The sequence below is a fragment of the Streptomyces sp. NBC_00557 genome (genome assembly GCF_036345995.1).
Taxonomy (GTDB): Bacteria; Actinomycetota; Actinomycetes; order Streptomycetales; family Streptomycetaceae; genus Streptomyces.
Genome location: NZ_CP107796.1, coordinates 1,198,789 through 1,255,561, shown reverse-complemented (window position 1 = coordinate 1,255,561; position 56,773 = coordinate 1,198,789). Strand labels below are relative to the sequence as shown.

General features: G+C 72.4%; 51 protein-coding genes and 3 pseudogenes (2 of these 54 running past the window's edge). 36 read left to right on the top strand and 18 right to left on the bottom strand.

The genetic code is table 11. The features are described from left to right. On the bottom strand, window positions 1-67 hold the beginning of the coding sequence (locus OG956_RS04960; protein ID WP_330336706.1) for a VOC family protein. 725 nt of this gene lie to the left of the window's left edge; 67 of the gene's 792 nt are visible here — the first part of the coding sequence; the start codon lies at window positions 65-67; its stop codon lies off the left edge, out of view. A 272-nt stretch (window positions 68-339) separates the two neighbouring features. On the opposite strand from OG956_RS04960, the gene OG956_RS04955 reads away from it, so the two are divergent. Beyond that, a complete protein-coding gene (locus OG956_RS04955) occupies window positions 340-585 on the top strand; it encodes a WhiB family transcriptional regulator (RefSeq protein ID WP_330336705.1) in 246 nt (81 codons plus the stop codon). A gap of 516 nt (window positions 586-1,101) precedes the next feature. Here the strand turns inward: OG956_RS04955 and OG956_RS04950 are convergent. The 4 genes from OG956_RS04950 to OG956_RS04935 all read right to left on the bottom strand — a co-directional run bounded on the left by OG956_RS04950 (window position 1,102) and on the right by OG956_RS04935 (window position 5,626). Beyond that, the gene (locus OG956_RS04950; RefSeq protein WP_330336704.1) at window positions 1,102-2,076 is read right to left on the bottom strand and encodes an acyl-ACP desaturase; all 975 of its coding nucleotides are present in this window, start codon (window positions 2,074-2,076) and stop codon (window positions 1,102-1,104) included. A gap of 250 nt (window positions 2,077-2,326) precedes the next feature. Continuing rightward, on the bottom strand, window positions 2,327-3,103 hold the full coding sequence (gene ddaH / locus OG956_RS04945) for a dimethylargininase (protein ID WP_330336703.1): 777 nt from the start codon (window positions 3,101-3,103) through the stop codon (window positions 2,327-2,329). A gap of 99 nt (window positions 3,104-3,202) precedes the next feature. Beyond that, entirely contained in the window at window positions 3,203-4,840 is a 1,638-nt protein-coding gene (locus OG956_RS04940) for an ABC-F family ATP-binding cassette domain-containing protein (protein WP_330336702.1), read from the bottom strand. 369 nt (window positions 4,841-5,209) lie between these two features. Further along, window positions 5,210-5,626 carry an SsgA family sporulation/cell division regulator gene (locus OG956_RS04935; RefSeq protein ID WP_330336701.1) on the bottom strand — a complete coding sequence of 139 codons (417 nt, stop codon included), beginning with the start codon at window positions 5,624-5,626 and terminating at the stop codon, window positions 5,210-5,212. A gap of 216 nt (window positions 5,627-5,842) precedes the next feature. Between OG956_RS04935 and OG956_RS04930 the strand changes: the two genes are divergently transcribed. After that, on the top strand, window positions 5,843-6,937 hold the full coding sequence (locus OG956_RS04930; RefSeq protein ID WP_330336700.1) for a WD40/YVTN/BNR-like repeat-containing protein: 1,095 nt from the start codon (window positions 5,843-5,845) through the stop codon (window positions 6,935-6,937). A gap of 93 nt (window positions 6,938-7,030) precedes the next feature. Beyond that, on the top strand, window positions 7,031-7,369 hold the full coding sequence (locus OG956_RS04925) for a plasmid stabilization protein (RefSeq protein ID WP_330336699.1): 339 nt from the start codon (window positions 7,031-7,033) through the stop codon (window positions 7,367-7,369). Window positions 7,370-7,378: 9 nt separating this feature from the next. Here OG956_RS04925 and OG956_RS04920 read toward each other — a convergent pair whose 3' ends face one another. Beyond that, a complete protein-coding gene (locus OG956_RS04920) occupies window positions 7,379-7,675 on the bottom strand; it encodes a YciI family protein (protein ID WP_330336698.1) in 297 nt (98 codons plus the stop codon). Between the two features lie 60 nt (window positions 7,676-7,735). Here OG956_RS04920 and OG956_RS04915 point away from each other — a divergent pair, with 60 nt between their 5' ends. Next, window positions 7,736-8,491, top strand: a complete 756-nt coding sequence (locus tag OG956_RS04915) for an endonuclease V (RefSeq protein WP_330336697.1) — start codon at window positions 7,736-7,738, stop codon at window positions 8,489-8,491. Here OG956_RS04915 and OG956_RS04910 read toward each other — a convergent pair. Both OG956_RS04910 and OG956_RS04905 read right to left on the bottom strand, forming a co-directional pair. Continuing rightward, window positions 8,440-8,628 (bottom strand): hypothetical protein, encoded by a 189-nt coding sequence (locus tag OG956_RS04910; RefSeq protein WP_330336696.1) that lies wholly within the window; start codon window positions 8,626-8,628, stop codon window positions 8,440-8,442. The genes OG956_RS04915 and OG956_RS04910 overlap by 52 nt on opposite strands. A gap of 116 nt (window positions 8,629-8,744) precedes the next feature. Next, window positions 8,745-9,944: a saccharopine dehydrogenase family protein gene (locus tag OG956_RS04905; RefSeq protein WP_330336695.1), complete on the bottom strand. Its 1,200-nt coding sequence runs from the start codon at window positions 9,942-9,944 to the stop codon at window positions 8,745-8,747. A 792-nt stretch (window positions 9,945-10,736) separates the two neighbouring features. On the opposite strand from OG956_RS04905, the gene OG956_RS04900 reads away from it, so the two are divergent. Genes OG956_RS04900 through OG956_RS04890 form a run of 3 tightly spaced genes read left to right on the top strand, consistent with a single transcriptional unit; the run spans window position 10,737 to window position 15,382 of the window. Beyond that, on the top strand, window positions 10,737-11,897 hold the full coding sequence (locus OG956_RS04900; RefSeq protein WP_330336694.1) for a CaiB/BaiF CoA transferase family protein: 1,161 nt from the start codon (window positions 10,737-10,739) through the stop codon (window positions 11,895-11,897). Between the two features lie 44 nt (window positions 11,898-11,941). After that, complete coding sequence (locus OG956_RS04895; RefSeq protein ID WP_330336693.1) at window positions 11,942-13,156, top strand: acetyl-CoA C-acetyltransferase; 1,215 nt, start codon at window positions 11,942-11,944, stop codon at window positions 13,154-13,156. 42 nt (window positions 13,157-13,198) lie between these two features. Continuing rightward, entirely contained in the window at window positions 13,199-15,382 is a 2,184-nt protein-coding gene (locus OG956_RS04890; RefSeq protein ID WP_330336692.1) for a 3-hydroxyacyl-CoA dehydrogenase NAD-binding domain-containing protein, read from the top strand. On the opposite strand, the gene OG956_RS04885 is transcribed toward OG956_RS04890, so the two are convergent. Further along, a complete protein-coding gene (locus OG956_RS04885) occupies window positions 15,368-16,075 on the bottom strand; it encodes a MerR family transcriptional regulator (protein ID WP_330336691.1) in 708 nt (235 codons plus the stop codon). The genes OG956_RS04890 and OG956_RS04885 overlap by 15 nt on opposite strands. Window positions 16,076-16,309: 234 nt before the next feature. Here OG956_RS04885 and OG956_RS04880 point away from each other — a divergent pair, with 234 nt between their 5' ends. Next, complete coding sequence (locus OG956_RS04880) at window positions 16,310-17,785, top strand: amino acid permease (protein WP_330336690.1); 1,476 nt, start codon at window positions 16,310-16,312, stop codon at window positions 17,783-17,785. A gap of 279 nt (window positions 17,786-18,064) precedes the next feature. Further along, window positions 18,065-18,988 carry a PfkB family carbohydrate kinase gene (locus OG956_RS04875; protein WP_330336689.1) on the top strand — a complete coding sequence of 308 codons (924 nt, stop codon included), beginning with the start codon at window positions 18,065-18,067 and terminating at the stop codon, window positions 18,986-18,988. 11 nt (window positions 18,989-18,999) lie between these two features. On the opposite strand, the gene OG956_RS04870 is transcribed toward OG956_RS04875, so the two are convergent. After that, on the bottom strand, window positions 19,000-20,502 hold the full coding sequence (locus OG956_RS04870; RefSeq protein ID WP_330336688.1) for a M1 family metallopeptidase: 1,503 nt from the start codon (window positions 20,500-20,502) through the stop codon (window positions 19,000-19,002). Between the two features lie 196 nt (window positions 20,503-20,698). On the opposite strand from OG956_RS04870, the gene OG956_RS04865 reads away from it, so the two are divergent. Beyond that, the gene (locus OG956_RS04865; RefSeq protein WP_330336687.1) at window positions 20,699-22,678 is read left to right on the top strand and encodes a Xaa-Pro dipeptidyl-peptidase; all 1,980 of its coding nucleotides are present in this window, start codon (window positions 20,699-20,701) and stop codon (window positions 22,676-22,678) included. A 254-nt stretch (window positions 22,679-22,932) separates the two neighbouring features. Here OG956_RS04865 and OG956_RS04860 read toward each other — a convergent pair whose 3' ends face one another. Beyond that, window positions 22,933-23,871 carry an FAD-dependent oxidoreductase gene (locus OG956_RS04860; RefSeq protein ID WP_330336686.1) on the bottom strand — a complete coding sequence of 313 codons (939 nt, stop codon included), beginning with the start codon at window positions 23,869-23,871 and terminating at the stop codon, window positions 22,933-22,935. Between the two features lie 77 nt (window positions 23,872-23,948). Here OG956_RS04860 and OG956_RS04855 point away from each other — a divergent pair, with 77 nt between their 5' ends. Together OG956_RS04855 and OG956_RS04850 are read left to right on the top strand one after the other, a co-directional pair. Next, entirely contained in the window at window positions 23,949-24,980 is a 1,032-nt protein-coding gene (locus OG956_RS04855) for an oxidoreductase (protein WP_330336685.1), read from the top strand. Window positions 24,981-25,016: 36 nt separating this feature from the next. Beyond that, the gene (locus OG956_RS04850) at window positions 25,017-26,657 is read left to right on the top strand and encodes an ABC-F family ATP-binding cassette domain-containing protein (RefSeq protein WP_330336684.1); all 1,641 of its coding nucleotides are present in this window, start codon (window positions 25,017-25,019) and stop codon (window positions 26,655-26,657) included. Window positions 26,658-26,761: 104 nt separating this feature from the next. Here OG956_RS04850 and OG956_RS04845 read toward each other — a convergent pair whose 3' ends face one another. Then, window positions 26,762-29,137 carry a Tex family protein gene (locus tag OG956_RS04845; RefSeq protein ID WP_330336683.1) on the bottom strand — a complete coding sequence of 792 codons (2,376 nt, stop codon included), beginning with the start codon at window positions 29,135-29,137 and terminating at the stop codon, window positions 26,762-26,764. Window positions 29,138-29,239: 102 nt separating this feature from the next. After that, window positions 29,240-29,371 carry an LPFR motif small protein gene (locus OG956_RS04840; RefSeq protein WP_330336682.1) on the bottom strand — a complete coding sequence of 44 codons (132 nt, stop codon included), beginning with the start codon at window positions 29,369-29,371 and terminating at the stop codon, window positions 29,240-29,242. 145 nt (window positions 29,372-29,516) lie between these two features. Here OG956_RS04840 and OG956_RS04835 point away from each other — a divergent pair. Beyond that, window positions 29,517-29,642 (top strand): annotated as a pseudogene (locus OG956_RS04835) (GlxA family transcriptional regulator); the annotation flags it as partial. Next, window positions 29,642-29,976: pseudogene (locus tag OG956_RS04830) on the top strand (DJ-1/PfpI family protein); the annotation flags it as partial. The pseudogenes OG956_RS04835 and OG956_RS04830, both read left to right, overlap by 1 nt. On the opposite strand, the gene OG956_RS04825 reads toward OG956_RS04830, so the two are convergent. Continuing rightward, entirely contained in the window at window positions 29,948-30,703 is a 756-nt protein-coding gene (locus OG956_RS04825; protein ID WP_330336680.1) for an enoyl-CoA hydratase/isomerase family protein, read from the bottom strand. The pseudogene OG956_RS04830 and the gene OG956_RS04825 sit on opposite strands and share 29 nt — an antisense overlap. A 322-nt stretch (window positions 30,704-31,025) precedes the next feature. Between OG956_RS04825 and OG956_RS04820 the strand changes: the two genes are divergently transcribed. Then, window positions 31,026-31,520, top strand: coding sequence for an ATP-binding protein (locus OG956_RS04820; RefSeq protein WP_330342739.1), 495 nt, complete (start codon window positions 31,026-31,028; stop codon window positions 31,518-31,520). A gap of 70 nt (window positions 31,521-31,590) precedes the next feature. Here the strand turns inward: OG956_RS04820 and idi are convergent, their stop codons facing one another. From idi to OG956_RS04805, 3 genes and pseudogenes are all read right to left on the bottom strand, one after another. Then, window positions 31,591-32,184 carry an isopentenyl-diphosphate Delta-isomerase gene (gene idi, locus OG956_RS04815; RefSeq protein ID WP_330336679.1) on the bottom strand — a complete coding sequence of 198 codons (594 nt, stop codon included), beginning with the start codon at window positions 32,182-32,184 and terminating at the stop codon, window positions 31,591-31,593. A gap of 175 nt (window positions 32,185-32,359) precedes the next feature. Further along, on the bottom strand, window positions 32,360-33,301 hold the full coding sequence (locus tag OG956_RS04810) for a cation diffusion facilitator family transporter (protein WP_330336678.1): 942 nt from the start codon (window positions 33,299-33,301) through the stop codon (window positions 32,360-32,362). A 173-nt stretch (window positions 33,302-33,474) separates the two neighbouring features. Further along, window positions 33,475-33,997: pseudogene (locus OG956_RS04805) on the bottom strand (NAD-dependent epimerase/dehydratase family protein). Window positions 33,998-34,263: 266 nt separating this feature from the next. Here OG956_RS04805 and OG956_RS04800 point away from each other — a divergent pair. From OG956_RS04800 to OG956_RS04710, 20 genes are all read left to right on the top strand, one after another. Next, the gene (locus OG956_RS04800; protein ID WP_330336677.1) at window positions 34,264-36,057 is read left to right on the top strand and encodes a DUF5941 domain-containing protein; all 1,794 of its coding nucleotides are present in this window, start codon (window positions 34,264-34,266) and stop codon (window positions 36,055-36,057) included. After that, a complete protein-coding gene (locus OG956_RS04795; RefSeq protein ID WP_330336676.1) occupies window positions 36,054-36,806 on the top strand; it encodes a phosphocholine cytidylyltransferase family protein in 753 nt (250 codons plus the stop codon). Before OG956_RS04800 ends, OG956_RS04795 begins: the two co-directional genes overlap by 4 nt. Next, the gene (locus tag OG956_RS04790) at window positions 36,794-37,855 is read left to right on the top strand and encodes an iron-containing alcohol dehydrogenase family protein (protein WP_330336675.1); all 1,062 of its coding nucleotides are present in this window, start codon (window positions 36,794-36,796) and stop codon (window positions 37,853-37,855) included. Before OG956_RS04795 ends, OG956_RS04790 begins: the two co-directional genes overlap by 13 nt. Continuing rightward, window positions 37,833-38,612, top strand: a complete 780-nt coding sequence (locus tag OG956_RS04785) for a CDP-alcohol phosphatidyltransferase family protein (protein WP_330336674.1) — start codon at window positions 37,833-37,835, stop codon at window positions 38,610-38,612. Before OG956_RS04790 ends, OG956_RS04785 begins: the two co-directional genes overlap by 23 nt. Continuing rightward, window positions 38,609-39,493 (top strand): glycosyltransferase family 2 protein, encoded by an 885-nt coding sequence (locus OG956_RS04780; RefSeq protein ID WP_330336673.1) that lies wholly within the window; start codon window positions 38,609-38,611, stop codon window positions 39,491-39,493. Before OG956_RS04785 ends, OG956_RS04780 begins: the two co-directional genes overlap by 4 nt. Window positions 39,494-39,586: 93 nt before the next feature. Then, the gene (locus tag OG956_RS04775; RefSeq protein ID WP_330336672.1) at window positions 39,587-40,516 is read left to right on the top strand and encodes an ABC transporter permease; all 930 of its coding nucleotides are present in this window, start codon (window positions 39,587-39,589) and stop codon (window positions 40,514-40,516) included. Next, complete coding sequence (locus OG956_RS04770) at window positions 40,509-41,297, top strand: ABC transporter ATP-binding protein (protein ID WP_330336671.1); 789 nt, start codon at window positions 40,509-40,511, stop codon at window positions 41,295-41,297. Before OG956_RS04775 ends, OG956_RS04770 begins: the two co-directional genes overlap by 8 nt. 361 nt (window positions 41,298-41,658) lie before the next feature. Continuing rightward, window positions 41,659-42,555 carry a squalene synthase HpnC gene (gene hpnC / locus OG956_RS04765; protein ID WP_330336670.1) on the top strand — a complete coding sequence of 299 codons (897 nt, stop codon included), beginning with the start codon at window positions 41,659-41,661 and terminating at the stop codon, window positions 42,553-42,555. Then, complete coding sequence (gene hpnD / locus OG956_RS04760) at window positions 42,552-43,514, top strand: presqualene diphosphate synthase HpnD (RefSeq protein ID WP_330336669.1); 963 nt, start codon at window positions 42,552-42,554, stop codon at window positions 43,512-43,514. Before hpnC ends, hpnD begins: the two co-directional genes overlap by 4 nt. Further along, window positions 43,514-43,642, top strand: a complete 129-nt coding sequence (locus OG956_RS40185) for a DUF6380 family protein (RefSeq protein WP_393861118.1) — start codon at window positions 43,514-43,516, stop codon at window positions 43,640-43,642. Before hpnD ends, OG956_RS40185 begins: the two co-directional genes overlap by 1 nt. Beyond that, window positions 43,639-45,072, top strand: coding sequence for a hydroxysqualene dehydroxylase HpnE (gene hpnE / locus OG956_RS04755; protein ID WP_330336668.1), 1,434 nt, complete (start codon window positions 43,639-43,641; stop codon window positions 45,070-45,072). The genes OG956_RS40185 and hpnE overlap by 4 nt, the downstream gene beginning before the upstream one ends. Continuing rightward, entirely contained in the window at window positions 45,072-46,208 is a 1,137-nt protein-coding gene (locus OG956_RS04750) for a polyprenyl synthetase family protein (RefSeq protein ID WP_330336667.1), read from the top strand. Before hpnE ends, OG956_RS04750 begins: the two co-directional genes overlap by 1 nt. Before the next feature lie 121 nt (window positions 46,209-46,329). Further along, complete coding sequence (shc, locus tag OG956_RS04745; RefSeq protein WP_330336666.1) at window positions 46,330-48,354, top strand: squalene--hopene cyclase; 2,025 nt, start codon at window positions 46,330-46,332, stop codon at window positions 48,352-48,354. Between the two features lies 1 nt (window position 48,355). Next, complete coding sequence (locus OG956_RS04740; protein ID WP_330336665.1) at window positions 48,356-48,997, top strand: phosphorylase family protein; 642 nt, start codon at window positions 48,356-48,358, stop codon at window positions 48,995-48,997. A gap of 5 nt (window positions 48,998-49,002) precedes the next feature. After that, window positions 49,003-50,025, top strand: a complete 1,023-nt coding sequence (gene hpnH, locus OG956_RS04735; RefSeq protein ID WP_330336664.1) for an adenosyl-hopene transferase HpnH — start codon at window positions 49,003-49,005, stop codon at window positions 50,023-50,025. A gap of 4 nt (window positions 50,026-50,029) precedes the next feature. Continuing rightward, window positions 50,030-51,157: a flavodoxin-dependent (E)-4-hydroxy-3-methylbut-2-enyl-diphosphate synthase gene (gene ispG, locus OG956_RS04730; protein WP_330336663.1), complete on the top strand. Its 1,128-nt coding sequence runs from the start codon at window positions 50,030-50,032 to the stop codon at window positions 51,155-51,157. Between the two features lie 38 nt (window positions 51,158-51,195). Continuing rightward, complete coding sequence (dxs, locus tag OG956_RS04725) at window positions 51,196-53,094, top strand: 1-deoxy-D-xylulose-5-phosphate synthase (RefSeq protein WP_330336662.1); 1,899 nt, start codon at window positions 51,196-51,198, stop codon at window positions 53,092-53,094. After that, complete coding sequence (locus tag OG956_RS04720) at window positions 53,091-54,476, top strand: aspartate aminotransferase family protein (protein WP_330336661.1); 1,386 nt, start codon at window positions 53,091-53,093, stop codon at window positions 54,474-54,476. Before dxs ends, OG956_RS04720 begins: the two co-directional genes overlap by 4 nt. A 71-nt stretch (window positions 54,477-54,547) precedes the next feature. After that, the gene (locus tag OG956_RS04715) at window positions 54,548-55,171 is read left to right on the top strand and encodes a helix-turn-helix domain-containing protein (protein ID WP_330336660.1); all 624 of its coding nucleotides are present in this window, start codon (window positions 54,548-54,550) and stop codon (window positions 55,169-55,171) included. Next, window positions 55,168-55,290 carry a DUF6126 family protein gene (locus OG956_RS04710; RefSeq protein ID WP_330336659.1) on the top strand — a complete coding sequence of 41 codons (123 nt, stop codon included), beginning with the start codon at window positions 55,168-55,170 and terminating at the stop codon, window positions 55,288-55,290. Before OG956_RS04715 ends, OG956_RS04710 begins: the two co-directional genes overlap by 4 nt. A gap of 61 nt (window positions 55,291-55,351) precedes the next feature. Here OG956_RS04710 and OG956_RS04705 read toward each other — a convergent pair whose 3' ends face one another. Then, complete coding sequence (locus OG956_RS04705) at window positions 55,352-56,149, bottom strand: tyrosine-protein phosphatase (protein ID WP_330336658.1); 798 nt, start codon at window positions 56,147-56,149, stop codon at window positions 55,352-55,354. A 172-nt stretch (window positions 56,150-56,321) separates the two neighbouring features. On the opposite strand from OG956_RS04705, the gene OG956_RS04700 reads away from it, so the two are divergent. Next, on the top strand, window positions 56,322-56,773 hold the beginning of the coding sequence (locus tag OG956_RS04700) for an alpha-galactosidase (protein ID WP_330342738.1). Its footprint extends 1,636 nt past the window's final position; the window shows 452 of its 2,088 coding nt (coding positions 1-452); its start codon is at window positions 56,322-56,324; its stop codon lies beyond the right edge, outside the window.

Sequence of the window (56,773 nt, the reverse complement as noted above, 5' to 3'; positions counted from 1 at the left end):
CGTCGATGTCGGGAGTGGCGACGTCGATCCAGTTCGGAGCGCCGTCGACGAAACGGGTGGTGAGCATCTTCGCCCTCCTCGAAAGGGGTCCCGTCCTCTGCACTGCCGAGTCTGGCACCCCCCACTGACAATCGCTGGCGAAGCGCCGCGACGCGCCGGGCCGGGCCCGCTCTCACCGTGGGTGACCGGCCGCGCTCGCCGGGTTTTTGCCCCGGGCCCGCGCGCCGCCGTGCGCCGGTGCGGTGCCCGGGAGCATCATCGGGTCGGCCGGAGGCCCTGCCCGGCCGCGTTGACCTGGCGTTGATCGAACGTTTTTCGCCGCACGGCACGATCCTGGCCATGCACTTCGAAGCGATCACCCCGGCCGACGAGACCTGGCAGGCGCAGGCCCTGTGCGCGCAGACCGGGCCGGACTTCTTCTTCCCCGAGCCCGGCAGCTCGGTGCGCGAGGCGAAGCGCATCTGCGCCATGTGCGAGCTGCGTCCGGCCTGTCTGGACTACGCGCTGGCGAACGACGAGCGGTTCGGCGTCTGGGGCGGCCTGTCCGAGAAGGAGCGCCTCGCCCTGCGCCGCACGTCCCGCTGAATCACGCCGCCACCGCCGAGTCGCACCAGGCGCCGGGCTGAACGGGACTGCGACGCTGGGCCGAAGCCGCACGCCGACGCCGAGTCGGAGCGGACGCCGAGCTGAAACACGCCGCCGCCGAGTCGAATCAGGCGCCGGGCTGAACGGGACTGCGACACCGAGCCGAAGCGGACGCTGACGCCGAGTCGGAGCAGATACCGAGCCGAAGCCAGGACGTGACGCCGTGTCGAAGCAGATGCCGGGCTGAAGCGGCCGCCGAGCGCTGAGCCGAGGCGAACCTCCGCCCCGCGCCGAGGGAAACCTCCGCCCCGCGCCGGAGGAGACGGCGATGCCGGCGCGGCCCGGCCGCCCGCCGAGGGCACCGCTGCTCACCGGGCAGCCGGCCGCCGGCCGCCGGCCACGGCACCTGGTGTTCAGCGCCCGCCGAGAGCGCCCGCCGAGAGCGCCCGCGGAGAGCGCCCGCCGAGAGCGCCCGCGGAGAGGCCCACGGGCCGGGGCCGGTGCCGCAGTCGCGGGTCAGAGTGCCGCGCGGCTCGCCATCCGGGCCTTGCGGGCGGCCAGCCTCTCGTCGAACTTGGCGGCCTCCGCGTCCAGGCCCCCCATGAACAGGCCGAGTTCCTCCTGTGCCTGGCGTCCCTCGGGGCCGAGGCCGTCGATCTCCATGACCTTCAGGAAGCGCAGCACGGGCTGCAGCACGTCGTCGTGGTGGATGCGCAGGTTGTAGACCTCGCCGATGGCCATCTGCGCGGCGGCCCGCTCGAAGCCGGGGATGCCGTGGCCGGGCATGCGGAAGTTCACCACGACGTCCCGGACCGCCTGCATGGTCAGGTCGGGGGCCAGTTCGAACGCGGACTTCAGCAGGTTCCGGTAGAAGACCATGTGCAGGTTCTCGTCGGTCGCGATGCGGGCCAGCATGCGGTCGCAGACCGGGTCTCCCGACTGGTGCCCGGTGTTGCGGTGCGAGATCCGGGTGGCCAGTTCCTGGAAGGCGACGTAGGCGATCGAGTGCAGCATCGAGTGCCGGTTGTCGGACTCGAAGCCCTCGCTCATGTGCGCCATACGGAAACGCTCGAGCTTGTCCGGGTCCACCGCGCGCGAGGTGAGCAGATAGTCGCGCATGACGATGCCGTGCCTGCCCTCCTCGGCCGTCCAGCGGTGCACCCAGGTGCCCCACGCGCCGTCGCGGCCGAAGAGCGAGGCGATCTCGTGGTGGTAGCTCGGCAGGTTGTCCTCGGTGAGCAGGTTGACCACGAGGGCGATACGCCCGATCTCGGTCACCTTGGACTGCTCCTTGTCCCAGGCCTCGCCGTCCTCGAACAGGCCGGGGAAGTTGCGGCCGTCGCTCCAGGGCACGTACTCGTGCGGCATCCAGTCCTTGGCGACCGTCAGATGCCGGTTCAGCTCCTTCTCGACCACTTCCTCCAGCGCGAACAGCAGCCGTGCGTCGGTCCATGCGGACGGGCTGCCGAGGTGAGGGGAAGTGATCGTCACGAGAACTCCAGGGGGACGCCGAACAACGGGGGGATGGGCCGGCGAGCGGTGCCGGAAACCTACGTGATCGTAGGCTACGAAACCGTAGGTTACGAAGCCGTAGGTTAAGGGCGCTGTAAAGATTGCTGATCAGTGCGGCCGTATCCGCCCCGACCCGCCGCCCGTCCCCGCACCGTCGTCGCACGCCCCGTACGCTCCGACGGCCCCGGGACCTGCGGACCCGGGCCGTCACACAGAGGGAGGGCGACTGTCAGGCGTACAACTCCCGCAGCCGCACCGAGAGACACGTCACACAGCCCTCGAGCTTCTCGAACTCGCTGATGTCCACGGTGACCACCTCGTGCCCGAGATCGGTCAGCAGCTCCGCGGTCTTCGGGGCGCTCGCCGCCATCAGCAGCTTGTGCCCGCCGAGCAGCACCACGTGCGCGCCGGACTCCTCCGGCACCGACAGGAAGCCGGGGAACAGCGAAGGGCGGTCCACCTTCGGGATGTGCCCGATCACCGTGCCGTCGGGCAGCGCGGTCACCGCCGACTTCAGGTGCAGCACCTTGCTCACCGGCACGGCCACCACGCGCGCGCCCAACGGCTCGAACGCGGCCCGCAACTGCTGCACCCCGGCCGCGTTGGTACGCCCGCCACGGCCGACGTACACGGTGTCGCCGACCTTCAGCACGTCACCGCCGTCCAGCGTGCCCGGCTCCCAGATCCAGTTCACCGAGCAGCCGAGGCGCGCCACCGCCTCCTCCACGCCGACGGTCTCCATGCGCCGGGACTCCGCGCCCGGCCGGGTGATCAACGCCACGTTCTTGTACATGACGACGGTGTCCTCGACGAACACCGAGTCCGGGCAGTCGTCCTCGGGGTCGACCTCGATCGTCTCCCAGCCGTGTGTGCGCAGGGCCTCGACGTAGGCCTCCCACTGCTCGACGGCGAGCCCGACATCGACCTTCTCCCGCTCGATGTGCGTCACCAGGCCTTCGGCGAGGCGCGGGCTGGGGCGGCGGACGAGGGCCTTCTTGCTGGGCACGAGGGGCCTTTCGAATCGGTGGTGCGGTGGTGGTGCCGGTGTACGCGGCACCGATCCGCCATCATGCAGGCCCCGGTGGCCTGGACAAAACCCTCGTTGTCAGGCTGTGGCCCTCCTGAGATGCGCGACGTCGTCCGGCGTGATTTCCGTCAGTTCCCCCTTCTCCATCAGCAGCCAGCGGGTGACGCCGACCGACTCGAGGAACGGCAGATCGTGGCTGGCCGCCATCAGCGCGCCCTCGTACGACTCCAGGGCCGAGGTCAGCTGTCGCACGCTGGCCATGTCGAGGTTGTTGGTCGGCTCGTCGAGCAGCAGCAGCTGGGGCGCCGGCTCGGCGAGCAGCAGCGCGGCCAGGGCCGCCCGGAACCGCTCGCCCCCCGACAGCGTGGCCGCCTTCTGGTCGGCCCGCGCGCCCCGGAACAGGAAGCGGGCGAGGCGCGCCCGGACCCTGTTGTTGGTGGCGTCCGGTGCGAACCGGGCCACGTTCTCGGCGACCGTCAGGTCGTCGTCCAGCACGTCCAGCCGCTGGGGCAGGAAACGCAGCGGCACGTGCGCGCGTGCCTCGCCGGACACCGGCGCCAGTTCCCCGGCGACGGTCCGCAGCAGCGTCGTCTTCCCGGCGCCGTTGCGGCCGACGAGCGCGATCCGCTCCGGGCCGCGCAGCTCGAGGATGCCCCGCACCTGCGCGCCGTAGGCCATGGCCAGGTTCTCCAGGGTGAGCACCTGCCGGCCGGGCGGTACGGCCGTGTACGGCAGGTCGACGCGGATCTCGTCGTCGTCCCGCACCGCCTCCACCGCCTCGTCCAGGCGCTCCCTGGCCTCGGCGAGCCGCTCCTCGTGCATGATGCGGTGCTTGCCCGCGGACTCCTGGGCGGCGCGTTTGCGGGCGCCCATGACGATCTTCGGTTCGCGCTTGGTGTCCCACATCTTCTGCCCGTACCGCTTGCGGCGGGCCAGTTTCACCTGCGCGTCGGCCAGTTCGCGCTTCTGCTTGCGCACATCGGCCTCGGCCACGCGCAGCATCCGCTCGGCGGCCTCCTGCTCCACGGCGAGGGCCTCCTGGTACGCCGAGAAGGTGCCGCCGTACCAGGTGACCTCCCCGGAGTGCAGCTCCGCGATCTGGTCCACCAGCTCGAGCAGTTCCCGGTCGTGGCTGACGACGACCAGCACGCCCGGCCATGCGGCGACGGCCTGGTACAGCCGGCGGCGCGCGTACAGGTCGAGGTTGTTGGTGGGTTCGTCCAGCAGCAGCACGTCGGAGCGGCGCAGCAGCAGCGCCGCCAGCCGCAGCAGCACGGACTCGCCTCCGGAGACCTCGCCGACGGTGCGGTCCAGGCCGATGTGGCCGAGGCCCAGCTCGCCGAGGGTGACGAGGGCGCGCTCCTCGACGTCCCAGTCGTCGCCCAGCGTCTCGAAGTGCTCCTCGGCGGCGTCGCCCGCCTCGATGGCGTGCAGTGCGGCCCGCCGGCCGGCGATGCCGAGGGCCTCGTCGACGCGGAGCGCGGTGTCAAGGGTGACGTTCTGCGGCAGGTATCCGATCTCTCCGGAGACCTTGACGATGCCGTCGGCCGGGGTGAGTTCCCCGGCCAGCAGCTTCAACAGGGTCGACTTCCCCGAGCCGTTGCTGCCGACGAGGCCCGTGCGGCCGGGGCCGAAGGCGATGTCGAGGCCGTCGAAGACGGCGGTGCCGTCGGGCCAGGCGAAGGACAGGGACGTGGCGGTGAGGGAAGCTGACATGAGGGCCTCGCAGGCGGTTCGTGCGGTCGGTGGGCGCATGTCGAGACACCGCGAGGCGGAAACCGAAGGGCCATGAGGCGAAGAGGCCATGAAAAAAGGCCTGTGCCAAGGACGGCTCGGACGCCGAGGTCGCAACGCCGCGCACGCACCCGAACGGTGCGACGCGATGTCTCGGGACCTCAGACGAGCAACGTCCTTCTCCAATCGACGGCAACAGGACCGAGCAAGACGTTAGAAGGGCGCCGGAGGGCTGTCAACGCATTAAAAAGCGGCCTCGAACGGCGGATGGTCCGCCCGGCCGCCACCCTGCACGGCACGGCACGGCCCCGCGCGCGTGGTCGCGTGATCGGCCGCACGCGCGTGCCGGGCTCAGCAGGCGTCGCGCATCAGTTCGGCCAGGTCGTGGTCCAGGTCCAGCTGGAGGTGCTCCAGACCGACGGGCACGAGTGCGCTGCAGGCCTCCAGGAAGCGCCGGATCTCACCGGAACGCACGTGCACGATCGCGGTGCCCTCGGGTGCGTGGAACTCCAGCACCGTGCGGTCGTAGCCGTACGGCCGCACCCGCACGTCCCCGTGTCCCTCGGGTCCGTGCAGCCCGGCCGTGAGCAGTTCGCGGGAGAAGGTCCAGCGCACCTCGACTCCTTCGAGGGTGGCCGGGGCCGGGAAGGTCATGACGACGGCGAACGGATCGCTCCGGTCGTAGCGCAGCGTGGCGGGAATGCTCGGCATGCGCGGTGCGGCGGCGACGAGCCGCGCCTCTACGGGCTGCTCGATGACGGTGGACAACGCCCTGCTCCCTCGTGACGGCTGGACTCGCCCGGGTGTGCGCCACCCGGCAGTGGAAGAGACGACGGATCCGGCCGATCCGTGCACACGCATCACGAGTGACCTCGGTCACCGCGTTCATGCCCTCGGGGCGCGGGTCGTTCTCGCCCGTGCGACGGGCAGTCGGCCTCTGGACGGCACCCTCCCGGTGGGCTAGCTTCGCCCGCCATGAGGCGGATGGGGAGCACACGACGCACAGGACGCACGAGCAGACTGGTGGCGGCAGGGGTGGCGTGCGGGGCGGCGCTCGCCGCGCTGACCGTGCCGGCGGCCGAGGCCGCGCCGCTCGGGCAGGGGAGTGTGCACTGGGCGCCGAAGGACCCCGGCACCCCGCAGGTCCGCTTCCGGGGGCTCGCGGCCGTCGACCGGCGCACCGCCTGGGTGGCCGGCACCGGCGGCACGGTGCTGCGCACCACGGACGGCGGAGCGAGCTGGCGGAACGTCTCCCCGCCCGGCGCGCAGGACGTGCAGTTCCGGGACGTCGAGGCGTTCGACGCGTGGCACGCCGTGGTGCTGGCCATCGGCGAGGGCGAGGCGTCCCGCGTGTACCGCACCCAGGACGGCGGTGCGACCTGGACGGAGTCCTTCCGCAACACCGACCCCGCCGCGTTCTACGACTGCATGGCCTTCTTCGACCGCCGGCACGGCCTGGCGATGAGCGACCCCGTGGACGGACGGTTCCGCATCCTGTCCACCAGCGACGGCGGCCGCTCCTGGCGGGTGCTGCCCTCGGCCGGGATGCCGCCCGCCCTGGACGGCGAGGCGGGCTTCGCCGCCAGTGGACAGTGCCTGGTCACCTCCGGCCCCGAGGACGTGTGGCTGGCCACCGGCGGCGGCGCCCACGCGCGCGTGCTGCACTCCGCCGACCGCGGGCTGACCTGGACGGCCGCAGGTACACCGCTGCCCGCCGGCGATCCCGCCAAGGGCGTCTTCGCGCTCGCCTTCCGCGACCGCGACCACGGCCTCGCCGTCGGCGGCGACTACCGCCCCGACCAGCCCTCGCCGCAGGCCGCCGCCGTCACCGCCGACGGCGGCCGCACCTGGACCCCGGCCGCCACGCCCCCGCCCGCCTACCGCTCCGGAGCCGCCTGGCTCCCGCACAGCCGCACCGCCGCGCTCGCCGTCGGCCCGACCGGCACCGACCTCACCACCGACGCGGGCCGCACCTGGCGCACGATCGACACCGGCTCCTACGACACCGTGGACTGCACGCCCGACTTCGGCTGCTGGGCGGCCGGCGAGCAGGGCAGGGTGGCGCGGCTGGAACGCTGAGGTAGACGCCCGGAACCGGGGGTACCCGTTTTCCACAGCAAAGGACCGGCGCAAGACCCTTGCGCAGGCCCGCCGCACAGGAAGGGAGCGATCATGCCGGCCGGTTCCAGCGCCAAGCGCGAGCGCCAGTACGAGCACATCAAGAAGAGCGCGCAGGACCGGGGCGAGAGCACCGGACGCGCCAAGGAGATCGCCGCGCGGACGGTCAACAAGGAACGCGCCCGCTCCGGCGAATCGAAGACCGCGAGCCGCAGCTCCACGCAGGACATGTCGTCCGGCAAGCGCGGCGGTCAGCGGTCCGGCAACCGGGTCGGCTCGCACGGCCCGACCCGCGACCAGCTGTACAACGAGGCGAAGCAGCGCGGCATCGAAGGCCGTTCGCACATGAACAAGGACGAGCTGCAGCGCGCGCTGAACCAGAAGAAGGGATAGCGGCGACGATCAGTCCGGTGTCTGCCGGTGGCGGGCCAGCTCCGGGGCCGTCTTCGTGGCGGTGAACTCCGTGATGCGGTACGTGCACACGCCGCCGGTCAGGAAGGGATCGCCCGCCACGACCTCCTCGATCCGCGCGCGGTCCTCGGCGACGGCGAGGATCACCCCGCCGTCCCGGGGGTTCTTGCGTCCCGAGGCCAGGAAGAGGCCCTTCTCGTACTGCTCTTCCAGCCAGGCCGCATGGTCCGGCAGCAGCGCGTCGACGGCGTCGAGGGGCGCGGTGTAGGTCAGCTCCAGCACGAACATGATCGCGAGCCTACCCCGGGCTCCGGCAGGGCGCCGCGCGACCGTACAGTCGACGTCACCATGACGACCGTAGGCGTACCCGCGGGCTGGCCCGCGACCGAGGAAGAGGCCCGCGCGGTGCAGGACGAACTGCGCGGGCGCGTGGTGCTCGACGAGGCGGGACCCGAGCCCGGCACAGGCCGGGTCACCGGCGTCGACGTCGCCTACGACGACGAGCACGACCTCGTCGCCGCGGCGGCCGTCGTGCTCGACGCCGTCACCCTGGACGTGGTGGCCGAGGCGACGGCCGTCGGCCGGGTCTCGTTCCCGTATGTGCCCGGCCTGCTCGCCTTCCGCGAGATCCCCACCGTCCTGGCCGCCATGGAGCGGCTGCCCTGCCCGCCCGGCCTCGTCGTGTGCGACGGCTACGGTCTCGCCCACCCGCGCCGCTTCGGCCTCGCGAGCCACCTCGGCGTGCTCACCGGCCTGCCGGTCATCGGCGTCGCCAAGAACCCGTTCACCTTCACCTACGAAGAACCCGGCGCGCGGCGGGGCGGCGCGGCCCCGCTGCTCGCCGGGGACGAGGAGGTCGGGCGCGCGCTGCGCACCCGAGACGGTGTCAAACCGGTCTTCGTCTCCGTCGGCCACCGGGTGAGCCTGGACAACGCCGTCGCCCACACCCTCGCCCTGACCCCGCGCTACCGGCTCCCGGAGACCACCCGCCGTGCGGACGCCCTGTGCCGCCGGGCGCTACGGGAGGCGGTGCGGCGCGCCGCGGGCGACCCTCAGGAGGGGACGACGCGCCAGGCGCCGACCTCCTGGTACGCCGAGTCGTAGACGGCCGAACCGTCTCCGGGTTCGAGCGCGTAGTGGCGCAGGTTCCCGCTCCAGTAGCGCAGGATGCGCCCCAGCTCGCCGGCCCGGTCCTGGGCCGTCGCGTCCTCGTCCACGGTCACCTCGAGCACGAACTTCACGCCTCTCCCGCCTCCTCCGGCCTCTCCTGCCTGAGCCTCCATCGTTTCATTGAAGAACCCGGTGAGACTTTTGCGGCGATGGCCGCGGGGGAGCCGGGGGTTCGGCCTGCGAAGCCTCAAACGGCGGAGGGCGGCCCGGGGTCGACGGCCGCGACCCGGAACGTGATCCCCGCGGCGCGCAGCCGCCCGGTCAGGGCGTCGCCCATCGCCTGCGCCGTGGTGACCTGTCCGGCCGTGGGCGGGAGGTCGTCGAAGAGCAGGCTGAGGGCCGCCTCGGCGAACATCTTCGCCGTCTCGTCGTATCCGGGGTCGCCGCCCGCCACCTCCGTGAACACGCGCCGGCCGCCGCCCTCGCCGACGAACCGCACCGCGAACCGGCTCCGCGCCCGCCGCTCCGCGCGCGGCCCGTCCCCCGGCCGCAGCCGGCCCGACAACCAGCGCCGCGCGGGCGGCAGTTGGGCGGCCGCCAGCACCGCGCCGACGGCGGCGGCCCCGCCCAGAGCCACCGGCAGCCGCCGCACCGCCGCGTAGTGCCGGTAGCGGAAGTCGGGGCCGTACCGGTCGAGGGCCCTGGCCGAGCGGCGCACGATCTGCGGGTCCACGGTCGGCAGCGGCAGCGCCCACGCGCCGACCTCCCCGGCGAACCCCGGCGCGCCCGGCGCCGCCGTGATCCGGCGCCCGATCAGGCGCGGCTCGTGCCGGCGCCGCTCGCGCGCCGCGGCCAGCAACTGCGGGCCGCGGGCGAACTGGTTCAGCGCCGAGGCCAGCGTGCCGCCGGAGAAGGCGGCGTCCACGGTCACATAGCCGTCCACGGTGAGCGGGACCCCCTCCGGCAGCTGCCGGACGGTGAAGTACACGCCCAGGTCGTGGGGCACGGAGTCGAAACCGCAGGCGTGCACCAGGCGCGCGCCCGTCTCCCGCGCGCGTGCGTCGTGCCGGACGTACGTCAGGTCCACGAACTCCGGCTCGCCCGTCAGGTCCAGATAGTCGGTGCCGGTGTCCGCGCAGGCGGCGACCAGGTCCTCGCCGTAGAGCACGTACGGCCCGACGGTGGTGGCGACCACGCGCGCGTGCTCGGCGAGGGCCCGCAGGGTCGCGGGCTCGCTCACGTCGGCCCGCAGCACGCCGATCTCCTCGGCTCCGCGCAGCCGCTCGCGCAGCCGCTCCAGCCGGCCCTCGTCGCGGCCGGCCACCGCCCAGCGCAGGTCCTTCGGCGCGTGCGCGGCGAGATACTCCGCCGTGAGGGCGCCGACGAAGCCGGTGGCCCCGAAGAGCACGAGGTCGTACGGACGGTCCGTCCCGTTCAGCCTGCCCATGACACCCCTTGGTCCCGCAGCCCGCGCCGCTGTCGGTGGCTGAGGCTAGCGTGAGGAGTGCGAGTGCCGACGACCAGCCCGGAGGCAGTGGTGGCCGCAGCCAGGAACGCCCCGACGAACCGGAAGAAACTCCCCGCGTCCGCGCTCGGGTCACCGGGTCCCCCCCCCGGGCCGGACCCGGGGCCCGGACCGGCGCCGCCACGCGCGCCGTCACCACGCCCTGGCCGCCGCAGAGCCTCGGCCGCGCCGCCCGTACCCCGACCGGCGTCCCTGCGCCGGGGCGTCCTCCGCGGGAAGGCGCCGGGGCGGCCCCGACCCGACCGGCAGCCCTGACATCGGACCCGGTGGCCGTGGGCAGGCGCCGAGCGGTCCCCGGGCCGACTCGCGAGTCCTGACGCCGGATCGGTGGTCGCGGGCGGGCGCCGAGCGGTCCCCGGGCCGACTCGCGAGTCCTGACGCCGGATCGGTGGTCGCGGGCGGGCGCCGAGCGGTCCCCGGGCCGACTCGCCAGTCCGGACCCGGACCGGTGGTCGCGGGCGGAGGCCGACCCGGCCGGTGCCCCCGACGCCCGGTCGGCGGCAGCCGGTGACCGACTCGACGCGGGCCCCGCACGGAACCCCCCGCGGCACTCCAGAACGGTCCCGGCGCACGCGCCTCTCACTCTCCCGGGTGATCCGCGCGGCTCCGGGCACTCGACTAAGCGCTTGCTCGTTAGGTCTTGTGTCCGGTGGAACACGTTCTTAGCATCACCGGTGTTACATCGTTTGTGTCACACACGCTGGGGAGCAGAGCATGACGACGGCAGGGACGCCGGCGGCGCCGGGCAGCGGTCCGCTCTCCGGCGTGCGCGTGGCCGAGCTGGCCGGCATCGGGCCGGGCCCGTTCGCCGGCATGCTCCTCGCCGACCTGGGCGCGGACGTGGTCCGGGTGGACCGCCCGGGCGGCCCCGGCCTCGGGATCGACCCCGCGTACGACGTCACCAACCGCAACAAGCGCTCGGTCGTGATCGACCTGAAGGCGCCCGACGGCCCCGCACGCGTGCTGGACCTCGCCGGGCGCGCCGACATCCTGCTCGAGGGCTACCGGCCGGGCGTCGCCGAGCGGCTCGGCGTCGGCCCCGAGCAGTGCCATGCCCGCAACCCCCGCCTGGTCTACGGCCGGATGACCGGATGGGGCCAGGACGGCCCCCTCGCCGACCGCGCGGGCCACGACGTGGCCTACATCGCGGTCACCGGCGCCCTCGGCATGACCGGACGCCCGGACGAGCCCCCGGTGTTCCCCGCCAACCTGCTCGGCGACTACGCGGGCGGCGCCCTCTACCTGGTCGTCGGCGTGCTCGCCGCCCTCCACCACGCGCGCGTGAGCGGCGCCGGGCAGGTCGTCGACGCCGCCATCGTGGACGGCACGGCCCACCTGTCGGCGATGATCCACGGCATGCTCGCGGCCGGCGGCTGGCAGGACCGGCGCGGCGCCAACCTCCTCGACGGCGGCTGCCCCTACTACGGCACCTACGAGACCGCCGACGGCGAGCACATGGCGGTCGGCGCCCTGGAAGGGCGGTTCTACGCGGAGTTCCTGCGCCTGCTGGACCTGGAGGACCTGTTGCCGGCCCACACGGACCTCACCCGCTGGGGCGAGCTGCGCGAGCGCGTCGCCGCCCGCTTCAAGTCCCGCACCCGGGACGAGTGGACCCGGCTCTTCGAGGGCACCGACGCCTGCGTCGCCCCGGTGCTGTCGCTGCGCGAGGCCCCCCACCACCCGCACCTCGCCGCCCGCGGCACCTTCACCGGCCACGCCGGTATCACCCAGCCGGCGCCCGCCCCCCGTTTCTCCGCCACCCCCACCTCCGTCCGCACCGGCCCCGCCCTGCCCGGCGCCGACACGGACGCGGTGGCCCGCGACTGGGGGATACCCGCACTCGTGAACGACGACCCGGTCACCGACGCCGGCTGACCCCGGCCACCCCGCTCGGCCCACCCTTCCCGAAAGGCACACCAGTGAGCACCGAAGCGTACGTGTACGACGCGATCCGCACCCCGCGCGGCCGCGGCAAGACGAACGGCGCCCTGCACGGCACGAAGCCCATCGACCTGGTGGTCGGCCTGATCCACGAGATCCGCGACCGCTTCCCCGGCCTCGACCCGGCCGCCATCGACGACATCGTGCTCGGCGTCGTCAGCCCGGTCGGCGACCAGGGCTCCGACATCGCCCGGATCGCGGCGATCGCCGCCGGCCTGCCCGACACGGTCGCGGGCGTGCAGGAGAACCGCTTCTGTGCCTCCGGCCTGGAAGCCGTCAACCTGGCCGCTGCGAAGGTCCGCTCCGGTTGGGAGGACCTGGTCCTCGCGGGCGGTGTGGAGTCCATGTCCCGGGTGCCGATGGCCTCCGACGGCGGCGCCTGGTTCAACGACCCGATGACCAACCTCACCGTCAACTTCGTGCCGCAGGGCATCGGCGCCGACCTGATCGCCACCATCGAGGGCTTCTCCCGCCGCGACGTCGACGAGTACGCGGCGCTGTCCCAGGAGCGCGCCGCCACCGCGTGGAAGGAGGGCCGCTTCGAACGCTCGGTCGTCCCCGTCAGGGACCGCAGCGGCCTGGTCGTCCTCGACCACGACGAGCACATGCGCCCCGGCACCACCGCCGACTCCCTCGCGAAACTCAAGCCGTCCTTCGCGGACATCGGCGAACTCGGCGGCTTCGACGCCGTAGCGCTGCAGAAGTACCACTGGGTGGAGAAGATCGACCACGTCCACCACGCGGGCAACTCCTCCGGCATCGTGGACGGCGCCTCCCTCGTCGCGATCGGCTCCAAGGAGGCCGGCGAGCGCTACGGCCTCACCCCCCGCGCGCGGATCGTCTCCGCCGCCGTCTCCGGCTCCGAGCCCACCATCATGCTCACCGGCCCCGCCCCCGCCAGCCGCAAGGCCCTGGCCAAGGCCGGCCTCACCATCGACGACATCGACCTGGTCGAGATCAACGAGGCGTTCGCCGCGGTCGTGCTGCGCTTCGTCAAGGACATGGGCCTGACCCTGGACAAGGTCAACGTCAACGGCGGCGCCATCGCCCTCGGCCACCCGCTCGGCGCGACCGGCGCCATGATCCTCGGCACCCTCGTGGACGAACTGGAGCGCCAGGACAAGCGCTACGGCCTCGCCACCCTGTGCGTCGGCGGCGGCATGGGCATCGCCACCGTCGTCGAGCGCGTCTGAACTCCCCGCGGAATCACCGGACCTCAACGAAAGAACACTGTCATGACCGAGAGCACCACGATCCGCTGGGAGCAGGACGCCACCGGTGTCGTCACCCTCGTCCTGGACGACCCCAACCAGTCCGCGAACACCATGAACGAGGCCTTCCGGGCCTCCATCACGGCGATCGCCGCGCGCGCGGAGGCCGAGAGGGACTCCATCCGCGGCATCGTCTACACCTCCGCCAAGAAGACCTTCTTCGCGGGCGGCGACCTCAAGGACATGATCAGGGCCCGGCCCGAGGACGCCCAGCGCGTCTTCGACACCGCGACCGCGATCAAGAGCGCGCTGCGCCGCATCGAGACCCTCGGCAAGCCGGTCGTCGCCGCCATCAACGGCGCGGCTCTGGGCGGCGGTTACGAGATCGCGCTCGCCTCCCACCACCGCATCGCCCTGGACGCCCCCGGCTCCAAGATCGGGCTGCCCGAGGTCACGCTGGGCCTGCTGCCCGCGGGCGGCGGCGTCACCCGCACCGTGCGCCTGATGGGCATCACCGACGCGCTGCTGAAGGTGCTGCTGCAGGGCACCCAGTACAACCCGCGCCGTGCCCTGGAGAACGGCCTGGTCCACGATGTGGCCGCGACCGAGGAGGAGATGCTCGCCAAGGCCCGCGCCTTCATCGACGCCCACCCCGAGTCCCACCAGCCCTGGGACGTCCCCGGCTACAGGATCCCGGGCGGCACCCCCGCGAACCCGAAGTTCGCCGCCAACCTGCCCGCCTTCCCCGCCAACCTGCGCAAGCAGACGAACGGCGCCCCCTACCCGGCCCCGCGCGCCATCATGGCCGCGGCCGTCGAGGGCTCCCAGGTCGACTTCGAGACCGCGAGCACCATCGAGACCCGCTACTTCACCGAGCTGGTCACCGGGCAGACCGCCAAGAACATGATCCAGGCGTTCTTCTTCGACCTCCAGGCGGTCAACTCCGGCGCCAACCGCCCGAAGGGCGTCGAGCCCCGCCAGGTCCGCCGGGTCGCCGTCCTCGGCGCGGGCATGATGGGCGCCGGCATCGCCTACTCCTGCGCCCGCGCGGGCATCGACGTCGTGCTGAAGGACGTCTCCCTGGAGGCGGCCGTCAAGGGCAAGGGCTACTCCGAGCAGCTGTGCGCCAAGGCCGTCGCCAAGGGCCGTACCAGCCAGGAGAAGGCGGACGCGCTGCTGGCCCGGATCACGCCCACGGCCGACGTGTCCGGCCTCGCCGGCTGCGACGCCGTGATCGAGGCCGTCTTCGAGGACACCGCCCTCAAGCACAAGGTGTTCCAGGAGGTCCAGTCCGTCGTCGCGCCCGACGCCCTGCTGTGTTCGAACACCTCCACCCTGCCCATCACCACCCTCGCCGAGGGCGTGGAGCGCCAGGCCGACTTCATCGGGCTGCACTTCTTCTCGCCGGTCGACAAGATGCCGCTGGTCGAGATCATCAAGGGCGAGCGCACCGGCGACGAGGCCCTCGCCCGCGCCTTCGACCTGGTCCGGCAGATCAGCAAGACGCCGATCGTCGTCAACGACTCGCGCGGCTTCTTCACCTCACGGGTGATCGGCCACTTCATCAACGAGGGCGTCGCCATGGTCGGCGAGGGCATCGAGCCCGCCTCCGTGGAACAGGCCGCAGCCCAGGCCGGCTACCCGGCCAAGGTGCTGTCCCTGATGGACGAGCTGACCCTCACCCTGCCGCGCAAGATCCGCAACGAGACCAGGCGGGCGGTTGAGGAGGCCGGCGGTACCTGGACCGCGCACCCGGCGGAGGCGGTCATCGACCGCATGGTCGACGAGTTCGGCCGCACCGGCCGCAGCGGCGGCGCCGGCTTCTACGACTACACCGAGGACGGCAAGCGCGCCGGGCTGTGGCCGGGCCTGCGCGAGCACTTCACCAAGCCGGGCCACGAGATCCCGTTCCGGGACATGCAGGAGCGGATGCTCTTCTCCGAGGCGCTGGACACCGTGCGCCTCCTGGAGGAGGGCGTCCTCACCTCCGTCGCCGACGCCAACATCGGGTCGGTCTTCGGCATCGGCTTCCCCGGCTGGACCGGCGGTGTGCTCCAGTACATCAACGGCTACGAAGGCGGCCTGCCCGGATTCGTGGCACGCGCGCGTGAGCTGGCCGAGCGCTATGGCGAGCGGTTCACCCCGCCGGCGCTGCTCGTGGAGAAGGCCGGGAAAGGGGAGGTGTTCGCCGACTCAGCCCGTTCCTGACCGGGTGATCCACTCGCTCAGCTCCTCGCGCAGCGACCGCTGGAACGTCGTCAGCAGCGCCTGCACCACCAAGGGGTGCATGTGCGCCGACAGCGACCTCACGTCCCGGGCGTCACGCTCGGCGACCTCGCCGCGCAGGAGCTGGGAGAGCTCGTGAGCCGCGGCGCGCGAGTGCTCGACGAGCACCTTGCGCGCCGCGAGGATCGCCTCCTGCGACAGGGGCACGTCCAGCAGCTGCACGCCGAGCCGGAGCAGCCCGGAGTCGACCCGGAAGGCGCCGTCCTCCGCCGCGGCGACCACGTTCATCGCCGCGAGCCGCTCCAGGTCCTCGTCGGTGAGCGCCCGTCCCGCCCGTCGCCCGAGTTCCTCCCGGGACACCGTCTCCACTTCGTCCGGCGCCCAGGAGGCGACCACCGCGCGGTGAATGGCCAGGTCGTGCGGGGAGAGGTCCGCGGGCAGCCGGCGCAGGTAGCGCTCGATCGCCGACAGCGTCATGCCCTGCCGCTGCAGCTCCTCGATCAAAGCCAGCCGCGCCAGGTGCTCCGGCCCGTAGTGCCCCACCCGGCGCGGGCCGATCACCGGCGGCGGCAGCAGGCCCTTGCTGCCGTAGAAGCGGACGGTGCGCACCGTGACGCCCGCCCGGGCGGCCAGCTCGTCGATGGTGAGGGGCGTGTCCCCGACGTCGGTGGTCATGTGCAGCAGTATCGCTGTCTCACCAACGCTGTGAAACCTGTGGTGAACGTCGTGTGGACGCTGAGTTGATCGTGTGAGAAGTAACGCTCTGTGACCTGGGCCACCGCGGAGACAGGCCCATGTCTGGGAAGCTGCTGTCTCGGTCTGTGCCCCGACTCACCAGGGTGGTGCGGACCGAGCCCTGCACGTCCCCCGGGCCCACGAGGACCGGGCGCACCAGGAAGTGAACCACCCGTGAGCAAGGACGCCGTGGAATCGGCACAGGCCGCCGCCCGCACCCAGACGGCGCAGGCGGCCCGGACGCCCGCGGACGCGGGCGACGCCGGTTACAGCAAGGACCTCAAGGCCCGCCACATCAACATGATCGCCATCGGCGGCGCCATCGGCACCGGCCTCCTCCTCGGCGCCGGCGGCCGCCTGCACAACGCCGGCCCGGCACTCGCCCTGGCCTACCTGGTCTGCGGCGTGTTCGCCTTCTTCGTCGTCCGGGCCCTGGGCGAGCTGGTCCTGTACCGCCCGTCCTCCGGCTCCTTCGTGTCGTACGCGCGCGAGTTCCTCGGCGAGAAGGGCGCCTACGTCGCCGGCTGGATGTACTTCCTGAACTGGTCGACCACCGGTATCGCCGACATCACCGCGATCGCGCTCTACACGCACTACTGGAGCTTCTTCACCTCGATCCCGCAGTGGGTGCTGGCGCTGATCGCCCTCGCGGTGGTCCTCGCCGTGAACCTGATCTCGGTGAAGATCTTCGGCGAGATGGAGTTCTGGTTCTCGATCATCAAGGTCGCCACCATCGTCGGCTTCATGCTGATCAGCGTTTTCCTGCTCGCCACCCAGCACAAGGTCGGCGGCCACACCCCCGGCCTGAGCGTGATCACCGGCCACGGCGGCGTCTTCCCGCACGGCGTGATGCCGGTCGTCCTGGTCATGCAGGGCGTGATCTTCGCCTACGCGGCCCTGGAGCTGGTGGGCGTCGCGGCGGGCGAGACCGCCGAGCCGGAGAAGATCGTGCCGCGCGCGGTCAACTCGATCATGTGGCGCGTGGGCCTGTTCTACGTCGGCTCGGTCGTGCTGCTGGCCCTGCTGCTGCCGGGCTCCGTGTACTCCGCCGACGAGAGCCCGTTCGTCACGGTCCTGTCGAAGATCGGCGTCCCGGCGGCCGGTGACGTGATGAACCTGGTCGTGCTGACCGCCGCCATGTCCTCGCTGAACTCCGGCCTGTACTCCACCGGCCGCATCCTGCGCTCGATGGCCATGGCGGGCTCCGCGCCCAGGTTCACCGCGCGCATGAGCCGCAGCCAGGTGCCCTACGGCGGCATCCTGCTGACCTGCGCGGTCTGCGTCCTCGGCGTCGGCCTGAACTACCTGATGCCCAGCCAGGCCTTCGAGATCGTGCTGAACGTCGCCTCCCTCGGCATCGTCAGCACCTGGGTGATCATCATGATCTGCCACATGATCTTCGTCCGCCGCGCCCGCGCGGGCCTCGCGACCCGGCCGCACTTCCAGCTGAAGTTCAGCCCGGTCACCGAGATCGCCACGATCGCCTTCCTGCTGGCCTGCCTTGGCATGATGTGGAACGACCCCGAGGTCGGCCGCAAGACGGTCCTGCTCATCCCGGTGATCGCCGTCCTGCTGGTCGCCGGCTGGTTCGCCGTGCGCCGCCGGGTGGACCGCCGCACCGACGACGAACTCTCGCAGCTGACCAGGTAACAGCTCAGCGCCACCGTCGGTGGCACCGCCCACGGTGGCGTCACGTCGGACACCCCCTACGTCCGAGGTGACGCCACCGTGCCGTCGGCCCAGGGGCCCGGGCGTGGCCCGGCGCCCTGCCGTGTACGGTCGGGGGCGCCCCCCGAAGGGGGGCGCGGTGAACCGCACGGCCGGCCACGTACGGCCCGGATCGCCACTGCTCGGAGGTCCCACGGCGAGAGTCCCGGCCCGTCCGGTGGAACACGCGGTGACGGTGTACGACCACACAGAGGGCGGCGCATGAGCACACACCCCCCGACGGACGTCCTGGTGCTGGGCGGGGCCGGGGTCGACACGATCGTCCCTGTCCCCGAGCTGCCGCTGCCGTACGCCGACAGCTACATGATCGACTCCGGGATCCGCACCCGGGCCGGACAGACCGGCGACTTCGTCGCGCTGGGCCTCGCCGCACTGGGCCTGCGCACCCACCACCTCGACCTGCTCGGTGACGACCCGGAGGGCGACCTCGTACGCGCCCTGCACTGCGAGCACGGCATTGCCCTGACCGCGCTCCCGCAGCCGGCGGGCACCAAGCGGGCGGTCAACCTGGTCGGCCCGGACGGCCGCCGCCTGTCCCTGTACGACACCAGCCGCACCCGCCCCGGCGACCGCTTCCCGCCGGAGCTGCTGCGCATGCTCGCCGGGGCGAGCCGGCACGTGCACGTGACGATCACCCAGCCCTGCGCCGAGGCCCTGCCGGTGCTCACCTCCCCAGGCGTCGGCCTGTCCACGGACCTGCACGACTGGGACGGCGAGAACCCGTACCACGAGCCGTTCGCCCACGCCGCCGACGTCGTCTTCCTCTCCGCCGCCAAGCTGCCCGACCCCGAGCGCACCATGCGGCGCATTGCCGGGCGGGGCCGGGCCGAGGTGGTGGTCGCCACCGCCGGAGCCGAGGGCGCGTATCTGCTGGCCGGCGGCGAGCTGACCCGGGTGCCCGCGGCGGAGCCGCCCGCACCGGTGGTGGACTCCAACGGCGCGGGCGACGCCTTCGCCGCCGCGTTCCTCTACGGCCGCCTCACCGGGGAGCCCCCTGAGACCTGCGCCCGCTACGGCGCGGTCGCGGGCGCCCACGCCTGCACGGTCCCGGCCTCCCGAGCGGAGTCGATAGGCCGGGCCGAGCTGCTCGAGCGGGCCGCACCAGGCGGAGAAAGCAGGCCTTAGCCGGTCCCCGGTCAGTGCCCGCGCGCGTCGTGCAGGCCGTTCGTCGCCTCGATCTTCTTCCACGACTTCGGCCGGGCCGCCTGGGTGCCGGCCGTCGCCAGGGACGCGGCGCGTGCCGCGGGCGCCGCCGGCTTCGACGGCTGGTACAGCCAGGTGTCGAACAGCGAGACGAGCGGCTTGCCGGAGACCTGCTCGGCGTAGCGCTCGAAGTCGGCCACCGAGGCGTTGCCGTAGGCGTGCTCCTTCGGCCAGCCCTTCAGGATGCGGAAGAACGTCTCGTCCCCGACCGCGTTGCGCAGCGCCTGGATGGCGAGCGCCCCGCGGTCGTACACGGCGATGTCGAACTGGTCGTCCGGGCCCGGGTCGCCGGGCTTCACCGTCCAGAACGCGTCGTCGGCCGGGTGGGAGGCGTACACGTAGTCGGCGAGTTCCTGCGTGGTGCCCTCGCCCTCGTGCTCCGACCACAGCCACTGCGCGTACCGGGCGAAGCCCTCGTTGATCCAGATGTCCTTCCAGCCCTTGAGCGACACGTCGTCGCCGTACCACTGGTGGGCCAGCTCGTGCACGACCACCGAGGTGTTGGAGCCGTTCGCGAACTGCTTGGGGCTGTAGTAGACCCGGGTCTGCGTCTCCAGCGCGTACCCGGTGGTGGTGTGGGGGACATAACCGCCCGCGGTGCTGAACGGATATGGCCCGAAGTAGCCGCTCAGCCAGTCGACGATCTCCCCGGTGCGCTCCACGCTCGCCCGCGCGGCCCCCTCGTCGTCGCCGAGGTCCTTGCTGTAGGCGTTGACGACCGGCACCCCGCCCTCCGAGGTGCTGGTGGTGATGTCGAACTTCCCGATGGCGAGGGTGGCGAGGTAGGTGGCCTGCGGCTTGTTCTGCCGCCAGGTGTAGCGGGTCCAGCCGAGCTTCGAACTCGTCGACTGCAGCGTGCCGTTGGACAGGGCCTGGGTGCCGTCCGGCACGGCCACCGACACGTCGTAGGTGGCCTTGTCGCTCGGGTGGTCGTTGCTCGGGAACCACCACCACGCGGCCTCGGGCTCGTCGGCCGCGACCGCGCCGTCCGGGGTGCGGTGCCAGGTGGTGAAGCCGTAGGCGCTCTTCGCCGACGGCACCCCGCTGTAGCGGACCACCACCGTGACCGGCGTGCCCTTGGCCAGCGGCGTCTTCGGCGTGACCACCAGCTCGTGCTGCTGGGCGCGCGTGAAGGCGGCCTTCGCGCCGTTGACCCGGACCTCACTGACGTCCAGCAGGAAGTCCAGGTCGAAGCTGGACAGGTCCTGCGTGGTCCGCGCCAGGATCGTCGCCGTGCCCTGCAACTCGTCCGTCTTCGGCTGGTACTGGAGCCTCAGGTCGTAGTGCGAGACGTCGTAGCCGCCGTTGCCGTAGTACGGGTAGTAGGGGTCGCCGATGCCCGGCGCGCCGGGGGAGTAGCTCGCGGCCGATGCCGGGATCGCCAGCAGGAGGGAGGCCGCCGCCAGTGCGCCGGGCGCGATGATTCTGCGGTGCACGTCAGCTCCAAGTCGTCGGGACGGAAGGTCCGTTCGGAAGATTCGTCGAGAACCTGTCCGGAGCCTATTCAGTGCCTGTGGCCGCCGGCCTGTCCATGGCACCCGCTGTCACACGATCGCCATTCGGCCGTCACGAGCCCACGGATCGCCGCGAGTCCCTCTTCTGTACGGGAGTTGACCGCAGTACCGTCCGCGCATGCCGACACGCATCCCCCTTCCCGCTCGCTCCACGATCTGGAGAGCGCTCGCGACCGCGGTCGTCGCCGTCCTGACGGCCGCGTTCCTCACCCCGACCGCCGCCCGGGCCGCCACCGCCATCAGCCCGGCCCCACGGGAGAGCCGGCCCGTCTACTCCTACGCCCACGCCGTCCGCGAGTCCGTGTGGGTGGACACCGGTCTCGACGAGGACGGCGACGGCAGGACCGATCGCGTCGCCGCCGACATCGTCCGGCCGTCCGAGCCCGCCCGCCAGGGCCGCAAGGTGCCCGTCATCATGGACGCGAGCCCCTACTACTCCTGCTGCGGACGCGGCAACGAGAGCCAGGTCAAGACGTACGACCCGCAGGGCCGTGTCGTCCAGATGCCGCTGTTCTACGACAACTACTTCGTGCCCCGCGGCTACGCCTTCGTCGGCGTCGACCTCGCCGGCACCAACCGCTCCGACGGCTGCGTCGACGTCGGCGGCCGCTCCGACATCCAGTCCGCGAAGGCCGTCGTCGACTGGCTGAACGGCCGCGCCACGGGGTACACCAGCCGGGCCGGCACGAAGACCGTCCGGGCCGGCTGGACCGACGGACGGACCGGCATGATCGGCAAGAGCTGGGACGGCACGATCGCCAACGGCGTGGCCGCCACCGGCGTCCAGGGCCTGAGGACCGTCGTCCCCATCAGCGCCATCTCCTCCTGGTACGACTACTACGTCGCGCAGGGCGCCCCGCTGTACGACGGCGGCCCCGACGAGCTGGCCGGGTACGTCGAGAACGACGCGGCGCACGCCCACTGCGCGGCCGTACGGAAGAAACTCGCCGACGGCAGCCCGCGCAGCGGCGACTGGACCCCGCTGTGGACCGAGCGGGACTACGTCAAGGACGCGGCCAAGGTGCGCGCCAGCGTGTTCCTGGTGCACGGCATGCAGGACCTCAACGTCCGCACCAAGCACCTCGGGCAGTGGTGGGACGCCCTCGCCCGGCACGGCGTCGAGCGCAAGATCTGGCTCTCGCAGACCGGGCACGTCGACCCCTTCGACTACCGGCGCGGCGCCTGGGTGGACACCCTCCACCGCTGGTTCGACCACGAACTCCTCGGCTACGACAACGGCATCGACCGCGAGCCGATGGCCGACATCGAACGCCACCCCGACCAGTGGGTCACCTCCCGGGTCTGGCCCCCGCGGACCACCGGCACCGCCGTCCTCCACCCGGCCCCCGGCACCCGGGCGGGAGTCGGCACGCTCGGCCTGCGCCCGGCCCGCGGCACGGAGACCTTCACCGACGACCCGAAGCTGAGCGAGACCGACTGGGCGGGCCGCCTCACCACGCCGACCCCGGAGAAGGCCGGCTTCCTCACCGCACCGCTCACGCACGACCTGCGCCTGTCCGGCTCGGCCACGGTCACGGTGACCGCGACGCCGACCACCGCGTCGGCCCACCTGTCCGCCGTGCTGGTCGACGTCGGCCCGGACACCGTCCGCGACTACGCCGACGCCGGGGAGGGCATCACCACGCTGGCCTCCCGCAGCTGCTGGGGAGAGAGCACGGCCGGGGACAGCGCCTGCTTCAAGGAGACGGCGGCCAGGACGGCAAGGGTCGACTACACCGTGTTCAGCCGGGGCTGGGCCGACCTCGGCCACTACGCCTCCCTCGGCAAGGGCGTCCCGCTCACCCCGGGCAGGGCGTACACGATGACCCTGCGGCTGGCGGCCACCGACCACGTCGTTCCCAAGGGGCACCGGCTGGCGCTGGTCATCGCCGGCACGGACCGGGACCTCATCGACCCGCCGTCCACGAAGCCGACTCTGACGGTGTTCTTGCCGGGCACGACGGCGAACCTCCCGCTGGTCGGCGGCGCGGCGGCGTTCGCCCGCGCCACGGCGGGCAGCGCGCCGGTGCGACCGGGGCCGGCGCTTCTGAAGGGGGTTCGCGCAACGCACCCGGCTCGGCACGTCCCGCTCGGCTGACGGGGACGCGCCGCAGGGCGTCCCTTGGGACGTCGCAGTCCCGCCGGCACGGGAGGCGCCGTAGCCGCGGGCAGTGGTGCCTCCCCCAGCGCCGGCGCCTCGAGGGCCTGGGGGACCTCCAGGCGGCACGGGTGGGCGGCGGGGGTGCGCTCGCTCCACGGGTGGGAAGTAGGGGTGCGCCTGCTCGGGCGAAGCCGAGAGGGGGGAACACCCCGTCCGCGCGGGTGAACGGCCCCCGGCCGAACGGCGCCCTTTCAGGCGGCGGGGAACGCCAGCTCCGCCGCCTCCCGGGCGCACCCCCACGCCACCGTCACCCCGGCGCCGCCGTGACCGTAGTTGTGCACCAGCACGCGCCCGTCCGGCAGCGGCTGCCGTTCCAGCCGTACCGCCTCCCGGGCCGGGCGGAGCCCCACGCGGTGGGCGAGGACACGGGCCCGGGCGATCTCCGGCCGGACCTCCGCGCAGCGGGCGACGATCGCCGCCGCGGTGGCCGGATCCGGGTCCAGGGACCAGTCGTCCTCCTCCGCCGTGCCGCCGAGCAGCAGCCCGCCCGGCTGCGGGATGAAGTACGTGGACGCGGCGGAGGAGTGGCCGACGGAGGTGAACCAGCCGGTGATCCCCGGGTTCTCCACGACGACCAGCTGCCCGCGCACCGGACGCACCGCCGGGTCCGGCACCAGCGAACGCGCGCCCAGGCCGGTGCAGTTGACGACGACGGGCGCCGGCAGCGCGGCGAGGTCGGTCACCTCACGCGCCTCCACCACGCCTCCCGCCTTCGCGAGCCGCTCCCGCAGCCACGCCAGATGCACCGGCATGTCGATCACCGGCAGCCGTGCCGCCAGGCCCTCCGGCACCGCCCGCAGGCCCGGCACCCGGCCCGCCCAGGCGCCCAGTTCGTCCAGCCGGGTCCCCCGGTGTACGCCGTCGACCAGGCGTACGCCGGTCTCCTCCGGCCGGTCCGCCCACTCCTCGTACACGGCGAGGGACGCAAGCGCCCAGGCGCCCACCAGCGGCTCCGGTTCGATGCGGTACGGCCACCACAGGCCGCCGGCGACCGCCGAGGTCGTACGCTCGGCCGGCTCACGCGCCCACACCCGCACCCGGCGCCCGGACTCGGCCAGCACCACGGCCGTCGTGAGCCCGGCGACCCCGCTTCCGACCACGATCGCTTCGTCATTCGGCTCGCTGTCCACGCCAGGACGATAGATCCTGTCCGGCCGGTTCCGACATGCCGCGCTCACATCGCTGTCCGTGTGGGGATACTCACAGCATGTCTGCCGTATACGCCACCTTCGGCCTGGCACCGGCGATCCGCGCCGGCGGTGTGCTCGCCGACGGCGGCTACCAGCTCCACCGCGACTTCATGGACTTCGTCGTGGACGGCCGTCCGCTGCTGTTCCGGCTGTCCGACCTGGACGCCGTCTCCCCGCTCGCCTCGGACGTCCCGCCCGCCATCTTCACCGCGCAGGTGCGCGCCCTGCTGCTGGAGGCCGAACCACCGCTCCCCGACGGCCGGTTCGTCATCTACGGCTGCCCCGAGTGCGCGGACCTGGCCTGCGGAGCGGTCACCGCCGTCATCCGGCGCGACGGCGAGGACTACATCTGGCGGGACTTCGCCTGGCAGACGGACGAGCACGCCGACCTGGAACTCAACGGCTACCACGGCATAGGCCCCTACCGGTTCCGGGGCGCCGAGTACCGGGCGGCGCTCGGCGCCCTGATGGACGGGGCCGCCGCGCCCCGCCGCCGGGTCCTGCTGATCGGCGCCCGGGTCGCCGTGCTCGCCAGGCTGGCCGCCGCGCTGCGCACCATCGGCATCGGCGCCGACATCACCGAGGACGCCCGCGCCGTCCCCGCCGAGGAACTGCGCGGCTACGGCGCCGTCGCCTTCGGCCGCGCGGTCGGCGAGGCCGAACGGGCCGCCGTACTGGAAGCGTTCGAGCGGGCGGGCGCCGAGGTCGCCCGGGTGGACGGCCTGGCGCCGGTCGTGCCGCTGCTGGTGGCCCAGATCGAGCACGCCCTGGACCGCAGCCCGCTCACGCGGCGCCGGCTCACCGGGTTCACCGCCGCCGACGGCGCCGCGGAGGTCGAGGTGACCTCGGCCTGCCGGGTGCGGATCACCGCCTACCGCCTCGACCGGCTGCACCGCACCCACACCCGCGAGGTGTTCGACGGCGTGCTGGAGCCCGGCCGGCACCGTCTCCCGCTGGACCCGCGGGCGCTGCGGGGAGAGGCGTACCTCGTGGCGCGCACGGCGGGAGGCGTGCTCACGGCACCGGTCACCGGCGGACGACACGGCTGAGCCGCGGACGCCCGGCCCATTAGGATCGGCGTCCTGATGACTGCCACACTCGTCGTGAAGGACCTCGCCGCCGGGCACGGCGACCGCTCCCTGTTCTCCGGGCTCGACCTGGTCGTCGCGCCCGGCGACGTGATCGGTCTCGTCGGCGCCAACGGTGCGGGCAAGTCCACCCTGCTGAGGCTGCTCGCCGGGCTCGCCGCACCCGAGCGGGGCGAGCTGCGGCTGTCCCCGCCGACCGCGACCGTCGGCCATCTGCCGCAGGAGCCGGAGCGCAGGCCGGGGGAGAGCGTCCGGGAGTTCCTGGCCCGGCGCACGGGGGTGGCCGAGGCCCAGCGCGTCATGGACGAGGCCACGCAGGCGCTCGTGGACGGGCTGCCCGGCGCCGACGACACCTACGCCACCGCCCTGGAGCGCTGGCTCGGCCTCGGCGGCGCCGATCTCGACGAGCGTGCGGAGGAGGTCGCCGACTCCCTCGGCCTCGCCGTCGGCCTGGACCAGCCGATGACCTCCCTGTCCGGTGGCCAGGCGGCCCGCGCCGGACTCGCCTCGCTCCTGCTGTCCCGCTACGACGTCTTCCTCCTGGACGAGCCCACCAACGACCTCGACCTCGACGGCCTGGAGCGCCTGGAACGCTTCGTCACCGGGCTGCGCGCGGGCACGGTCGTCGTCAGCCACGACCGCGAGTTCCTCGCCCGCACCGTCACCAAGGTCCTCGAACTCGATCTGGCCCAGCGGCGGATCAACCTCTACGGCGGCGGCTACGAGGCCTACCTGGAGGAGCGCGAGGTGGCGCGCCGGCATGCGCGGGAGGACTACGAGGAGTACGCCGGCAAGAGGGCCGCGCTCCAGGAGCGCGCGCAGATGCAGCGGGCCTGGATGGACAAGGGCGTGAAGAACGCCCGGCGCAAGGCCGGCAGCGACAACGACAAGATCGGCCGCAAGTTCCGCAGCGAGGCCAGCGAGAAACAGGCCGCCAAGGCGCGGCAGACCCAGCGCATGATCGAACGCCTGGAGGTGGTCGAGGAACCGCGCAAGGAGTGGGAGCTGCGCATGGAGATCGCCTCCGCCCCGCGCTCCGGAGCGGTCGTGGCCACCCTGCGGGACGCCGAGGTGCGGCGCGGCGACTTCACCTTCGGCCCGGTGTCCCTGCAGATCGACTGGGCGGACCGGGTCGCGGTGACCGGCGCGAACGGCTCCGGCAAGTCCACCCTGCTCGGCGCCCTGCTGGGCCGGGTCGCGCTGGACTCCGGGCACGCCGCGCTGGGCTCGGGCGTCCTGGTCGGCGAGGTGGACCAGGCCCGGGGGCTCTTCCACGGCCCCGAGACCCTGCTGGACGCGTTCTGCGCGGCCGTCCCCGACACCGAGCCGGCCGAGGTGCGCACCCTGCTCGCCAAGTTCGGCCTGAGGTCCGGCCATGTGCTGCGCCCGGCCGCCACCCTCTCGCCGGGCGAACGCACCCGCGCGGCCCTGGCGCTGCTCCAGGGCCGGGGCGTCAACCTCCTGGTCCTGGACGAGCCGACGAACCATCTCGACCTGCCCGCGATCGAGCAACTGGAGTCGGCCCTCGACTCCTACGAGGGCACCCTGCTCCTGGTCACCCACGACCGGCGCATGCTGGACGCCGTCCGCGTGACCAGGCGCCTGGAGGTCGCCGACGGGAAGGTCACCGAGCGGTAGCGCTCCGCCGGGCGCACCGACGAGCGCAGCGAGAAGGCGCCCTCCGCAGTGGAGGGCGCCTTCTCAGCCGACCGGGGCGGGTGCGCGGCCCAAGCCCCGCAGGGTCACCGCTTCTTCGGATCCAGCAGGCCCGCCCGGCGCAGTGCGTCCGCCATCGCGCTGTTGGCCGGCGCCGGCGCCTGGCGGCCGCCGCCGCGGCCCTCCCGGCGGCCCTGGCCGCCGCCCTGCCGCTGCTGGGGCGGCCGGGCGCCGCGCTGCTGCCGGCCACCGCCCTGCCCCGGCTGCGCGGCGGCCTCGTCGTCCAGGCGCAGGGTCAGCGCGATCCGCTTGCGCGGGATGTCCACGTCGAGGACCTTCACCTTGACGATGTCACCGGGCTTGACGACGTCGCGCGGGTCCTTGACGAACGTCTTCGACATCGCCGACACGTGCACCAGGCCGTCCTGGTGGACGCCGATGTCGACGAACGCGCCGAACGCGGCCACGTTCGTCACCACGCCCTCCAGGATCATCCCGGCGGACAGGTCGGAGATCTTCTCCACGCCCTCCTTGAAGGTGGCCGTTTTGAAGGCGGGACGCGGGTCGCGGCCCGGCTTCTCCAGCTCCTTCAGGATGTCCGTCACGGTCGGCAGACCGAACGTGTCGTCCACGAAGTCGGCGGGCCGCAGCGAGCGGAGCACGCTCGTGTTGCCGATGAGGGAGGCCACCTCCTGGCCGGTCGTCTTCACCATGCGGCGGACCACCGGGTAGGCCTCGGGGTGCACGCTGGAGGCGTCCAGCGGGTCGTCGCCGCCGCGGATGCGCAGGAAGCCCGCGCACTGCTCGTACGCCTTCGGGCCGAGCCGCGCCACCTTCTTCAGCTCGGAGCGGGACCTGAACGGGCCGTGGGCGTCCCGGTGCGCCACGATGTTCTCGGCGAGGCCGGAGGAGATGCCCGACACCCGGGCGAGCAGCGGCACGGACGCGGTGTTGACGTCCACGCCCACGCCGTTCACACAGTCCTCGACCACCGCGTCCAGCGAGCGGGACAGCTTCACCTCGGACAGGTCGTGCTGGTACTGGCCGACGCCGATCGACTTGGGGTCGATCTTCACCAGCTCGGCCAGCGGGTCCTGCAGGCGCCGGGCGATGGAGACCGCGCCGCGCAGCGACACGTCCATGTCGGGCAGCTCCTGCGAGGCGTACTGCGAGGCCGAGTACACCGACGCGCCCGCCTCGGACACCATCACCTTGGTGAGCTTCAGCTCCGGGTGCCTGGCGATGAGTTCACCGGCGAGCTTGTCGGTCTCGCGGGAGGCCGTGCCGTTGCCGATCGCGATCAGCTCGACCGCGTGCTCCTTGGCGAGCCGGGCCAGCTTGGCGAGGGCCTCGTCCCACTTGTTCGCCGGGACGTGCGGGTAGATCACGTCCGTGGCGACGACCTTGCCGGTCGCGTCGACGACGGCGACCTTCACGCCCGTACGGAAACCGGGGTCCAGGCCCAGCGTCGCGCGCGTGCCGGCCGGGGCGGCCAGCAGCAGGTCGCGCAGGTTCGCCGCGAACACGTTCACCGCCTCGTCCTCGGCGGCCGTGCGCAGCCTCAGCCGCAGGTCGATGCCGAGGTGGACGAGGATCCGGGTGCGCCAGGCCCAGCGGACCGTGTCCGTCAGCCACTTGTCGGCGGGACGGCCCCGGTCGGCGATCCCGAACCGGTGCGCGATGATCCCCTCGTACGACGACGGGCCCTCCGTGGGCTCCTCGGGCTCCAGGACGAGGTCCAGGACCTCCTCCTTCTCGCCGCGGAACATCGCCAGGACGCGGTGCGACGGCAGCTCGGTGAACGGCTCGGCGAAGTCGAAGTAGTCGGCGAACTTCGCGCCCGCCTCCTCCTTGCCCTCCCGGACCTTGGCGGCCAGCCGTCCGCGCACCCACATGCGCTCGCGCAGCTCGCCGATCAGGTCGGCGTCCTCCGAGAACCGCTCGGTGAGGATCGCCCGCGCGCCCTCCAGCGCGGCCTGCGGGTCGGCGACGCCCTTGCCGGCGTCCACGAACGCGGCGGCGGCCGCCAGCGGCTCCACGCCCGGATCGCCCAGCAGGCCGTCCGCCAGCGGCTCCAGGCCGGCCTCGCGCGCGATCTGGGCCTTGGTGCGCCGCTTGGGCTTGTACGGGAGGTAGATGTCCTCCAGGCGCGCCTTGGTCTCGGCGCCCCGGATCCTCGCCTCCAGCTCGTCCGTCAGCTTGCCCTGCTCGCGCACCGACTCCAGGATCGCGGTGCGCCGCTCCTCCAGCTCCCGCAGATAGCGCAGCCGCTCCTCGATCGTGCGCAGCTGCGCGTCGTCGAGCATCTCGGTCGCTTCCTTGCGGTAGCGGGCGATGAAGGGCACGGTCGAACCGCCGTCGAGCAGTTCCACCGCGGCCCTCACCTGCCGCTCCCGTACGCCGAGTTCCTCGGCGATCCTGCCTTCGATGGATCCTGCTTCGATGGATCCGGGTGTCGTCACGATCCCGTACCGCCTTCTCCACTGAGGTTGCGCGGCAATTGTGGCAGGTGACACCGGCAACCGGGGATCAGGGCGGCGCGTGGCGGCAGACTAGGGCAGAACTCAGGCCCGGCCCCCGTGCGCGGACGACGAGGCCCCGCCGAACAACCGGGCCACGGCGCGGAAGGGCAGCGTGACCACCGTGGCGATGGCGCCGCCCACCTGGCGCAGGACGTCTGCGATGGCAGCGAACACGAGAATCTCCTCCTTCACGTCGAGTGGGCGCCGGGTACCGCACCGGCCGCCCCTTCATGCCCGGCCGTCCCCGCTCTCTCGCCGTGGCAGGAAAGGTGGGAAACGTGTCATTGCGGCCATTCACGCAGCCGCGAAGAATCGGGGCATGCCGCAGCGAACGCTTCTCCTCGTCCTCTTCGACGGCGTCCAGAGCCTCGACGTCACCGGGCCGCTCGAGGTGTTCACGGGCGCGGAGAAGCACACGCCGGGCAGCTACCGCATCCGTACGGCCTGGCCGCCGCCGGACTCCTGGACGGGCGCCGCGCGGCCTCGCACTGGCTGGCGCTCGAGCAGCTGACGCGGTTCGGCGCGGAGCCGACCGGGGGCGGGTGGTGACCGACGGCAGGTACGTCACCGCCGCCGGGGTCTCCGCCGGCATCGACATGGCACTCACCCTGGCCGGCCGGATCGCGGGCGACGAGCACGCCCGGGCCCTCCAGCTCGCCACCGAGTACGACCCGCGGCCGCCCTACGCCTCCGGGTCCCCGGACAAGGCCCCCGCCCGCCTCGTCGAGCGGCTGCGCGCCCAGAGCCGGTTCATCCTGACGCAGACACGTTCCACGTGAACCGCGGCTGCCGCCGCTCCAGGAACGCGGCGACCCCTTCGGCGGTGTCGGGGTTGCCACGGGCCCGTTCGGCCCAGTGGGCGTCCCGGTCGGTACGGCCGGCCGCGAACTCCTTCGCCGCGGCCTGGGTGAGCTGCGAGCGCAAGACCAGCACCCGGGTCAACTCCGCGACCCGCTTGTCCAGTTCGCCCTCCGGCAGCACCTCGTCGACCAGTCCGCTGCGCAGCGCCCGCCCCGCGTCGATCAACTCGGCCGAGAACAGCAGGTACTTGGCCGTGGCCGGTCCCACCAGCGACACCAGGCGGCGGGTGGAGGAGGCCGGGTAGACGATGCCGAGCCTCGCCGGGGTCACCCCGAACAGCGCGCCCTCCTCCGCCAGCCGCAGATCGCAGGCGGCGGCGAGCTGCGCCCCGCCGCCGACGCAGTGCCCGCGCACCGCGGCCACGGTCGGCTTGGGGAACGCGGCGAGCGCCTCCTCGGCCGCCACGGCGAGTTTCTGCGCCTCCTCCGGCGAACCCCGGAGCGTGCCGATGTCGGCCCCCGCGCAGAAGGTCCCGCCCGCGCCGGTGAGCACCAGCGCCCGCACCCCGGGGTCCTGCGCGAGCGCGTCCAGCAGCTCCGGCAGCCGCCGCCACATCGCGGCGGTCATGGCGTTGCGCTTGGCCGGGTGGTCGATGACGACGGTGGCGACGGCGCCGGTGACATGGTGGGACAGCTGGGGCTCCATGAGCCGGATGCTATGCGTGCCGTCCGCACCCACCAAGGACGGGGCCCACGGCCCCGGAGTGGTACGGGTCTCACCCGCCACCGGGGCCGCTGCTCCTCGGCCCCTTCGGGCGGCCGGGAGCAGCGCAAACCCGTACGACCCGATTAGTTCGCGAACCGGCGTCCGGGCGACCGGAACCAGTCCTTCACGTGACCGTGTCATACGCACCCGGTCAGAAAGCGCTCGATACCCGCTGACTTGTGTTCAGGTCCGCGGAGCGGAGCGCATCGTTACCAACACTCGACGTGTGGTGACAATCGAGCGCGAGGGTGGCGACCGGACGATGGACAACCACGGGCGCGGGGACGGCCCACGCCCAGCGGGGGGCGCCGAGCGGCTGCCCGATCCACTGCCGTACGAGGGCGTCTGGCGGTTCACCGCGCCCGCGGTGGACTCCTCGGTCCCGCAGGCCCGGCACGCCGTACGGGACCTGCTGCTGCGCCAGGGCGTGCCGGTCTCCGACGACCTGGTGCACGGTCTGCTGCTGATCGTCTCCGAGCTGGTCACCAACGCGGTCCGGCACGCGGCGCTGCTGTCGCCGATGCTGGCCGTGGAGGTCGCCGTCGGAGCCGAGTGGGTGCGGGTGTCCGTGGAGGACAACCACCCCTACCGCCCGACCGCGCTGGAGGCCGATCACGGCCAGACCGGCGGCCGGGGCCTGCTGCTGGTGCGCGAGGTGGCGCGGGAGGCGGGCGGGACGGTGGACGTGGAGCACACCGCGAGCGGCGGCAAGGTCATCTGGGCCGCCCTGCCGCTCAAGCCCGCGACGGTGCTGTAGCGCCGCGGGCCCGGGCCCGCGCCCGAAGGCGTCGGGCACGGGCCCGCGGCGACGCTCGCGTGGACGGTGCTCACCAGCCCGCGGACGGGCCCGTCAGCTCCCTGATCGCCGGACGGGCCGCGTCCAGCACCGTCATGAACCAGGCCGAGAACGGATCCCGGGCGTGCCGCTCCGCCAGCTCGGCCGCCGTCACGAACGCGGTCTGGGCCACCTCGTCGGCGTCCGGAGCGAGCGGCGCCTGTACCAGGCCGACGAACAGGTGGTTGTACTCCTGCTCGACCAGCCCTGAGGCCGGGTCCGGGTGGTTGTAGCGGACCGTGCCCGCCTCCGCGAGCAGCGAGGGCGACACGCCGAGCTCCTCGAAGGTGCGCCGGGCCGCGGCGGCGAAGGGCGCCTCGCCCGGGTACGGGTGGCCGCAGCAGGTGTTGGACCACACACCGGGGGAGTGGTACTTGCCGAGCGCCCGCTGCTGGAGCAGCAGCCGGCCGTGGTCGTCGAAGAGGAACACCGAGAAGGCGCGGTGCAACTGCCCCGGCGGCTGATGGGCGGCGAGCTTCTCCGCCGTACCGATCGTCACACCCTTCTCGTCGACCAGTTCCAGCAGAATCGCCTGTGCGGTGCCATTGGACGAGCTGTGCGTCGCGGTGGCAGGTGTGATCGGCATACCCATCCTTCGCCTCGGTCTTCGCACCCCAAGTCTGCCGTACGAATCCGGCACTCCCGGCACTTACCGGCGCCTCCGCGCGCGGCGCGCGCCGGAAGGCGGACCCGGTAGATCATCGTGCCCGGGACGGTGGAGCCCGGAACCTCGCCCCACCCGGCAACACCCGGCCGGGGCGTCAGTGGCACAGCCGTGCCTCGTGCTCCGCGTGCCCGCCCGGCTCCAGCTGGAAGGTGCAGTGCTCGACGTCGAAGTGGCCGCCGAGGCAGCCCTGCAGCTCGTGCAGCAGCTTCTCGTGGCCCACGGCGCTGAGCACGTCCGAGCTCACCACCACATGGGCCGAGACCACCGGCATCCCGGAGGTGATCGTCCAGGCGTGCAGGTCGTGGACGTCCTCCACGCCGTCCAGCGCCAGGATGTGGGCCCGGACCTCGGCCATGTCGACGCCCTTCGGGGCCGCCTCCAGCAGCACGTCCAGCGTCTCGCGCAGCAGCTTCAGCGTCCTCGGCACGATCATCAGGCCGATGGCCAGCGAGGCGACCGGGTCCGCGCGCTGCCAGCCGGTGGCCAGGATCACCACCGCGGAGACCAGCACCGCGAACGAGCCGAGCGCGTCCGCCGCGACCTCCAGGAAGGCGCCGCGCACGTTCAGGCTCTCCTTCTGCCCGCGCATCAGCAGGGTCAGCGAGACCGAGTTCGCGACCAGTCCGATCACACCGAACACGACCATCAGACCGCCCCGGGTCTCCGCGGGCGTCACGAACCGCTGGGCGGCCTCGTACAGGACGTATCCGCCGACCCCGAGCAGCAGCAGGCAGTTGGCCAGGGCGGCGAGGATCTCCGCGCGGGCGTAGCCGAAGGTGCGGTTCGCGCTGGGCGGGCGATTGGCGAAGTGGATCGCGAGCAGCGCCATGCCGAGGCCCACGGCGTCGGTGGCCATGTGGGCCGCGTCGGCGATCAGTGCGAGCGAGTCGGCCAGCACACCGCCGACGAGCTCCACCACCATGACCGTGAGCGTGATGCCCAGCGCGATCCGCAGCCGGCCGCGGTACGCGGCCGCGGCCGTGCCCGTGGCGGGGGCATGGCTGTGCGCGTGCCCGTGGTCGTGCCCTGCCCCCATGGAAACCGCCCTTCCGTGCTCCGTCCGGCACCCAGTGAACTACGGGCGGGGGGTATGGGGCAACGCGGCATTGAACACCGTTGTCATGTGCTCTGACCTGCGGAAACGTTCCGCAGGTCAGGGGCCGGTACGGTTCCTGTGCACGGCGGCTCCGGTACGGCTCGAGCGCGGGCTCACCCGGCGTGGTGCAGCTGCCGGCCCCGCCAGGCCGACTCCGCCATCTCGCGCACCCCGCGCCGGGCCCGCCGGCCCAGCCGGTCGGCGGCCCGTTCGGGCGAGGCGACCGCGCGCGGCGCGTCGCCCGGCCTGCGCGGCTCCACCACCGGCTCCCGGCGGTCGCCGGTCACCTCCCCGACCACCGTGATCAGCTCGCGCACCCACGCCCTCGCCCCGTCCGGTGTTCAGCGTGAGATCACCGGGAACATCGCCTCCGGCGAGCCGCCGCGCCACCGACCCGGCGACCTGCTTGCGCGCCGCCAGACGCACGACGCCGGTCACGCCGTACTCCCCGAGGACCCGCCCCAGCCGGTCCCCCTCCAGCGTCGAGCCCTCGACCAGCGGAACGTCCGCGGGCAGCCGTGCGGGCACCGCCGCCGACAGGTCGTCCGGCGCCACGACGCGCTCCCCGTCGCCGGCCATGGCCCGCGCCACATGCGCCCCGATGTATCCGGCTCCGCAGGTGATCAGCCAGGTCATGGTCGTCCACCTTGTGCGGACCCCTCGCCTGTCCCGGTTGCCCCGGTCTGCGCCGACCGGTTTGTGGGGCGGGCCCCGGATCCCCGATGATGATCGCGGCAAAGGCCGGGGCAGCCTGCGTGGGCCGGGCCGTGAACGGCCGGTGAACACGGGCCCGCGGCCATCCGATAGCCTCTGCCGACATGCCGCCCGGGTGCCGCCGGCAGGGCGCCCCACCATGCGAGACAGCCGGTGCCCACGCGCCGGCACCCAGGGAGTGAGTTCGGTTGTCGACCGCCATCGTCACCGGTCAGCCGGTCCCCGGATCGACCCTCGAGAACGATCTGCGGTCCCTCGGCTTCGACGTCCGGGTGGCAGCGGACGCCGCCGAGGCCGGGACCCTGCTCGCCGCCGCTCCGGCCGGCGACCGCGTGGCCCTGGTCGACGCCCGTTTCGTCGGCCACCGGCACGCCCTGCGCCTCGGCCTGACCGACCCGCGCTTCCCGCTCGCCGCGGTCCCCGGCGCCGTCACCGCCCAGCCGGACGCCCGGCAGTCGCTGACCCGGGCCGTGGCCCGCGAGACCACCGCCGGCGGCGGCACGGCACTCGCAGTGGACAGCCTCGCCGACCGGGTCGTCACCGCCCTCGACGCCGACGGCTGCGAGGTGCACCGGCCGGAGCTGGGCAGCCTGGTCGCCGCCGTCCCCGACGACCCCCAGGCCCGCAACGAGGCACGGCAGGCCGTCGCCGCCGTCGACGACGAGGCCGTACGCCTGAAGTCCGCCGTGAAGTCCCGCGACGGCTTCTTCACCACCTTCTTCATCAGCCCCTACTCCCGCTACATCGCCCGCTGGTGCGCCCGCCGGGGCCTGACCCCCAACCAGGTGACCACGGCCTCGCTGCTCACCGCCCTGATCGCGGCCGGCTGCGCGGCGACGGGCACGCGCGCGGGGTTCGTCGCGGCCGGCGTGCTGCTGATCGCGTCCTTCGTGCTGGACTGCACCGACGGCCAGCTCGCCCGCTACGCCCTGAAGTACTCCACGCTCGGCGCCTGGCTGGACGCCACCTTCGACCGGGCCAAGGAGTACGCCTACTACGCCGGCCTCGCCCTCGGCGCGGCCCGCGGCGGCGACGACGTGTGGGCCCTCGCCCTCGGCGCGATGGTCCTGCAGACCTGCCGGCACGTGGTCGACTTCTCCTTCAACGAGGCCAACCACGACGCCACCGCCAACACCAGCCCCACCGCCGCCCTCTCCGACAAGCTGGACAGCGTCGGCTGGACGGTCTGGGTGCGCCGGATGATCGTCCTGCCCATCGGCGAGCGGTGGGCGCTGATAGCGGTCCTGACGGCGGCGACGACCCCGCGGATCACCTTCTGCGTGCTGCTCGCCGGCTGCGCCTTCGCCGCCGCCTACACCACGGCGGGCCGCGTCCTGCGCTCCCTGACCCGCACGGCGCACCGCACCGACCGCGCCGCGCGGGCGCTGGCGGACCTCGCCGACAGCGGGCCGCTCGCCGGCCTGCTGGTCCGCGCGGGCCGGGGCGCCTACCCGCGCGCCGCGTCGTACGCCGCTTTGGCCGGCGGCGCCCTCGTCACCGCCGGGGCCCTGCTGTGGGGCGCCGGCTGGCCCACCGTGCTGTGCGCCGCCGGGTACGCCGTCCTGTCGGCGGTGGCCGTCTCCCGCCCGCTCAAGGGCGCCCTCGACTGGCTGGTGCCGCCCTTCTTCCGCGCCGCCGAGTACGGCACCGTCCTGATCCTCGCGAGCAAAGCAGGGGTGAACGGCGCCCTGCCGGCGGCTTTCGGCCTGGTGGCGGCCGTCGCCTACCATCACTACGACACGGTGTACCGCATCCGCGGCAACGCCGGAGCGCCCCCGGCCTGGCTGGTGCGCTGCATCGGGGGGCACGAGGGGCGCACGCTCCTCGTCACCGTCCTGGCCGCGGTGCTCACCGCCGCGCAGTTCACGGTCGCGCTCACGGTCCTCGCCGTGGCCGTCGCCCTCGTGGTGCTCGCCGAGAGCATCCGCTTCTGGGTCTCCGCCGGGGCCCCAGCCGTACACGACGAAGGAGAACCCGCATGATCGGCCTCGTGCTCGCGGCCGGCGCCGGACGGCGTCTGCGCCCCTACACCGACACCCTGCCCAAGGCGCTGGTGCCGGTGGGGCCCGCGGGCATAGAGGGCGAACCGACGGTTCTGGACCTGACCCTCGCCAACTTCGCCGAGGTCGGCCTGACCGAGGCGGCGATCATCGTCGGCTACCGCAAGGAGGCCGTGTACGAGCGCAGGGCGGCCCTGGAGCAGAAGTACGGCCTCAAGCTCACCCTGATCGACAACGACAAGGCCGAGGAGTGGAACAACGCCTACTCCCTGTGGTGCGGCCGTGACGCCCTCAAGGACGGCGTGATCCTCGCCAACGGCGACACCGTCCACCCGGTCTCCGTCGAGAAGACGCTGCTCGCGGCCCGCGGTGCGGGCAAGAGGATCATCCTCGCGCTGGACACCGTGAAGTCCCTCGCGGACGAGGAGATGAAGGTCGTCGTCGACCCTGAGAAGGGCATGACGAGGATCACCAAGCTGATGGACCCCGCCGAGGCGACGGGCGAGTACATCGGCGTCACCCTGATCGAGGGCGACGCCGCCCCCGAACTGGCCGACGCGCTGAAGACGGTCTGGGAGACCGACCCCCAGCAGTTCTACGAGCACGGCTACCAGGAGCTGGTCGACCGCGGCTTCCGCATCGACGTGGCGCCGATCGGCGACGTGGACTGGGTCGAGATCGACAACCACGACGACCTGGCCAGGGGACGGGAGATCGCGTGCCGCTACTGACCCGGCTGATTCCCTCGCCGGTCGTCGTGGACATCCGCCCGGGTGCCCTGGACGACCTGGCCGACGTCCTCGCCGACGAGCGCATCGCGCAGTCCGGCCGGCTCGCCGTCGCCGTCAGCGGCGGCTCCGGCGCCAGGCTGCGCGAGCGGATCGCCCCCTCGCTGCCGGGCGCCACCTGGTACGAGGTCGGCGGCGGCACCCTCGACGACGCGATCCGGCTGGCCGGCGAGATGAAGTCCGGCCACTACGACGCGGTCGTCGGCCTCGGCGGCGGCAAGATCATCGACTGCGCCAAGTTCGCCGCGGCCCGCGTCGGCCTGCCCCTGGTCGCCGTGCCGACGAACCTCGCGCACGACGGCCTGTGCTCGCCGGTCGCCACGCTCGACAACGACGCCGGACGCGGCTCCTACGGCGTGCCGAACCCCATCGCGGTCGTGATCGACCTGGACGTGATCCGCGAGGCCCCGGCCCGCTTCGTCCGCGCCGGCATCGGCGACGCGGTGTCCAACATCAACGCGGTCAAGGACTGGGAGCTGTCCAACCGGGTCAACGGCGAGAAGATCGACGGTCTCGCTGCGGCCATGGCCCGCCAGGCCGGCGAGGCGGTGCTGCGCCATCCCGGCGGCATCGGCGACAACGACTTCCTCCAGGTGCTCGCCGAGGCGCTGGTGCTCAGCGGCATCTCGATGTCGATCTCCGGCGACTCCCGCCCGTCCTCCGGCTCCTGCCACGAGATCAACCACGCCTTCGACCTGCTCTTCCCCAAGCGGGCGGCCGCCCACGGCGAGCAGTGCGGACTCGGCGCGGCCTTCGCGATGTACCTGCGCGGGGCGCACGAGGAGGCGGTGCACACGGCCCGGGTGCTGCACCGGCACGGGCTTCCGGTGCTGCCGGAGGAGATCGGCTTCACCGTGGACGAGTTCGTCCGCGTCGTGGAGTTCGCCCCGGAGACCCGCCCCGGCCGCTACACGATCCTCGAACACCTCGACCTCAAGACGAACCAGATCAAGGACATCTACGCCGACTATGTCAAGGCCATCGGTAGCTGAACTCCGTCCGGTCGTCCACCCCGCGGGGGTGAAGGACCGGCGCAGCGGTGAGCACTGGATGGGACGCCTCTACATGCGCGAGGTGTCCCTGCGGGTCGACCGCTACCTGGTGAACACCAGGGTCACGCCCAACCAGCTCACGTACCTGATGACCGTCTTCGGCGTGCTCGCGGCACCGGCGCTGCTGGTGCCGGGGATCTGGGGCGCCGTCCTCGGCGTGGTCTGCGTGCAGATGTACCTGCTGCTGGACTGCGTCGACGGCGAGATAGCGCGCTGGAAGAAGCAGTACTCGCTGAACGGTGTCTACCTGGACCGGGTCGGCGCCTATCTCACGGACGCCGCGGTGCTCACGGGCTTCGGCCTGCGCGCCGCCGACCTGTGGGGCGGCGGCCGTATCGACTGGCTGTGGGCCTTCCTCGGCACGCTGGCCGCGCTGGGCGCCATCCTCATCAAGGCCGAGACCGACCTGGTCGGCGTCGCCCGCCACCAGGCCGGCAAGCCGCCGGTGCAGGAGTCGGCGTCCGAGATGCGCTCCTCCGGCATGGCGCTGGCCCGCAAGGCCGCCGCCATGCTGAAGTTCCACCGGCTGATCCTCGGCATCGAGGCGTCCCTGCTGATCCTGGTCCTCGCGATCGTCGACCAGGCGCGCGGCGACCTGTTCTTCTCCCGGCTGGGGGTGGCGGTGCTGGCCGGCATCGCCCTGCTGCAGACCCTGCTGCACCTGGTGTCCATCCTCGCCTCCAGCAGGCTGAAGTGAGCGCGGCCATGCGGGTCGGCGCCGTCGTCATCACCATGGGCAACCGGCCGGAGGAGCTGCGGGCCCTGCTCGACTCGGTCGCCAAGCAGGACGGCGACCCGGTCGAGGTGGTCGTCGTCGGCAACGGCTCGCCGGTCCCGGACGTCCCCGAGGGCGTGCGGACGATCGAGCTGCCCGAGAACCTGGGCATCCCCGGCGGCCGCAACGTCGGCATCGAGGCCTTCGGGCCCGGCGGCCGCGATGTCGACATATTGCTCTTCCTCGACGACGACGGCCTGCTCGCCCGGCACGACACCGCCCAGCTGTGCCGTGAGGCGTTCGAGGCCGACCCGAGGCTCGGCATCATCAGCTTCCGCATCGCCGACCCGGAGACCGGCGAGACCCAGCGCCGCCATGTGCCCCGGCTGCGGGCCTCCGATCCGATGCGCTCCTCGCGGGTCACCACCTTCCTCGGCGGCGCCAACGCGGTGCGCACCCGCGTCTTCGCCGAGGTCGGCGGGCTGCCCGACGCGTTCTTCTACGCCCACGAGGAGACCGACCTGGCCTGGCGGGCCCTCGACGCCGGCTGGATGATCGACTACCGCTCCGACATGGTGCTGTACCACCCGACGACCGCGCCCTCGCGGCACGCGGTCTACCACCGCATGGTCGCCCGCAACCGCGTGTGGCTGGCCCGCCGCAACCTCCCCGCGCCTCTGGTACCCGTCTACCTCGGCGTGTGGCTGATGCTCACCCTGGTCCGCCGCCCCTCCCGCCCGGCGCTGCGGGCCTGGTTCGGCGGCTTCCGGGAGGGCTGGACCACGCCGTGCGGCCCGCGCCGCCCGATGAAGTGGCGCACGGTGTGGCGGCTGACCCGGCTGGGCCGGCCCCCGGTGATCTGACCGACCCGGCTGGGCCGGCCCCCGGTGATCTGAGAAGCTTCTCTTACCCGAAGAGACCAAGCTTCTTACCCAAGAGAGTCCGGATTTCCACTCGTGAGTCACACAACGCATGACGGCGGGGTCGCGGTGAGCGCGATACCGTCGCCCGACGAGGGGCTGACGGCGGCGCAGCTGGCCGCCAAGTACGGGCTCGCCGTGAGCGGCGCCCGCCCCTCCCTGCCCAGTTACGTCCGCCAGCTGTGGGGGCGGCGCCACTTCATCCTCGCCTTCTCGCAGGCGAAGCTGACGGCGCAGTACAGCCAGGCCAAGCTCGGCCAGCTGTGGCAGGTGGCGACGCCGCTGCTGAACGCGGGCGTGTACTACTTCATCTTCGGCGTGATCCTGCACGCGAGCCGCGGCCTGTCCCAGGACGTCTACATCCCGTTCCTGGTCACGGGCGTGTTCGTGTTCACGTTCACGCAGAGCTCGGTGATGTCCGGGGTCCGCGCGATCTCCGGCAACCTGGGGCTGGTGCGGGCCCTGCACTTCCCGCGTGCCTCGCTGCCCATCTCGTTCTCGCTGCAGCAGCTCCAGCAGCTGCTGTTCTCGATGATCGTGATGTTCGTCGTGGCGATCGGCTTCGGCAGCTACCCGAGCCCCGCCTGGCTGCTCATCGTGCCGGTCCTGCTGCTGCAGTTCCTGTTCAACACCGGGCTCGCGCTGATCGTGGCCCGGATGGGCGCCAAGACCCCGGACCTCGCCCAGCTGATGCCGTTCGTCCTGCGCACCTGGATGTACACCTCGGGTGTCATGTTCTCCATCAACAAGATGATGGAGGGCCGCTCCGAGATCGCGGTCCGGCTGCTCCAGGTCAACCCGGCCGCGGTCTACATGGACCTGATGCGCTACGCCCTGATCGACGGCTACGGCGCCTCGAACCTGCCGCCGCACGTGTGGGCCATCGCGCTGTTCTGGGCCGTCGTCGTCTTCGCCGGCGGGTTCGTGTACTTCTGGAAGGCGGAGGAGCGGTACGGCCGTGGCTGAGCAGCACACCGGGGAGCGCCGCCCCACCGTCATCGCGGACGACCTGCACATCGTCTACCGCGTCAACGGCGCCAGGACCGGGAAGGGCAGCGCGACGGCGGCCCTCAGCCGCATCGTCGGGCGGGGCTCCGACGACGCGGCGCGGGGGGTGCGCAAGGTGCACGCCGTGCGCGGCGTGTCCTTCGTCGCCTACCGCGGCGAGGCCATCGGCCTGATCGGCTCCAACGGCTCCGGCAAGTCCACGCTGCTGCGGGCCATCGCCGGCCTGCTCCCCGCCGAGCGGGGCAAGGTCTACACCGACGGCCAGCCCTCGCTGCTCGGTGTCAACGCGGCCCTGATGAACGACCTCACCGGTGAGCGCAACGTCATCCTGGGCGGGCTCGCCATGGGGATGTCCCGGGAGGAGATCAAGGAGCGCTACCAGGACATCGTGGACTTCTCGGGTATCAACGAGAAGGGCGACTTCATCACCCTGCCCATGCGTACGTACTCCTCCGGCATGGCCGCCCGGCTGCGGTTCTCCATCGCCGCCGCCAAGGACCACGACGTCCTCATGATCGACGAGGCGCTGGCCACCGGTGACCGCAAGTTCCAGAAGCGCTCGGAGGAACGCATCCGGGAACTGCGCAAGGAGGCCGGCACGGTCTTTCTGGTCAGCCACAACAACAAGTCCATCCGGGACACCTGCAACCGCGTCCTGTGGCTGGAGCGCGGCGAACTGCGGATGGACGGGCCGACCGAAGAGGTTCTGAAGGAGTACGAGAAGTTCACCGGCAAGTGACACGTTTCGGCCAGGGGCCCCGCCGGAATCCGTCCGGCGGGGCCCCGCTTCCATAACGGAATCGTCAACTCCGTTTGGTCTCAGGAATCTTGGAGCCAATCGGTGTGTTGTTGTGATGTGCAGGACACCCCGACGAACCTCGCTGCGTTGTACAACGTAAGCTGTACCGGCGCCGGAAAGCGGCAAGTGGGGCGATAATGCGCGACACCCCGAGCCGGGGGGACCTCGTGAATTGCAGGGCGGCGTGTCCGAAATAGTGTGTATTGGGTCGGCAGTGTAGAACGGGAGATGTGACGGCAATGGCTACGGAAACTCCCCAGCTCAACGCAGCATGTGCCGTCCCCGCGCCGGGCAGCGCCCGATGACGGCGACCGAGACGGCGCAAGACCCGGAACGCGCCACCCTCGACAAGGCCACGAGCGAGAACTTTCCCGTGGCCCCGTTCTTCCTGCCCAGGGCCTGGCGTGCCGACCTCATGGCGGTCTACGGCTTCGCCCGCCTGGTCGACGACATCGGCGACGGCGACCTCGCCCCCGGCGGCGCCGACGCCCGTCTCCTTGGCGTGTCGGCCACCGAGGCCGAGGACCGCCTCGTCCTCCTCGACGCCTTCGAGGCCGACCTGCGCCGCGTCTTCGACGGCACCCCGCGCCATCCGCTGCTGCGCCGGCTCCAGCCCACCGTCCGCCGCCGCTCCCTCACCCCCGAGCCCTTCCTCGGCCTGATCGCCGCCAACCGCCAGGACCAGCTCGTCTCCCGCTACGAGACCTACGACGACCTCCTCGCGTACTGCGAACTGTCCGCCAACCCCGTCGGCCGCCTCGTCCTCGCCGTCACCGGGACCTCCACCCCCGAGCGGGTCCGGCTCTCCGACGCGGTCTGCACCGCGCTGCAGATCGTGGAGCACCTCCAGGACGTCGCCGAGGACCTCCGCCGGGACCGGATCTACCTCCCGGCCACGGACATGAAGCGCTTCCACGTCCAGGAATCCGATCTTGGCGCGAAAACCGCGGGCGCATCGGTGCGCGCCCTGGTTGCATACGAGGCACAACGCGCCCGTGATCTGCTGAGTGAAGGCGCCCCCCTGGTGGGTAGCGTCCACGGCAGGTTGAAGCTGCTGCTCGCAGGGTTCGTGGCGGGGGGAAGGGCGGCGATCCGCGCGATCGCCGCCGCCGATTACGACGTACTTCCCGGCCCGCCCAAGCCCGGCAAGGTCCAGTTGCTGCGTGAGGCGGGCGTGATCCTGCGAGGAGAGGGGTGATCCGGACCGTGGATTCTCCGTCGCACGTGTCCGCACCGGTACTCGCCGCCTACAGCTACTGCGAAACCGTCACCGGGCAGCAGGCGCGCAACTTCGCCTACGGCATCCGCCTGCTGCCCACGCCCAAGCGCCGCGCCATGTCGGCGCTGTACGCGTTCTCCCGGCGCGTGGACGACATCGGCGACGGCGACCTGGCCGACGAGGTGAAGCTGAAGCGGCTCGAGGACACCAGGGCGCTGCTCGCCCGGGTCCGCGCGGACGAGGTCGAGGAGGACGACACCGATCCGGTCGCCGTCGCCCTCGCCCATGCCGCACGCGCCTTCCCGATCCCGCTCGGCGGCCTCGACGAGCTGATCGACGGCGTCCAGATGGACGTGCGCGGCGAGACCTACGAGACCTGGGACGACCTGAAGGTGTACTGCCGGTGCGTGGCCGGCGTCATCGGCCGGCTCTCGCTCGGCGTCTTCGGCACCGAACCGGGAGCGCGCGGCGCCGAGCGCGCACCCGAGTACGCCGACACCCTCGGCCTCGCCCTGCAGCTGACCAACATCCTCAGGGACGTCCGCGAGGACGCGGCCGGCGGCCGTACCTACCTGCCCGCCGACGACCTCGCCAAGTTCGGCTGTTCGGCCGGGTTCGACGGGCCGACCCCGCCGGAGGGCTCCGACTTCGCGGGCCTCGTGCACTTCGAAGTGCGACGGGCCCGCGCCCTCTTCGCCGAGGGCTACCAGCTGCTCCCCATGCTCGACCGGCGCAGCGGCGCCTGCGTGGCCGCCATGGCCGGCATCTACCGCCGGCTGCTGGACCGCATCGAACGCGACCCCGAGGCGGTGCTGCGCGGCCGGGTCTCGCTGCCCGGACGCGAGAAGGCGTACGTCGCCGTACGCGGTCTGTCCGGTTTGGACGCCCGGCATGTGACCCGCCATGTCTCCCCCCGTTCCCTCAGGAGGCGCGCCTGATGGAACACGGCGAACCAGGAGACATGCGGCAGGCAACCCTCCACTGCGGCGTGGCGTCCCTGACTGCGACGGCGGAGCGTGCACCGTTCAACCTGCACGCTCGGCACGTACGGAAGGACGCACCATGAGCGACGGCTCGCGCCCCGCACAGGCGCACGGCACCGCCGGAGCAGAGAGCGCCGCGGGCCGCCGCGCCGTCGTGGTCGGCGGCGGGCTCGCCGGTATCACCGCGGCGCTCGCGCTCGCCGACGCCGGCGTCCGCGTCACCCTGCTCGAAGGCAGGCCCAGGCTGGGCGGCCTCGCCTTCTCCTTCCAGCGCGGCGACCTGACCGTCGACAACGGCCAGCACGTGTACCTGCGCTGCTGCACCGCCTACCGCTGGTTCCTCGACCGGATCGAGGGCGCGGCACTGGCACCGCTGCAGGACCGCCTGGACGTGCCCGTCGTCGACGCCGCCAAGCCCGAGGGCAGACGGCTCGGCCGGCTGCGGCGCGACCCGCTGCCCGTCCCCCTCCATCTGGGGCGCAGCCTGGCCGCTTATCCGCACCTCTCGTTCGCCGAGCGCGCCGCCGTCGGGCGTGCCGCGCTCGCGCTGAAGGGGCTCGACCTCGCCGATCCGGCCCTGGACACCCAGGACTTCGGCAGCTGGCTGGCCGCGCACGGCCAGTCGGCGCGCGCCGTCGAGGCCCTGTGGGACCTGGTCGGGGTCGCCACCCTCAACGCGGTCGCCTCCGACGCCTCGCTGGGGCTCGCCGCGATGGTGTTCAAGACCGGTCTGCTGTCCGACCCGGGCGCGGCCGACATCGGCTGGGCCCGCGTCCCGCTGGGCGAACTGCACGACCGGCTGGCCCGCAAGGCGCTCGACTCCGCGGGCGTGCGCACCGAAGTCCGTACACGCGTCACCTCCGTCTCTACCAACGGAAACGGCGGCTGGAGCGTTCAGGTTCCCGGCGAGAGCCTGGAAGCGGACGCCGTCGTCCTCGCCGTACCCCAGCGCGAGGCCCACGGCCTGCTGCCGCCCGGCGCCCTCGACGCCCCCGAGCGGCTGCTCGCGATCGGCACCGCGCCGATCCTCAACGTCCATGTCGTCTACGACCGCAGGGTGCTCGCGCGGCCCTTCTTCGCGGCCCTGGGCACCCCCGTGCAGTGGGTGTTCGACCGCACCGAGGCCTCCGGACTGACCGAGGGCCAGTACCTGGCGCTGTCCCAGTCGGCCGCCCAGGCCGAGATCGACCTGCCGGTCTCCGAGCTCCGCGAGCGCTACCTGCCGGAGCTGGAACGGCTGATTCCGGGTACCCGCGGCGCCGTGGTGAGGGACTTCTTCGTGACCCGGGAGCGCACGGCCACGTTCGCCCCCGCCCCCGGCGTCGGACGGCTGCGGCCCGGCGCCCGCACCAAGGCCCCCGGCCTGTACCTGGCCGGAGCGTGGACCGCCACCGGGTGGCCCGCGACCATGGAGAGTGCGGTCCGCAGCGGAGTGAGCGCGGCCGACGCCGCCCTCGGCGCCCTGGGCCGGCCCCGCCCCCGCCACCTCTTCGAGTTCGAGGAGGCGGCCTGATGCCCGATCGGCAGCCCGCGGCAGGCCCCCGCACCCCCGGTACCGCAACAAGAGGAGAGACTGTGCCCACTGTGCCCCCGGCCTCGACGCCCGCCCCACGGGCCGCGGTGGACGTGACCGCGCTGCTGGAGCGCGGCCGGACCCTGGCCACTCCGGTCCTGCGTGCGGCCGTCGACCGGCTGGCGCCTCCGATGGACACCGTCGCCGCCTACCACTTCGGCTGGATCGACGCCGCCGGCAACCCGGCCGACGGCGACGGCGGCAAGGCCGTGCGCCCCGCGCTCGCCGTGCTCTCCGCCGAGGTCACCGGCGCCGCGCCCGAGGTGGGCATCCCGGGCGCCGTGGCCGTCGAACTCGTCCACAACTTCTCGCTGCTGCACGACGACCTGATGGACGGCGACGAGCAGCGCCGGCACCGCGACACCGTCTGGAAGGTGCACGGCCCCGCCCAGGCCATCCTGGTCGGCGACGCCCTGTTCGCCCTGGCCAACGAGGTCCTGCTGGAACTCGGCACCGTCGAGGCGGGCCGCGCCACCCGCCGGCTCACCACCGCCACCCGCGCCCTGATCGACGGTCAGGCCCAGGACATCTCCTACGAGCACCGCGACCGCGTCAGCGTCGAGGAGTGCCTGGAGATGGAGGGCAACAAGACCGGCGCGCTGCTCGCCGCGTCCAGCTCCATCGGCGCGGTCCTCGGCGGCGCGGACGACGCCACCGCCGACGCGCTGGAGCGCTACGGCCACCACCTGGGCCTCGCCTTCCAGGCCGTCGACGACCTGCTCGGCATCTGGGGCGACCCGGAGGCCACCGGCAAGCAGACCTGGAGCGACCTGCGCCAGCGCAAGAAGTCCCTGCCGGTCGTCGCCGCGCTCGCGGCCGGCGGCCCCGCCTCCGAGCAGCTCGGCGAGATGCTCGCCGCGGACGCCAAGAGCAGCGACTTCGAGAACTTCTCGGAGGAGGAGTTCGCGGCCCGCGCGGCCCTCATCGAGCAGGCCGGCGGCCGCGACTGGACGGCCGAGGAAGCGCGCCGTCAGCACACCATCGCCATCGAAGCCCTCGACGCCGTCGACATGCCCGACCGGGTGCGGGAGTCCTTCACGGCGCTCGCCGACTTCGTCGTCGTACGAAAGAGATGATCACTATCGGCCGAACACGCCTCGCGTAGTCGCCGGCCGGTGTCCGAGGATCGAGACCAGGACACCGGCCGACGGCGGACCCACAGCAGCACGACTCGCACGACTGCACGAAGGGGAAGCCATGACAGCGACGACCGACGGAAGCACCGGGGCGACTGTGCCGTCCCGCGCTGCCGCGGCCAGCGACACCACCCTCACCACCCCCGAGACGGCCGGGGTACAACAAGCCGCCGCACGCGCCGCACGGCGCGCCACCGACTTCCTGCTCGCCCGGCAGGACGCCCAGGGCTGGTGGAAGGGCGACCTGGAGACCAACGTCACCATGGACGCCGAGGACCTGCTCCTGCGCCAGTTCCTGGGGATCCGCGACGAGCGGACCACGCAGGCCGCCGCGAAGTTCATCCGCGGCGAGCAGCGCGAGGACGGCACCTGGGCCACCTTCTACGGCGGTCCGGGCGAGCTGTCCACCACCGTCGAGGCGTACGTCGCCCTGCGCCTGGCCGGCGACGCGCCGGACGCGCCGCACATGGCGAAGGCGTCCGCCTGGATCCGCGAGCGCGGCGGCATCGCCGCCTCCCGGGTCTTCACCCGGATCTGGCTCGCCCTGTTCGGCTGGTGGAAGTGGGAGGATCTGCCCGAACTCCCGCCGGAGCTCATCTACTTCCCCACCTGGTTCCCGCTCAACATCTACGACTTCGGCTGCTGGGCGCGGCAGACGATCGTGCCGCTGACCATCGTCTCCGCCAAGCGCCCGGTGCGCCCGGCGCCGTTCGCGCTGGACGAGCTGCACACCGACCCGGCGAACCCCAGCCCGCCGCAGCCGCTCGCCCCGGTGGCCAGCTGGGACGGGCTGTTCCAGCGGCTCGACAAGGTGGTCCGCGGCTACCGCAAGGTGGCCGTGCGCAGACTCCGCAGAGCGGCGATGAACTCCGCCGCCCGCTGGATCATCGAGCGCCAGGAGAACGACGGCTGCTGGGGCGGCATCCAGCCCCCGGCCGTCTACTCGATCATCGCCCTGCACCTGCTCGGCTACGACCTCCAGCATCCGGTGCTGCGCGAGGGCCTCGCCTCGCTGGACCGTTTCGCCGTCTGGCGCGAGGACGGCGCCCGGATGATCGAGGCCTGCCAGTCCCCGGTCTGGGACACCTGCCTCGCCACCATCGCGCTCGTCGACGCGGGGCTGCCCGCCGACCATCCGCAGCTGGTCAAGGCGGCCGACTGGATGCTCGGCGAGGAGATCGTCCGGCCCGGCGACTGGGCGGTGCGCCGCCCCCAGCTCCCGCCGGGCGGCTGGGCGTTCGAGTTCCACAACGACAACTACCCCGACATCGACGACACCGCGGAGGTCTCCCTCGCGCTGCGCCGGGTCAGGCACCACGACCCCGAGCGCGTGGACAAGGCCATCGGGCGGGCGGTGCGCTGGAACCTGGGCATGCAGTCGAAGAACGGCGCGTGGGGCGCCTTCGACGTCGACAACACCAGCCCGTTCCCCAACCGGCTGCCGTTCTGCGACTTCGGCGAGGTCATCGACCCGCCGTCCGCCGACGTCACCGCGCACGTGGTGGAGATGCTCGCCGCCGAGGGGCTCGCGCACGACCCGCGCACCCGGCGCGGCATCGACTGGCTGCTCGCCGAACAGGAGCCGGACGGCTCGTGGTTCGGGCGCTGGGGCGTCAACTACATCTACGGCACCGGCTCGGTGGTCCCCGCGCTGACCGCGGCCGGGCTGCCCGGCTCCCACCCGGCGATCCGGCGGGCCGTGGCCTGGCTGGAGAGGGTGCAGAACGACGACGGCGGCTGGGGGGAGGACCTGCGCTCCTACAAGTACGTCAAGGAGTGGAGCGGCCGGGGCGCCTCCACCGCCTCGCAGACCGCGTGGGCGCTGATGGCGCTGCTCGCGGCGGGGGAGAAGGACTCCAAGGCCGTCGAGCGCGGCATCCAGTGGCTGGCCGACACCCAGCGCGAGGACGGCACCTGGGACGAGCCGTACTTCACCGGCACCGGCTTCCCCTGGGACTTCTCCATCAACTACCACCTGTACCGGCAGGTCTTCCCGCTCACCGCGCTCGGCCGCTATCTGCACGGCGACCCCTTCGAACGCGGTCTGCTCGCCCGCAGGCCGCTGCCCGAGGCGAAGGGGAGCTGACATGACCCCCCGGCCCGCCCCCGTCCCGCTGCTGGTCGCCTGCGCGCTCGGCATCGAGCACCTCGCCCTGCGCACCGGGGACAGGAGCGGGGCGGACGGGCCGGTCACCTTCCTCCGTACGGGCATGGGCCCCCGGGCGGCGGAACGCTCCGTCGTCCGGCGGCTCGCGGACCCGGCGCTCGCCGACGCGGCCGTGCTGGCCACCGGTTTCTGCGCCGGGCTCGCGCCCGGCATGCATCCCGGCGACCTGGTGGTCGCCGAGCAGACCCGGGACCCGCGCGGCAGCGTCGCCTGCGTGGGCACCGAACTGCTGGTCAAGGAACTCGTGCGCATCCTGCCCGGACGCACGGTCCACACCGGCCCGCTGACCGGCTCCGATCACGTCGTGCGGGGCCACGAGCGGTCCGACCTGCTCGCGACCGGTGCGATCGCGGTCGACATGGAGTCGGCGGCCACGCTCCTGATGGCGGTCCGCGACGGGGAGCGCCCCGTCGCCGCCGTACGGGTGGTCGTGGACGCCCCCGAACACGAACTCGTCCGGATCGGCACCGTGCGCGGCGGTATATCGGCTTTCCGCGTTCTTCGTTCTGTTCTTCCCGCGTTTTTCGAATGGCACCGTTCTTTGCCGCTCCCCCGGAGGTGAGCCAGATGGCCATGCCGTTGCGCCAGTCCATCAAGGTCGCTACATACCTGGCCGAACAGAAGCTGCGCAGGCGGGACAAGTTTCCGCTCATCGTCGAGCTGGAGCCGCTCTTCGCCTGCAACCTCAAGTGCGAGGGCTGTGGCAAGATCCAGCACCCGGCGGGCGTGCTCAAGCAGCGCATGCCGGTCGCCCAGGCCGTGGGCGCGGTGCTGGAGTCGGGTGCGCCGATGGTCTCCATCGCCGGCGGCGAACCGTTGATGCACCCTCAGATCGACGAGATCGTGCGCCAGTTGGTGGCCAGGCGGAAGTACGTCTTCCTGTGCACCAACGCGATGCTGCTGCGCAAGAAGATCGACCAGTTCAAGCCCTCTCCCTACTTCGCCTTCGCCGTGCACATCGACGGGCTGCGCGAGCGGCACGACGAGTCCGTCGCCAAGGAGGGCGTGTTCGACGAGGCGGTGGAGGCCATCAAGGAGGCCAAGCGGCGCGGCTTCCGGGTGACCACCAACTCCACCTTCTTCAACACCGACACCCCGCAGACCGTCATCGAGGTGCTCAACTTCCTCAACGACGACCTGAAGGTCGACGAGATGATGATCTCGCCCGCCTACGCCTACGAGAAGGCTCCCGACCAGGAGCACTTCCTCGGTGTCGAGCAGACCCGCGAGCTGTTCAAGAAGGCCTTCGCGGGCGGCAACCGCAGGCGCTGGCGGCTCAACCACTCCCCGCTCTTCCTGGACTTCCTGGAGGGCAAGGTCGACTTCCCGTGCACCGCGTGGGCGATCCCGAACTACTCGCTCTTCGGCTGGCAGCGCCCCTGCTACCTGATGAGCGACGGGTACGTGCCGACGTACCGCGAACTCGTCGAGGACACCGACTGGGACAAGTACGGCCGCGGCAAGGACCCGCGCTGCGCCAACTGCATGGCGCACTGCGGCTACGAGCCCACCGCCGTCCTCGCCACGATGGGCTCGCTGAAGGAGTCGCTGCGGGCCATGCGCGAGACCGTCTCCGGGAACCGGGAGTGACGCGATGACCGCCGTTCCCCTGGGCGTCCCCGAGGTACCGGCCCGGCCGGTCGCACCGCGCAGGCGGTCGCGGCAGATCCACGTCGGGCCGGTGCCGGTGGGGGGCGGGGCTCCCGTGTCGGTGCAGTCGATGACGACGACCCGGACGTCGGACATCGGCGCCACCTTGCAGCAGATCGCGGAACTCACCGCGTCCGGCTGCCAGATCGTCCGCGTCGCCTGCCCCACGCAGGACGACGCGGACGCCCTCGCGACCATCGCGAGGAAGTCCCAGATCCCGGTGATCGCGGACATCCACTTCCAGCCGAAGTACGTGTTCGCGGCGATCGAGGCCGGCTGCGCGGCCGTACGCGTCAATCCCGGCAACATCAAGAAGTTCGACGACCAGGTCAAGGAGATCGCCAAGGCCGCCAAGGACCACGGCACCCCGATCCGCATCGGCGTCAACGCCGGCTCCCTCGACAAGCGCCTGCTGCAGAAGTACGGCAAGGCGACCCCGGAGGCGCTGGTCGAGTCCGCGCTGTGGGAGGCGTCCCTCTTCGAGGAGCACGACTTCCGGGACATCAAGATCTCCGTCAAGCACAACGACCCGGTCGTGATGATCGAGGCCTACCGTCAGCTCGCCGAACAGTGCGACTACCCGCTGCACCTGGGCGTGACCGAGGCGGGCCCGGCGTTCCAGGGCACGATCAAGTCGGCGGTGGCCTTCGGCGCGCTGCTCTCCCAGGGCATCGGCGACACGATCCGCGTCTCGCTGTCGGCCCCGCCGGTCGAGGAGGTCAAGGTCGGCATCCAGATCCTGCAGGCCCTGGGCCTCAGGCAGCGGCGCCTGGAGATCGTCTCCTGCCCGTCCTGCGGCCGTGCCCAGGTCGACGTCTACAAGCTCGCCGAGGAGGTCACCGCGGGCCTCGACGGGATGGAAGTGCCGCTCAGGGTCGCGGTGATGGGGTGTGTCGTGAACGGTCCGGGCGAGGCCCGTGAGGCCGACCTCGGAGTTGCCTCAGGCAACGGAAAGGGGCAGATCTTCGTGAAGGGCGAGGTCATCAAGACCGTCCCCGAGTCGAAGATCGTGGAGACCCTCATCGAGGAGGCCATGAAACTCGCCGAGCAGGCGAGCCCCGCAGACGAGTGAATCGAGACAGCACGGCACGGACCGAGAGGGGGCCCAGCGTGACCATTCTGGAGAACATCCGGGGACCACGCGACCTGAAGGCGCTGTCGGAGGCGCAACTCGGCGAACTGTCCGAGGAGATACGCGAGTTCCTGGTGCAAGCGGTGTCGAGGACCGGCGGTCACCTCGGGCCCAACCTGGGAGTGGTGGAACTGTCCATCGCCCTGCACCGGGTCTTCGAGTCGCCGGTCGACCGCATCCTGTGGGACACCGGACACCAGTCCTATGTACACAAGCTGCTGACAGGACGTCAGGACTTCTCCAAGCTGCGCGGCAAGGGCGGGCTGTCCGGCTACCCCTCGCGCGAGGAGTCCGAGCACGACGTCATCGAGAACAGCCACGCCTCCACCGCGCTCGGCTGGGCCGACGGTCTCGCCAAGGCCAACCAGGTGCTCGGGGAGAAGGGCCATGTGGTCGCCGTCATCGGCGACGGCGCGCTGACCGGCGGCATGGCCTGGGAGGCGCTGAACAACATCGCGGCCGCCAAGGACCGCCCGCTGATCATCGTCGTCAACGACAACGAACGCTCCTACGCCCCGACCATCGGCGGCCTCGCCAACCACCTGGCCACCCTGCGCACCACCGACAGCTACGAGAAGATCCTCGCCTGGGGCAAGGACGTACTGCTGCGCACCCCGGTCGTCGGGAACACCCTCTACGAGACCCTGCACGGCGCGAAGAAGGGCTTCAAGGACGCCTTCGCCCCGCAGGGCATGTTCGAGGACCTGGGCCTGAAGTACGTCGGCCCGATCGACGGCCACGACATCAAGGCCGTCGAGTCCGCGCTGCGCCGCGCCAAACGCTTCCACGGCCCGGTCCTGGTCCACTGCCTCACCGTCAAGGGCCGCGGCTACGAACCCGCCCTCGCCCACGAGGAGGACCACTTCCACACCGTCGGCGTGATGGACCCGCGCACCTGCGAGCCCCTGACGCCCGCCAACGGGCCCTCGTGGACCTCGGTGTTCGGCGACGAGATGGTGAGGATCGGCGAGGAACGGGACGACGTCGTCGCCATCACGGCGGCCATGCTGCATCCGGTGGGCCTGGCCGGGTTCGCCGAGCGCTTCCCCCACCGGGTGTGGGACGTGGGCATCGCCGAGCAGCATGCGGCGGTGTCGGCGGCCGGTCTCGCCACCGGCGGGCTGCACCCGGTCGTCGCCGTCTACGCCACCTTCCTCAACCGCGCCTTCGACCAGCTGCTCATGGACGTCGCCCTGCACCGCTGCGGGGTCACCTTCGTGCTCGACCGGGCCGGCGTCACCGGCTCCGACGGGCCGTCCCACAACGGCATGTGGGACATGTCGATCCTCCAGGTCGTGCCCGGACTGAGGATCGCCGCACCGCGCGACGCGGGCCAGCTGCGCGCCCAGCTGCGCGAGGCCGTCGCCGTGGACGACGCGCCCACCCTGGTCCGCTTCCCGAAGGAGTCGGTCGGCCCGGACATCCCGGCGGTCGGCCGGATCGGCGGGATGGACGTGCTGCACCGCGCCGAGCACCCCGAGGTGCTGCTGGTGGCCGTGGGCGTGATGGCCCCGGTGTGCCTCCAGGCGGCCGACCTGCTTCAGGCCCGCGGCATCCACTGCACGGTGGTGGACCCGCGGTGGGTCAAGCCCGTCGACCCCGCACTGCCGGGCCTCGCGGCCGGGCACCGGCTGGTGGCCGTGGTGGAGGACAACAGCCGCTCCGCGGGCGTCGGTTCGGCCGTGGCCCTCGCCCTCGGCGACGCCGATGTGGACGTGCCGGTACGGCGCTTCGGCATCCCGGAGCAGTTCCTCGCGCACGCCAAACGCAGCGAGGTGCTCGCCGACATCGGCCTCACGCCCGTCGAGATCGCCGGGCGGATCAGTGGGAGCCTGGCCGTCAAGGACGCGGACGGCACAGCCAAGGAGAGTGAATGAGCACGGAGTTCGACCTCGGCACGCTGCTCGCCGAGCGCGGAGCCGAACGCTACGAGCTGCACACCAGGTACCTCAACCCGCAGCTCCCGCGCATGCTGCACACCATCGGCTTCGACAAGGTCTACGAGCGGGCCGAGGGCGCCCACTTCTTCGACGCGGAGGGCAACGACTACCTGGACATGCTCGCCGGGTTCGGGGTGATGGGCCTGGGCCGCCATCACCCGGTCGTCCGCAAGGCGCTGCACGACGTGCTCGACCTGGACCTCGCCGACCTCACCCGGTTCGACTGCCAGCCGCTGCCCGGCCTGCTCGCCGAGCGCCTGCTCACCCACAGCCCGCACCTGGACCGGGTGTTCTTCGGCAACAGCGGCACCGAGGCCGTCGAGACGGCCCTGAAGTTCGCCCGGTACGCCACCGGCAGGCCCCGTGTCCTGTACTGCGAGCACGCCTTCCACGGCCTGACCACCGGCTCCCTGTCGGTCAACGGCGAGCGCGGCTTCCGCGACGGCTTCGCCCCGCTGCTGCCCGACACCGCCGTCCCCCTCGGCGATCTCGACGCCCTGGCCCGGGAGCTGAAGAAGGGCGACGTGGCCGCGCTGATCGTGGAGCCGATCCAGGGCAAGGGCGTGCACGAGGCCCCGCCCGGCTATCTGCGTGCCGCGCAGGACCTGCTGCACCGGCACAAGGCGCTGCTCATCGCCGACGAGGTGCAGACCGGTCTCGGCCGCACCGGCGACTTCTACGCCTACCAGCACGAGGACGGCGTCGAACCGGACCTGGTGTGCGTGGCCAAGGCCCTGTCCGGCGGATACGTCCCCGTCGGCGCCACGCTCGGCAAGGACTGGATCTTCAAGAAGGTCTACTCGTCCATGGACCGGGTCCTCGTCCACTCGGCGAGCTTCGGCTCCAACGCCCAGGCGATGGCATGCGGCCTCGCGGTGCTGTCCGTCATGGAGAACGAGCAGATCGTGGCGGGCGTCCGCCGGACGGGCGAGCTGCTGAAGTCCCGGCTGACGGCGCTGATCGACACCTACGAGCTCCTCGCCGACGTGCGCGGCCGGGGTCTGATGATCGGCATCGAGTTCGGCCGGCCCACCTCGCTGAAGCTGCGCAGCCGCTGGACCATGCTGCAGACGGCCCGCAAGGGCCTGTTCGCTCAGATGGTGGTCGTGCCGCTGCTGCAGCGGCACCGGATCCTCACCCAGGTCTCCGGCGACCATCTGGAGGTGATCAAGCTGATCCCGCCGCTGGTCATCGACGAGGCGGACGTCGACCGCTTCGTGGACGCCTTCACGGCCGTGATGGACGACGCGCACAGCGGCGGCGGGCTGATGTGGGACTTCGGCAAGACCCTGATCAAGCAGGCCGTGGCCAACCGCTGACCGGCCACCTCGGCTTTTGCCCGTGAGGCAACAAAATTGCCCTGCGGGCAAGGCTGGGGCTGAATGGAGGCATGAACGCCTCAGACTCCGGGCCGCCGACGGGCCCGGGCGACGAGCTGCCAGCCGTCGCCCCTCAGCTGCGCGGCCTGCGCCGGCGCGCCGGTCTCACCCTGGAGGCCGCCGCCCGAGCCGCCGGGCTCTCCCCGGCGCATCTGTCCCGGCTGGAGACCGGACAGAGGCAGCCGTCCCTGCCGATGCTGCTGGCCCTCGCCCGCATCTACGGTACGACCGTCTCCGGGCTGCTGGGCGAGAGGGCCGCCGACCCGGACGCGATCGTGCGGGCCGGGGACATGGAGCCGACCCGGGCCGGCGGCTGGACGTACGTCCAGGCCGGTGCCCCCGGCCGCGCGATGCAGGCGCTGCGCGTGCGCGTGCCGTACGGCTCGCAGGGCGACATCGTGCGTGTCCACCCCGGCGAGGAGTGGCTCCATGTCCTGCGGGGGCGGCTGCGGCTGCGGCTCGGTGACACCGTGCACCTGCTCGCGCCCGGCGACAGCGCGCACTTCGACTCGCTCACCCCGCACCGGCTCGCCGCCGAGGACCACGACGGCGTCGAGCTGCTGTTCGTCCACACCCTGCTGCAGAGCCCCACGGCCACGCTGTGCCTGGGGCCGCTGACCGGAGACCTGCCGTGAGCGACTTCGAGACCAAGTTCCCCCGTGCCCTGTGGATCCGCCTGATCATCTACATCGCCGCGGGCCATGTCCTGGCAGCGTTCCTCTTCCTGCTGTTCGCCCTCGGGGCGAAGAACTGAGAAGCACCGACCCGGGCGGGCGACGCGCCCTGACCTCGGTGGGCGGCGCGGCCGCCCGTGCTCAGTCCAGCAGACGCTCGCGCAGGCGGTCGCGGGACGCCGGGCTGAGGCCGAGGCCCTGCTCCAGGTAGGCGTCGACCCCGCCCCAGGTCTCCTCGATGGTCTCGAACGCCGCTTCCAGGTACTCGGCGCGGGCGTCGAAGAGGGGGCTGAGCAGCTCCATGACCTCCGGGGTGTACGCGGTGTCCGCACTGCCGCTGCGGCGGACCTTGTAGCGCCGGTGCTTGGCGTTGGACTCCAGGTAGTCGGCGACGATCGCCTCGCGCTCCACGCCCAGGGCGAGGAGGGTCACGGCTACGGAGATGCCCGCGCGGTCCTTGCCCGCCGCACAGTGCATCAGGGCGGGCACGCTGTCCTCGGCGAGCGCCCGCAGCACCCGGGAGTGCTCGGCGGTGCGCTCCTTGACGATCGTCCGGTACGAGGCGATCATCCGGGCCGCCCCCTTGCCGTCGGCCAGGATCCCGCGCAGCTGGTCCAGGTCGCCCTCGCGGACCATCTTCCAGAACTCGGCGCCGTCCGCCGGATCGCTCAGCGGCAGGTTCACGTTGCGCACACCGGGCAGCTCGACGTCCGGGCCCTCCAGCTTCTGGTCGGCCGCGTTGCGGAAGTCGAAGATCGTGTGCAGGCCCAGGGAGGCGAGGAAGGCCGCGTCCTCCTCGGTCGCGTGCGCCAGGTGGCCGCTGCGGAACAGCACGCCGTACCGCACCCGGCGCCCGTCGACGGTCGGCAGTCCGCCCACGTCACGGAAATTGCGCACTCCGGCCAGCTCCGGCTCGGTCGACGGGACCTGCTGCGTCACGGGGGCTCCTCCCGGCTCGGGCCCGCCGCCGCGTCTGGCCGGCGGGCGCTCCGACGACCATACGACATCGGTTTCCTGGGGCAAGGAGTTGTCCACAGGCATTGTCACCAGGGCTCCGGGGGCCAATGATGTTGGCACTTGAGCGGATCTGTTGAACCCTGTGAGGTCTTACGTGGTGGACATCGCCGACGACGGTCGTACCTGGCTCCTTTCGGGGCCCACCAGCAGCTACGCCCTGCATCTCACCGACGCGGACGAGCTGCTCCACCTGCACTGGGGGCCGCGCATCGCGCTCGCGGACGCCGAGGCCCTCGCCGCGGACCCGCTGCCCGGGTACCGGCCCTTCGAGTCCCCGCTCGACGGCCGCGAGGAGTACCCCGTCGAGGGCGGCCCGCGCTTCGTCCGCCCCGCCCTGTCCGTGCGCACCGGCGAACGCCGCGGCACCGAGTGGCGCTTCGTGGCGCACGAGGTCGCGGCGCACGGCACGGAGGGCGACGAGCTGCGGCTGCGCTTCGACGACGACGGCCTCGCGATCACCCTGCACTACCGGATGCGCGGTGACGTCGTCGAGCGCTGGGTCACCGTGGCCAACGGCACGCACGCGCGCGTGGAGCTGCTGCGCGC

What these genes read in the sequence shown, in the direction of transcription:
- OG956_RS04955 (WP_330336705.1), top strand. Translation starts at nt 340, where the DNA reads ATGCACTTCGAAGCGATCACCCCGGCCGACGAGACCTGGCAGGCGCAG.
- OG956_RS04940 (WP_330336702.1), bottom strand. Translation starts at nt 4,840, where the DNA reads ATGTCAGCTTCCCTCACCGCCACGTCCCTGTCCTTCGCCTGGCCCGAC.
- OG956_RS04930 (WP_330336700.1), top strand. Translation starts at nt 5,843, where the DNA reads ATGGGGAGCACACGACGCACAGGACGCACGAGCAGACTGGTGGCGGCA.
- OG956_RS04925 (WP_330336699.1), top strand. Translation starts at nt 7,031, where the DNA reads ATGCCGGCCGGTTCCAGCGCCAAGCGCGAGCGCCAGTACGAGCACATC.
- OG956_RS04920 (WP_330336698.1), bottom strand. Translation starts at nt 7,675, where the DNA reads ATGTTCGTGCTGGAGCTGACCTACACCGCGCCCCTCGACGCCGTCGAC.
- OG956_RS04915 (WP_330336697.1), top strand. Translation starts at nt 7,736, where the DNA reads ATGACGACCGTAGGCGTACCCGCGGGCTGGCCCGCGACCGAGGAAGAG.
- OG956_RS04905 (WP_330336695.1), bottom strand. Translation starts at nt 9,944, where the DNA reads ATGGGCAGGCTGAACGGGACGGACCGTCCGTACGACCTCGTGCTCTTC.
- OG956_RS04900 (WP_330336694.1), top strand. Translation starts at nt 10,737, where the DNA reads ATGACGACGGCAGGGACGCCGGCGGCGCCGGGCAGCGGTCCGCTCTCC.
- OG956_RS04890 (WP_330336692.1), top strand. Translation starts at nt 13,199, where the DNA reads ATGACCGAGAGCACCACGATCCGCTGGGAGCAGGACGCCACCGGTGTC.
- OG956_RS04885 (WP_330336691.1), bottom strand. Translation starts at nt 16,075, where the DNA reads ATGACCACCGACGTCGGGGACACGCCCCTCACCATCGACGAGCTGGCC.
- OG956_RS04875 (WP_330336689.1), top strand. Translation starts at nt 18,065, where the DNA reads ATGAGCACACACCCCCCGACGGACGTCCTGGTGCTGGGCGGGGCCGGG.
- OG956_RS04865 (WP_330336687.1), top strand. Translation starts at nt 20,699, where the DNA reads ATGCCGACACGCATCCCCCTTCCCGCTCGCTCCACGATCTGGAGAGCG.
- OG956_RS04855 (WP_330336685.1), top strand. Translation starts at nt 23,949, where the DNA reads ATGTCTGCCGTATACGCCACCTTCGGCCTGGCACCGGCGATCCGCGCC.
- OG956_RS04850 (WP_330336684.1), top strand. Translation starts at nt 25,017, where the DNA reads ATGACTGCCACACTCGTCGTGAAGGACCTCGCCGCCGGGCACGGCGAC.
- OG956_RS04825 (WP_330336680.1), bottom strand. Translation starts at nt 30,703, where the DNA reads ATGGAGCCCCAGCTGTCCCACCATGTCACCGGCGCCGTCGCCACCGTC.
- OG956_RS04820 (WP_330342739.1), top strand. Translation starts at nt 31,026, where the DNA reads ATGGACAACCACGGGCGCGGGGACGGCCCACGCCCAGCGGGGGGCGCC.
- idi (WP_330336679.1), bottom strand. Translation starts at nt 32,184, where the DNA reads ATGCCGATCACACCTGCCACCGCGACGCACAGCTCGTCCAATGGCACC.
- OG956_RS04810 (WP_330336678.1), bottom strand. Translation starts at nt 33,301, where the DNA reads ATGGGGGCAGGGCACGACCACGGGCACGCGCACAGCCATGCCCCCGCC.
- OG956_RS04795 (WP_330336676.1), top strand. Translation starts at nt 36,054, where the DNA reads ATGATCGGCCTCGTGCTCGCGGCCGGCGCCGGACGGCGTCTGCGCCCC.
- OG956_RS04785 (WP_330336674.1), top strand. Translation starts at nt 37,833, where the DNA reads ATGTCAAGGCCATCGGTAGCTGAACTCCGTCCGGTCGTCCACCCCGCG.
- hpnC (WP_330336670.1), top strand. Translation starts at nt 41,659, where the DNA reads ATGACGGCGACCGAGACGGCGCAAGACCCGGAACGCGCCACCCTCGAC.
- OG956_RS40185 (WP_393861118.1), top strand. Translation starts at nt 43,514, where the DNA reads ATGGAACACGGCGAACCAGGAGACATGCGGCAGGCAACCCTCCACTGC.
- hpnE (WP_330336668.1), top strand. Translation starts at nt 43,639, where the DNA reads ATGAGCGACGGCTCGCGCCCCGCACAGGCGCACGGCACCGCCGGAGCA.
- OG956_RS04750 (WP_330336667.1), top strand. Translation starts at nt 45,072, where the DNA reads ATGCCCGATCGGCAGCCCGCGGCAGGCCCCCGCACCCCCGGTACCGCA.
- shc (WP_330336666.1), top strand. Translation starts at nt 46,330, where the DNA reads ATGACAGCGACGACCGACGGAAGCACCGGGGCGACTGTGCCGTCCCGC.
- OG956_RS04740 (WP_330336665.1), top strand. Translation starts at nt 48,356, where the DNA reads ATGACCCCCCGGCCCGCCCCCGTCCCGCTGCTGGTCGCCTGCGCGCTC.
- hpnH (WP_330336664.1), top strand. Translation starts at nt 49,003, where the DNA reads ATGGCCATGCCGTTGCGCCAGTCCATCAAGGTCGCTACATACCTGGCC.
- ispG (WP_330336663.1), top strand. Translation starts at nt 50,030, where the DNA reads ATGACCGCCGTTCCCCTGGGCGTCCCCGAGGTACCGGCCCGGCCGGTC.
- OG956_RS04720 (WP_330336661.1), top strand. Translation starts at nt 53,091, where the DNA reads ATGAGCACGGAGTTCGACCTCGGCACGCTGCTCGCCGAGCGCGGAGCC.
- OG956_RS04715 (WP_330336660.1), top strand. Translation starts at nt 54,548, where the DNA reads ATGAACGCCTCAGACTCCGGGCCGCCGACGGGCCCGGGCGACGAGCTG.